At 43.9% G+C, this 44,918-nt stretch carries 31 protein-coding genes and 6 pseudogenes; 17 read left to right on the forward strand and 20 right to left on the reverse strand.

The window, feature by feature from the left end; all coding sequences use genetic code 11:
- Positions 1-763 precede the first annotated feature (763 nt).
- The 3 genes from R7H07_RS21085 to R7H07_RS21095 form a co-directional block, all read right to left on the reverse strand.
- Complete coding sequence (locus R7H07_RS21085; protein WP_025998596.1) at positions 764-1,129, reverse strand: hypothetical protein; 366 nt, start codon at positions 1,127-1,129, stop codon at positions 764-766.
- A gap of 740 nt (positions 1,130-1,869) precedes the next feature.
- The gene (locus tag R7H07_RS21090; RefSeq protein ID WP_017634333.1) at positions 1,870-3,312 is read right to left on the reverse strand and encodes a tetratricopeptide repeat protein; all 1,443 of its coding nucleotides are present in this window, start codon (positions 3,310-3,312) and stop codon (positions 1,870-1,872) included.
- 37 nt (positions 3,313-3,349) lie between these two features.
- Entirely contained in the window at positions 3,350-4,036 is a 687-nt protein-coding gene (locus R7H07_RS21095; protein WP_017821434.1) for a Crp/Fnr family transcriptional regulator, read from the reverse strand.
- Positions 4,037-4,248: 212 nt separating this feature from the next.
- On the opposite strand from R7H07_RS21095, the gene R7H07_RS21100 reads away from it, so the two are divergent.
- Together R7H07_RS21100 and R7H07_RS21105 are read left to right on the forward strand one after the other, a co-directional pair.
- Positions 4,249-5,055, forward strand: coding sequence for a class I SAM-dependent methyltransferase (locus R7H07_RS21100; protein ID WP_017634331.1), 807 nt, complete (start codon positions 4,249-4,251; stop codon positions 5,053-5,055).
- 3 nt (positions 5,056-5,058) lie between these two features.
- Positions 5,059-5,382 carry a cupin domain-containing protein gene (locus R7H07_RS21105; RefSeq protein WP_017634330.1) on the forward strand — a complete coding sequence of 108 codons (324 nt, stop codon included), beginning with the start codon at positions 5,059-5,061 and terminating at the stop codon, positions 5,380-5,382.
- Positions 5,383-5,462: 80 nt separating this feature from the next.
- Here R7H07_RS21105 and R7H07_RS21110 read toward each other — a convergent pair whose 3' ends face one another.
- Together R7H07_RS21110 and R7H07_RS21115 are read right to left on the reverse strand one after the other, a co-directional pair.
- Positions 5,463-6,167, reverse strand: coding sequence for a nickel/cobalt transporter (locus tag R7H07_RS21110; RefSeq protein ID WP_017634329.1), 705 nt, complete (start codon positions 6,165-6,167; stop codon positions 5,463-5,465).
- 260 nt (positions 6,168-6,427) lie between these two features.
- A complete protein-coding gene (locus R7H07_RS21115) occupies positions 6,428-8,521 on the reverse strand; it encodes a TonB-dependent receptor (RefSeq protein WP_017634328.1) in 2,094 nt (697 codons plus the stop codon).
- Between the two features lie 186 nt (positions 8,522-8,707).
- On the opposite strand from R7H07_RS21115, the gene fes reads away from it, so the two are divergent.
- Genes fes through R7H07_RS21130 form a run of 3 tightly spaced genes read left to right on the forward strand, consistent with a single transcriptional unit; the run spans position 8,708 to position 18,761 of the window.
- Positions 8,708-10,027, forward strand: coding sequence for an enterochelin esterase (gene fes, locus R7H07_RS21120; protein ID WP_017634327.1), 1,320 nt, complete (start codon positions 8,708-8,710; stop codon positions 10,025-10,027).
- Between the two features lie 23 nt (positions 10,028-10,050).
- The gene (locus R7H07_RS21125; protein ID WP_017634326.1) at positions 10,051-10,245 is read left to right on the forward strand and encodes an MbtH family protein; all 195 of its coding nucleotides are present in this window, start codon (positions 10,051-10,053) and stop codon (positions 10,243-10,245) included.
- A gap of 53 nt (positions 10,246-10,298) precedes the next feature.
- The gene (locus R7H07_RS21130) at positions 10,299-18,761 is read left to right on the forward strand and encodes an amino acid adenylation domain-containing protein (RefSeq protein WP_017634325.1); all 8,463 of its coding nucleotides are present in this window, start codon (positions 10,299-10,301) and stop codon (positions 18,759-18,761) included.
- 79 nt (positions 18,762-18,840) lie between these two features.
- Here the strand turns inward: R7H07_RS21130 and R7H07_RS21135 are convergent, their stop codons facing one another.
- Genes R7H07_RS21135 through R7H07_RS21145 form a run of 3 tightly spaced genes read right to left on the reverse strand, consistent with a single transcriptional unit; the run spans position 18,841 to position 21,783 of the window.
- Positions 18,841-19,638: an ABC transporter ATP-binding protein gene (locus R7H07_RS21135; protein ID WP_025998594.1), complete on the reverse strand. Its 798-nt coding sequence runs from the start codon at positions 19,636-19,638 to the stop codon at positions 18,841-18,843.
- A 25-nt stretch (positions 19,639-19,663) separates the two neighbouring features.
- Complete coding sequence (fepG, locus tag R7H07_RS21140) at positions 19,664-20,704, reverse strand: iron-enterobactin ABC transporter permease (RefSeq protein WP_054579173.1); 1,041 nt, start codon at positions 20,702-20,704, stop codon at positions 19,664-19,666.
- Positions 20,704-21,783, reverse strand: a complete 1,080-nt coding sequence (locus tag R7H07_RS21145; protein ID WP_017634322.1) for an iron chelate uptake ABC transporter family permease subunit — start codon at positions 21,781-21,783, stop codon at positions 20,704-20,706. Before R7H07_RS21145 ends, fepG begins: the two co-directional genes overlap by 1 nt.
- Before the next feature lie 128 nt (positions 21,784-21,911).
- On the opposite strand from R7H07_RS21145, the gene entS reads away from it, so the two are divergent.
- Complete coding sequence (gene entS / locus R7H07_RS21150) at positions 21,912-23,195, forward strand: enterobactin transporter EntS (protein WP_017634321.1); 1,284 nt, start codon at positions 21,912-21,914, stop codon at positions 23,193-23,195.
- 31 nt (positions 23,196-23,226) lie between these two features.
- On the opposite strand, the gene fepB is transcribed toward entS, so the two are convergent.
- The gene (gene fepB, locus R7H07_RS21155; RefSeq protein ID WP_242539628.1) at positions 23,227-24,228 is read right to left on the reverse strand and encodes a Fe2+-enterobactin ABC transporter substrate-binding protein; all 1,002 of its coding nucleotides are present in this window, start codon (positions 24,226-24,228) and stop codon (positions 23,227-23,229) included.
- A gap of 216 nt (positions 24,229-24,444) precedes the next feature.
- Between fepB and R7H07_RS21160 the strand changes: the two genes are divergently transcribed.
- Positions 24,445-25,326 carry an isochorismatase family protein gene (locus R7H07_RS21160; protein WP_176311020.1) on the forward strand — a complete coding sequence of 294 codons (882 nt, stop codon included), beginning with the start codon at positions 24,445-24,447 and terminating at the stop codon, positions 25,324-25,326.
- A 42-nt stretch (positions 25,327-25,368) separates the two neighbouring features.
- Here R7H07_RS21160 and R7H07_RS21165 read toward each other — a convergent pair whose 3' ends face one another.
- The gene (locus tag R7H07_RS21165) at positions 25,369-26,988 is read right to left on the reverse strand and encodes a (2,3-dihydroxybenzoyl)adenylate synthase (protein WP_017634317.1); all 1,620 of its coding nucleotides are present in this window, start codon (positions 26,986-26,988) and stop codon (positions 25,369-25,371) included.
- Positions 26,989-26,993: 5 nt separating this feature from the next.
- On the reverse strand, positions 26,994-28,175 hold the full coding sequence (locus R7H07_RS21170; protein ID WP_017634316.1) for an isochorismate synthase: 1,182 nt from the start codon (positions 28,173-28,175) through the stop codon (positions 26,994-26,996).
- Between the two features lie 177 nt (positions 28,176-28,352).
- Here R7H07_RS21170 and R7H07_RS21175 point away from each other — a divergent pair, with 177 nt between their 5' ends.
- The gene (locus tag R7H07_RS21175; RefSeq protein ID WP_017634315.1) at positions 28,353-29,132 is read left to right on the forward strand and encodes a 2,3-dihydro-2,3-dihydroxybenzoate dehydrogenase; all 780 of its coding nucleotides are present in this window, start codon (positions 28,353-28,355) and stop codon (positions 29,130-29,132) included.
- 30 nt (positions 29,133-29,162) lie between these two features.
- On the opposite strand, the gene R7H07_RS21180 is transcribed toward R7H07_RS21175, so the two are convergent.
- A complete protein-coding gene (locus tag R7H07_RS21180; protein WP_017634314.1) occupies positions 29,163-30,239 on the reverse strand; it encodes a 3-deoxy-7-phosphoheptulonate synthase in 1,077 nt (358 codons plus the stop codon).
- Positions 30,240-30,535: 296 nt separating this feature from the next.
- On the opposite strand from R7H07_RS21180, the pseudogene R7H07_RS21185 reads away from it, so the two are divergent.
- The 4 genes and pseudogenes from R7H07_RS21185 to tnpA all read left to right on the forward strand — a co-directional run.
- A pseudogene (locus R7H07_RS21185) lies at positions 30,536-30,773 on the forward strand (transposase); the annotation flags it as partial.
- A gap of 3 nt (positions 30,774-30,776) precedes the next feature.
- A complete protein-coding gene (locus R7H07_RS21190; protein ID WP_017634313.1) occupies positions 30,777-30,926 on the forward strand; it encodes a hypothetical protein in 150 nt (49 codons plus the stop codon).
- Between the two features lie 214 nt (positions 30,927-31,140).
- Entirely contained in the window at positions 31,141-31,836 is a 696-nt protein-coding gene (locus tag R7H07_RS21195; RefSeq protein ID WP_017821449.1) for a 4'-phosphopantetheinyl transferase family protein, read from the forward strand.
- Positions 31,837-31,945: 109 nt separating this feature from the next.
- Positions 31,946-32,161: pseudogene (gene tnpA / locus R7H07_RS21200) on the forward strand (IS200/IS605 family transposase); the annotation flags it as partial.
- Between the two features lie 7 nt (positions 32,162-32,168).
- Here the strand turns inward: tnpA and R7H07_RS21205 are convergent.
- Positions 32,169-32,672, reverse strand: a pseudogene (locus R7H07_RS21205) (MFS transporter); the annotation flags it as partial.
- A gap of 738 nt (positions 32,673-33,410) precedes the next feature.
- Between R7H07_RS21205 and R7H07_RS21210 the strand changes: the two are divergent.
- Positions 33,411-33,572, forward strand: a pseudogene (locus R7H07_RS21210) (group II intron reverse transcriptase/maturase); the annotation flags it as partial.
- Here the strand turns inward: R7H07_RS21210 and R7H07_RS21215 are convergent.
- The 3 genes and pseudogenes from R7H07_RS21215 to R7H07_RS21225 all read right to left on the reverse strand — a co-directional run.
- A pseudogene (locus tag R7H07_RS21215) lies at positions 33,572-33,803 on the reverse strand (DDE-type integrase/transposase/recombinase); the annotation flags it as partial. The pseudogenes R7H07_RS21210 and R7H07_RS21215 overlap by 1 nt on opposite strands.
- 44 nt (positions 33,804-33,847) lie before the next feature.
- Entirely contained in the window at positions 33,848-35,188 is a 1,341-nt protein-coding gene (locus R7H07_RS21220) for a relaxase/mobilization nuclease domain-containing protein (RefSeq protein ID WP_191116302.1), read from the reverse strand.
- The gene (locus tag R7H07_RS21225) at positions 35,178-35,927 is read right to left on the reverse strand and encodes a chromosome segregation ATPase (protein WP_182016525.1); all 750 of its coding nucleotides are present in this window, start codon (positions 35,925-35,927) and stop codon (positions 35,178-35,180) included. Before R7H07_RS21225 ends, R7H07_RS21220 begins: the two co-directional genes overlap by 11 nt.
- A gap of 739 nt (positions 35,928-36,666) precedes the next feature.
- Between R7H07_RS21225 and R7H07_RS21230 the strand changes: the two genes are divergently transcribed.
- The 3 genes from R7H07_RS21230 to R7H07_RS21240 all read left to right on the forward strand — a co-directional run bounded on the left by R7H07_RS21230 (position 36,667) and on the right by R7H07_RS21240 (position 38,226).
- Entirely contained in the window at positions 36,667-36,957 is a 291-nt protein-coding gene (locus R7H07_RS21230) for a helix-turn-helix transcriptional regulator (protein WP_045545244.1), read from the forward strand.
- 154 nt (positions 36,958-37,111) lie between these two features.
- A complete protein-coding gene (locus R7H07_RS21235) occupies positions 37,112-37,699 on the forward strand; it encodes a hypothetical protein (RefSeq protein WP_120458844.1) in 588 nt (195 codons plus the stop codon).
- Between the two features lie 272 nt (positions 37,700-37,971).
- Positions 37,972-38,226: a helix-turn-helix domain-containing protein gene (locus tag R7H07_RS21240; protein WP_054730458.1), complete on the forward strand. Its 255-nt coding sequence runs from the start codon at positions 37,972-37,974 to the stop codon at positions 38,224-38,226.
- A 293-nt stretch (positions 38,227-38,519) separates the two neighbouring features.
- On the opposite strand, the gene R7H07_RS21245 is transcribed toward R7H07_RS21240, so the two are convergent.
- Positions 38,520-39,404 carry a class I SAM-dependent methyltransferase gene (locus R7H07_RS21245; protein ID WP_149192533.1) on the reverse strand — a complete coding sequence of 295 codons (885 nt, stop codon included), beginning with the start codon at positions 39,402-39,404 and terminating at the stop codon, positions 38,520-38,522.
- A 213-nt stretch (positions 39,405-39,617) separates the two neighbouring features.
- On the opposite strand from R7H07_RS21245, the pseudogene R7H07_RS21250 reads away from it, so the two are divergent.
- Positions 39,618-40,633: pseudogene (locus R7H07_RS21250) on the forward strand (IS110 family transposase).
- Positions 40,634-40,962: 329 nt separating this feature from the next.
- On the opposite strand, the gene R7H07_RS21255 reads toward R7H07_RS21250, so the two are convergent.
- From R7H07_RS21255 to R7H07_RS21265, 3 genes are all read right to left on the reverse strand, one after another.
- Positions 40,963-41,736, reverse strand: coding sequence for a hypothetical protein (locus R7H07_RS21255; RefSeq protein ID WP_182016519.1), 774 nt, complete (start codon positions 41,734-41,736; stop codon positions 40,963-40,965).
- Positions 41,737-41,746: 10 nt separating this feature from the next.
- Complete coding sequence (locus R7H07_RS21260; RefSeq protein ID WP_206960092.1) at positions 41,747-42,592, reverse strand: hypothetical protein; 846 nt, start codon at positions 42,590-42,592, stop codon at positions 41,747-41,749.
- A gap of 140 nt (positions 42,593-42,732) precedes the next feature.
- On the reverse strand, positions 42,733-44,079 hold the full coding sequence (locus R7H07_RS21265) for a tyrosine-type recombinase/integrase (protein WP_206960094.1): 1,347 nt from the start codon (positions 44,077-44,079) through the stop codon (positions 42,733-42,735).
- Positions 44,080-44,918 lie beyond the last annotated feature (839 nt).

Raw genomic sequence — 44,918 nt, forward strand, 5'->3', positions numbered from 1 at the left:
GTTAGCACTAGGCTTTGAGATGGGCAACTAACAAACAATTTAAGAGTGATTCGGCACGCGTGGCATTTTTACTATGCATTGGTTTTAGTGATTAAGGTGGTATGCGGGAGCATCGTATTGTGTGCCTCACACCTTAATTGGGCGTTAGTACGGGTTTGACGTCAAAGGTCATAAGTTTTGGTGTTTATCTGTTTTCGCGCTCGTCTTTACACCTTTCAGTTTTTACCTGTCACGTTCTTTCCGGTGGCACTATATGCGGAGTGTTTGCTTTGATTTCACCGTTTACGGTCTCTAACTCTTAGCCTATTTCTTTGGCGCTTCTTCGTTTTCGTTGTACTTCCTGAGTTAATCTTGTCGTTCGTTGGGTGTTGCCATCAAAGTGCGAGGATCGAATCCTTTTCTAATTTGAAGCAAGTGGAAGTAGAGCAGTTCAGTGCGTTTTTCTTCTAGCCAACTTTCGTCTTTCAATTGGAATTAAGTTTTGTAGCTGCCCGTCTCACTTCAGTGTTCAAAACCTTTCATATCATGCTAGTTTTCAATATCTTGGAGCGCATAAATAGAAGTAGCGCATGTACTAACAAATTGCTTAAGAGGGATTCTGGTTTTTTGTTCAAGTTTTTGTTTTATATGAATAAAATAAATTTTGCCCTAGGTTGGGGTGACATTTGGGGTTACACCGGAAAATAACTTTTAAATGTGATTTGTATCACGTTATTTTTGTAGGTGATTCTTGTGGAATGGTCTTGTTCCATGCTCAGCCACTTTAGGTGGGCAGTGGTATTTTGCTGACCGAAACTTGCTTCATCTGGGAACCTACATTTACCACTTCAAGTTCCATGTGTTCTGGGATCTTGATGACTTCAATTTCGATTTTTTTTAAAGTCGTCTTGGGGGCTCTGGGATTGATTGGGATGTTTGTTTGGGGCGTGAAGTTATCTAGGAAAAACCATGTGATTGAGCAATTAGTAGATTGGATCCGGATAATAGTGCTTACCAAACCTTCCTTAACAATATAAGCATGAATATCGCGATCAGTTAATCGCCCACCGGATGAATCCATCGCTCGGGTCATAATATACGGGCGTAACTGCTTACGCTCCCCCTGCGCTAAGAGAAGCTGGTTGATCATTCATGTAATCCTTCAGCCTCCTCAGCTAGGAGTATTTGTACCTATTTGTTCAATCTGCTTCAGCTGATTTCGAGGAGCCTAGTGATTTGGATTCGAGACTGCGCGTCTTTGAAATGTGCTAATGCGAGCAAGCGCATAAACCTGCAAATCACCCGCAGCCCCACAATACATAATCTGCTGAGTTCCTAGTGATGCAATTCTTAGACAACCAAATCCTGTTTGAACTCTACCACAGCAAGTTAGAGCAGGAGAAAGAAGAGTAATGATATTTGAAGAACTAAGGTATAAAAGCGATAAACAAACCGAGCAAGACGCAGTTCAATCAGTACGCAATGGGAACTGAACTGGTGGTTAGTGTTGTTTAAGATCCACAAAACCTAGGCTAACACTTGAGAAAAGTGATCAAAATACAGCTGATTCGTCGAACGCATTTTCGACCGCGTCTATGGTTGGAGTAAAGGAGCCGGATGAAGTCACTAAAGACTGGTTTGTTTCCCCCCGACTTCATGACCTTACACCATAGTAGCGAATTGGGAATTTTGACAAATGACAAACCAAGATAGAATTGAGTAGTTTTCCACTATTTGCAGTATTTTTTTTCTAGAGAGCAGGCTGTTTCACGATCCTTATAAGCCTGCTCCGACTTCCCTAGATGGTCAGCTGCGATAGCACGAACATCAAAGTATACGGCTTTAGTCGGATCGAGTGCAATCGCCTTATTCAAATCAGCAAGAGAGGCATTATAGCGTTCTATAAGCCCTAAACCATATCCACGGGAAGCAAATAAGTTTGCCATTGTGATCTTGTCCTCGCTTCCGTCTTCTTTGATTGCTCCCAGATCGATCAGGTATCCACAAGCGCTGATTGATCTGATACCCGAGTGTATCCCAATAGGAAGGAGCGGACTCTGGGTTAGCTCTCTGAACCCGTTTGATGAGATCGGAAAGTAGTGCTTTAACTTGCCTGCAATTCGCTTGCCCCTTACAGAACAGTCCTGGTGGAATAAGTCCTCGTCGCGTTTCCTCTCCTGAAGCCTGATAGCTAAAAATGCCATCGTCAATACAATCGCGCCATCCTATTTTCTCTTTATCCTTAGTGTAGCCAAACTGAAGAATGGCTCCTTCACCTACAGAAATTGTTGAAGTCGGTTCAATAATATCAAGTGAGAATGGGTCTGCTTTTAAAAGATCGACCATTAGGTTTGAAACATTCCATTGTCGCAGGTCTTTCGGACATCCTTTAATAAGGCGCTCTCCTTTCGTAACAGGATGGAGGTCACTTTGAGGGCCATCGCTGACGCAAGTCACGTTAACGATCTGAAGATGACCTGATAGGGCGGGACGCAATGTCGCAGGGCTGGCTTTATATTCTATACGGTTCTTACCATACATGATCCACTTGCCACCACGTACAAGTTCTTTGATTTGGTGCAACAATGCTCGCTCTCCTTTTGCCTCCAGACGCGGTTTGAGGCGGTTGGAGGCAGAGATTCCCGATTGGTCGGCTAACGTAGGAATTCTGACCAGTTTTGACCTGAATTGTTTGAAGTCCTCTGGAGATTTTTCTTTAAATTCGATGAGACTGATATTTGCCTCATCCAGTTTTCCAGAATCTGCAAGCACGAGAATGAGAGCCTTGCGTGCTTCAACATTACTTGGTGCTATCGCAATCAATCTCCGGTAGTCCGTGATCGCTTCAGGAAATTGTCCAGCTTTTGTCAGAACTTGTGCACGATAAAGGAGATGACGATTATAGCTGTCACTTCCGGTATCTGACATTGAAAGAGCAGTTGTGTAGTCGGTTATTGATGAAGTTAAATTGCCTATACTGGCGTAACTGCTGGCGCGGTTGGCATAAAGCGCAGCCGATGGGATGACTCGGATAGCTTGGGTGTAATCTGAAATAGCGTCGTCATGTTTCCCTGCAAATGTGAATGCCATGCCTCGGTCAAAATGGGCACTAGCGCGTTCGTAATCGTTACGAGCGAGTATTAGGAATTTGCTTCGAACTTTTGCTGATTCATCGAACTTACTATTTGCGGAATAAGCTTGGGCGATGGTATCGAGTAAAACAACATTATTGGGCTGTTGGATTAGATCATAATTCGCGGCTTTGATGATGAGATCAGGGCAGTAAAACATCGCACCGGGATTTTCGGTGAGCTTATTGAGTTGTGGCAGCAATCTGAAGCCTCCTCTCACTGATTCAGTTTTGTTGACATCAGCGCTTCGAGCGTCGGAATATTTCTGGTGTCAGTTCAACGGCTTCGCACATGGCGGGAATGTCTAGCAGCGTGATATGACTTTCGCACTCAGTAATAAAACCATCGTTTTTCAGTTTTTTGAACGTTCTAGAAAGCGTCTCTGGCGTCATACCTAGCTGTGTTGCAAGCAGCTTTTTCGTCACGGGTAACGTAATTTTCCCTTCGCTTCTCGATTGAGCGCGATAGAAGTCAGCCAGCTTCATCACCAGTCTTTGATTCGCGTTTACTTGCGTCAAAATGTTCACGGTATCCATCAGCTGGTGGATGCGATTTGTCATGTAGTTCATTACTTTTAATGAAGTTTGTGGAGATTGAGTAAACACCGCTAACACATCTTGGTAGTGGAAAACAGACAGCTCGGTGTCCTGAACGACGCGGGCACTCATCGGATAGGTCCTTGGGGACATAAACATCGCCATTTCCGCAATCATTTCTCCCGCCATGAATACTCGAAACAGCTTTTCGTCGCCGTTTGGCATCAAACGAAACAATGAAACTTTTCCTCTCTCTACCAAATACATTTTTTCCGCAGGTTCGCCACGTTCAAACAGTTGATGCCCTGCATCGCAATGCAAAGGCGAGCGTTTTGAGAAGAGTTGTGTTTTTTCTTCTTCGTTAAGGAGCGAAACAATAGAGCCGGGCACGCTGTTTTCCTTAGCTTGATAATTATCAAGCAGCAAATTCGGACTTGGAGGATAAGATACAAATAATAATCATTATTGATTAATGTGCCAACTTATCCAACCTGAGAAAGGAGAACAGTTATGGACGGTATTAGCCACGTATTTCGATGGGTTGCCTTGTGCGGTCTGGTCGTTCTTTTTGTTCCCGTCGCCATCTTTGCTTAGGAGTCATTATGTCTAAACGATTAGCCATGCCTAATGAAGGGCGAGAAGTGACAAAAACACCGGGACACTGGGTACTCGCTCAACTGGGTAAGAAAGTGCTGCGTCCTGGTGGCAAAGAGCTGACACAAAAAATGTTGCAAGGGTTGGCAATTACCCGTGATGACCGCGTTGTCGAATTCGCGCCCGGTATGGGTTACACCGCACGTTTGTGCTTGGAAAAATCCCCAGCAAGCTACACCGCTATCGAACAAAATCAGCAGGCAGCCGAGATTGTTCGCTCTTACTTACAGGGTTCAAACCAACGTTGTCATGTCAGGAATGCACAAGAGACAGGGTTAGAGCCGGAATGCGCTTCTGTGGTTTACGGCGAAGCCATGCTGACGATGCAATCTGATGCGCGTAAAAACGAAATTATTGCCGAGGCTGCTCGAATCCTCGCGACTCATGGGCGTTACGGTATCCATGAGTTGTGCATTACGCCAGATACAATCGATGAAGATAAAAAGCGCGCGATTCAAAGAGAAGTTTCCGAGACCATTCAACACCCCGCCAAACCCATCACACCCGCTGAGTGGAAAGCTCTGATGGAAGAGAATGGCTTGGTCGTTGAATTTGAAGCCGTTGCTCCAATGCATTTACTCGAACCAAAACGTGTTATCGCCGATGAAGGCTTGAGTGGGTTCTTAAAAATCGTGAAAAACGTACTGACTAAACCGCAAGCGAGAAAGCGTGTGTTAGGCATGCGTAAGATTTTCCGCAAACACGAAAAGAACCTATCTGCGATAACGCTTGTCGCAAGAAAGAAGGAAAACTAAATCATGTTTGAATACACCTTGTATGAAGATCTCGCCAGCGAAGTGGATATCCCCAAAGCGGGCATTACGAGTTGTCCTATGTACAAAAGTGAGCGTTTGCGAGGCGTTATCTTCGGTTTCGCCGAAGGTGAAGAAATGAGCGAACATACTGCAGCAGTGTCAGCGATTGCACAAATACTCGAAGGAGAATGTACGTTCACGTTAGAAGAAGAGGCGAAGGAACTAAAAGCTGGCGCTTGGTTGTTGATGGACGCGCATTTGCCTCACAGCATTATCGCGAAAACGCCATTGAAGCTGATGCTGTACCTGTTGCGCGAGCCTAAGTAACACGTAGTATTGAAATACAAATCAATGTAAATTCAGCCCCAACCAAGTGTTGGGGCTTTTGCGTTTATTGCTGGCGGTACTTATCTGACGAAGTTCTGCAATCCTGCCACGCTGGCAAAGTTATAGAGAATAAAACCCGATGCCACCATGGTGACTGCTAACACGAGGTTAAGCGTATTGCTCAAGTTGGCATTGGGTTTGGCGCTGTGATTTTTCATTTGGCGTTGAATCGTTAAAGCGTTGAACACCAATATCGAGTTGGTCATTGCCGTTCCTAAAGCCATCACGAATGTCGCGACCATGCCCCACATTAAGCTGCCTAGCATGTTAGAGAGAAACAGAACCAACACCGCACCAGTACAAGGGCGGAAGCCGATGAGTAGCAGTGCTTTCCATGAAATATTGTCATTAGAACCTGCGGAATCATCATCTTCTTGAGATCGTGTTTGCTTGATGCGGCGCTTGACCACCGACGCAAACTCTTTCAGCGCCAATAAAACAATAAACACCGCACAACCTTGCGTCAGCAGACGAACATTATCGGAAAGGCTGAAAGCAAACTGCTCTGCAATCTTGGCAGTAATCACGAAAAGAATGCACGCGCTCGCGGCTTGTAGGGCGGCAATAATCGCCATTAACACAAGTGCTTGTCGGCGACGGTAGCCATGAATCAAGCTCATTGACGTCACTGCCGTTTTACCGTGTCCAGGGGCAACCGAATGCAGTAAACCATACAGAAAGCTGAAGCCCAACAAGTACAACAGTTGCCCTTGGCTGATGAGCATCAGGTATTCACTGATATACCGTAGTTAATCATTTTAGCTTTGTGAAGAAAAAAATGGATTCCTTTGGAATCCATTGAGTTGACTAATTGCGATTCTTTATTTTGTCTTTGGTAGGGAGTAATACTATTCTCTATACATGCCGTACACACAAGTCACGATATACTTAATAAACGTTACGAAAAAAGGCAGATTTATCTGCCTTAATAGACAATACATCCTTAAGTTACTATATAACAATAACATCGGAGCACTTTGTGTTGTTAGAATTGGTAATCAGCCACAAGACCGAATGTACGAGGTCCGCCCATTTCGATAAGATCATTCTTATGGCGAAGAACGTAATCTTCATCTGTTGCATTCTTAATGTAGGCCCGAATGGTGAGATCATTCATGGCATAACCTGCATTGAGATTCAATATGGTGTAGTCGCCTGCTGACGTACTTCGGGTGTTGGCGAGATCTGTAAAGTAATCCGTTACGTGATTAACACGAGCACCAAAGAAAATGCCCGAATCTAGCTGTTGGGTGAAGCCAAGACCAGCCGACACTTCAGGTGCATAGCTGAACTCATTCCCATTTAAGTTTTCAACAGTACCGCTTGGTCCTTCGGTGATTTCTGTTTTTAACAAGCCTACAAATGCGAATACGTCCAGACCTGAGTCAAACCAGTAATTGGTTTCAACTTCAGTACCGTATGTTTTTCCTTTAGGGATGTTTGCTATGTAATTGTCGAAACGATTTCCACTGTCACCATACACGACCGTTTGATAGTTTTCATAGTCGTTGTAGAAGACATTTGCAGTCAAACCAAGTCTATTTTCAAGGAAAGTTGAACGGGAACTTAGCTCATAAGTCCAGACTTCTTCCTGCTCAAACACAAAGACCTGTTGTTGGTACTCGTTGTATCCAAGTCCGCCAGCGTTGTATCCTTTACGAGCAGTAAGTCCAAGCATTGAATTGTCTGATACATTTAAAGTTACACCGACTTTTGGTAGCAAAATACCGTTACTTTCATCAGCATTGAAATCGAGTGGGAACCTTGCGTGGTCAAAATCACGCTTCAGCTCATCTTTTTCGTAACGAGCGCCAAGTAGCAAGCCCCAACGGTTATTGAGCTGGACTTTTGAATCGAAGTAAATTGAGTTGGTCAGAACTTTATCTTTACGCTTCATCGAGTCTGTTTGCGTATCCTGATCTTTGTAAAAACTGCTTACCCCGACAATGGCATTGTATTTGTCATCTAACGAGTTATAAGATAGCTTCGCTTCTGCGGTGTAGTTTTTTTCATCAACATCACCCCACCAGTCCGTACGAGGATAAGCTTTGAATTTCGTATTATAGTCTCGGCGCGCAAGCAATACATCAAGGGTTAATTCATCATTGATTAAGTAATTTATGTCAAAATTTGCATTCCAGCTTTCGGTTGTTTGACGTCGAGTACCGTTTTCATCAATGTATTCAAACTTACCTTTTTCAGAAACCAGATTTGTATATTGACCTTCTTCATTACGGCTAGCCAATGTTAGTTTTAGCGTAAGCTTATCGTTAGACATCGGTTTGAATAACAGCTTACCTCTCACATTATAGGATTCAACTTCAGAAGGGTCCCATGGATATTGGTCATTATCGGGCAGCGAGTAATCAATTGGTGTATTACCCTTTGTGCCCTCGGCGGCTAATCGAAATGCGAGCTTTTCAGACACGATTGGGGCAGAAACAACACCAGCTAAGTGATATTTGTCATCTTCGTTTTCGTAGCCACCACGAACTTTACTTTCAAAGTGGAACGTTGGATCTTTGGTTTTGATGACCACCGCGCCGCCAATACTATTTCGGCCTTGGTTGGTTGATTGAGGGCCTTTATAAATCTCTACTTGTTCTGTATCCCACAATCCGGCTTTACCAAAGGCTTCACCAGTCCATGACTCTGACACGCCATCAACGGTTGTATTCACCCTTGGTGTCGCTCCTGTCATGAAGGAAAGGAAGCCTTCACCAGGCCCACGACCATCGACACCTCGAATATGTGGAATACCAGAAGGGGCATTCAGTACATTCGGGACGCGATCGAGTAGATCGTAGTATGTTTGATCTTCGCCATTGTCTGCTTCATCAGTAAAAACGGTGACTGAGCTTGTGTTCTCAGCAAGTGTACCACCGAGTTTTTCACCAAGTACCACAATGGTTTCTAGGGTTGTTAGGGTTTCTTGGCCTTTCTTAGTATTGCTGTTGTCCACTTGCTCTGCTGAAAGAGTGGTGCTGGCTCCAAGGCAAATTACACCAATGAGCATGGCAAGTTTAGTCTTGCCAGTATTAGTGATGGTGATGCCACTGTTTAAATCCATGGGCTTCATGACCTGAGTATTCCTTAATAAAAAAAGAAGAAAACATTTGATGTTGTAACAACATTTATGTAAAAAAGTGTTGCGGCAATAATACTAATGATAATTATTATTATTTACAACAATGATGATATAAGTTTGTGCTATCTCATTACTAGAAGATATGCATGAAGTATCGACGTACAAGTTGGATTTGTGATGGATATAAAGGCTTTTCGAATAATAGAAAATAAGAATATCAATAGTGTTTTAAGTGGTTTGCTTGAAGATAATGAAGAAGTAGGAGCCCCATGTTGGTGGAACGAGGTGCAGACAAAAGGAACACCTTTTATCCTTTCCCAAGATAATACAAGCGTTGAGCTGCTATTTCTTTGGCGAAACACGGATGACAGTGTTAAGGAAATATACATTGATATCAATGGTATTACTGATCATCACAGCTTTGATATGGCAAGGCTTACTCATGTCAAAGGAACGGATGTTTGGTTTTATAAGGCAAGGGTAAACAGTACGTGGCGTGGGAGCTACACGTTTATTCCAGTGACACATGAACGCGTCCAACCAGCGTACCACGGAACATACCAAGAGAAACGCACCAAGCATCGGGAGTGGTTGAGAACCATTTTTCCTCTTAGTGTTCGCGATGATTTAAGTAAAAACAATTTGTCAGCCTGCGAATGGGGACGTTCGAAAACGCCGCTATCTATGCCAAAGGCAGTATCGCAAAGTGCTTGGTCAAGGTTCGATACAAAAAATGGCAATGTTCAGGCAGGAGCGGGCATGCAGCTGGCTTGGACTAGCCAGTGTTTAGGTAATGAGCGCTATGTTTGGTTGTATTCGACAGCCAGCGCTGACCAAATGGCTGAACTGCCATTGGTTTTAGTCTTAGATGGTCAATTTTGGTCTCAATCCATGCCTCTGTTCAGTGCGCTGACCGATGCGACGAGCAGCGGTCAGCTTCCACCTGCCTTGTATGTCTTCATTGATGAAGTCAATGGAGCGCTGCGTAGTGAAGAATTCAGTTGCAACCCTTTGTTTTGGCAGGCTATCACTCAAGAACTGCTGCCGTTGGTTGGTCATTATTTCCCAATTACTAATGAGGCTAATCGTACGGCTGTTGTTGGGCAAAGCCTTGGTGGTTTGAGTGCGATGTATGCCGGATTGAACCATCCGGACCGTTTTGGTGCGGTTGTTTGTCAGTCGGGTTCATTCTGGTGGCCTGATTTTTCGTTAGTGAAGCCACCTAGTGAATATTCTCCTCTTCAAACAAGCGAACCTTTAACTCAAATGAGTCAATTGGTTCATTCTGGCCTTGGTTCTAACGTAAAGCTAAGTGTTTTTATGGAAGTTGGGTTAGGGGAAGACATCATGGTGGACTTGAGCCAAGACCTATACCAGCAACTTAAGCAACAAAACCATCGGTTATCGTTTCGCACCTTTGATGGTGGACATGAACGCCTGTGTTGGCGCGGAGGCATCATTGATGGGTTGTCATATGTTTTTAATTTTGAATCCTGATTTTTCTATGATTGGAGTTAACTATGTCTGAGAAATACATTAATCCTTTTGACGAACCTGAAAACCAGTTCTTTGTGCTGATTAATCACAACAATCAATATAGTTTATGGCCTGAGTTCAAAGGGATCCCTCCTGGCTGGAAAAGCACATTTGGTCCGTCACTAAAGCAAGACTGCATTGATTATATCGAAGCGAATTGGCACGACATTCGTGTGTAAAAAACAAACAAATAGCCACGACGATAATAATTAAATTTCTAAGGAATAAACCAATGCGCACTCAACAAGTGCAAGATAATTTATGGCCTCTATTGGGCACACAACAAGGAATTTGGTTCGCTCAGCAAGTGATGCCAAACCCTGAAGAATTCAACGTCGCACATTATGTAGAAATTGAAGGTCAAGTTGATACGTCGGTTTTTAGGCAGGCAGTGGCCAAAGGGCTTAACACTGCAGATTCATTACATTGTCGTTATGTAGAAGTCGAAGGCGTAATCAAACAGCAATTGCTAGCCGGAACGGCTTTAGAAGATGTTCTGGAGGTTTTCGATTTTTCCCATTTAGAGCAGCCAAAAAATGCTGCATTGGAATGGATGGAAAAAGATCTGCAAACAGCCATTGATATTCAAGGCAATGTAAGACGCTACCGTCACTGTCTAATTCAAATTGGCTCCAAGCAAGCACCAAAGTGGCTTTGGTACCAGCGTTATCACCATATTGATGTTGATGGATTCAGTTTTAACGCAATTAGCCAAAATATCACCCGTCACTACAATCACATGACACTCGGAACGTCCGAGCCTGAAGGTTTTACACCAATGGCCAAGGTAGTCGCGGAACATGGTCAATTTATCGAATCAGAGCAATACGACAAAGCACGATATTTTTGGAAGGAGGCCGGAAGGTCGTTGCCCGCTCCGCCTTCTTTAACCACAGGTGGAACCGATAAGGCACGTTTTGGTGTTGTTAAGCAGCACATTAGTCTTCGTGGTGGCGATTGGCTACATGCGCAAGGCAATAATGTACTGCCTTCAGAGCTCGCAATGGCTCTTGTGTTTGCGTATTTACATTTACACAGTGGCAATGACGACGTCTGTGTCGGCTTCCCGTTTATGCGCCGAATGGGCAGTTCGGCAATGAGTGCCTCTGGTGCGGTTGTGAATGTACTACCTTTGGCATTTTCTGTTGATAAAACTATGAGTATTACTGATGTCGCTCGGGTGATGAATAAAGCCATCAGACAAGCTCGTCGTTACCAAATGTATGATGCAGAGCAAATCTCGCGTGATTTAGGCAAAGTAGGGCAATCCTTGTACGGCCCAATGCTCAACTTCAAGCCATTTGAAGATGAACTGCATGTTGGTAGCAATAAATCGAAAACGCATATCTTATCTGCAGGGCCGATCGATGATATTGAGTTTTCTCCTGCACTAAGTAACAGCAAGCTCGAAATTGAGCTCACTGCCAATGCGCAAAAGTACAATACGCAATCATTAGCGATTCATGCTGATCGATTTGCCAACATGGTGGAGCAAATCGCGCAAAACCCATCCATTACACTTGCTGAGATTGCACTTATTCCTCAAAGTGAGCAGCAAAATATCGCTGATTGGTCTGTTGGCAATCGCTGGCGAGATCCGCATCAAGATAAATCTGTTCTTGATGTTTTTGAACGCAATGCTGCACAACAACCAGATGAAACTGCGCTCGTTTATAAGCAACAAAAATGGAGTTTTCAGTCACTGCGTGAAGCCATTGAGCAGCGCGCTGCTCAGTTGCATACTTTGGGTATAAAGCCAAAGCATGTCGTAGGCGTGGCATTGCCTCGAAGTCCTGAAACCGTGGTTACTATGCTGGCTATCATGCGCTGCGGTGGGGCTTACTTGCCAATAGATCTTGATTATCCCCAAGAGCGTATAGAGACGATCCTTGAACAGGCTCAACCTCAAACAGTTATTGTTGAAGATAAAGAAAACCTGTCATGGGGGAGATTAGCAAACTGCACAACACTTGCTGAACTAACCACTCAACAGATTTCAACCCCGGAACAGATTGATATTTCCAAGCATGATGTCGCCTATATCGTATTTACCTCAGGCTCAACAGGTAAGCCGAAAGGGGTTATGAACACGCATGGTGCGTTACTTAATTTACTTCATTCTCATCAAAACTCTATCTTTGCGAAAGCGATATCAAGCCTAGCGACAAATCGTTCGACTGAGCCGGAAAAGATTACGGTCAGGGCCTCACATACGACTTCATTCTCGTTTGATGCTTCTTGGGAACAAGTTATTTGGATGTTATGCGGTCACACGCTTTATCTTTATGATGATGAACAGCGCAAAGATGCCTATGAATTAGTTGAATGTGTAGCAAACGACCACATCGATGCAATGGATTTACCCCCATCACTGTTTAATCAGATGCTTGATAGCGGGCTTATGGAGCAGGTTTATACGCCGACTCTGGTTCTTATCGGTAGTGAAGCGGTACCAGAAAAACTGTGGGAGCGTGTGGGGAATTACCCTCAGCTGTTGGTAGAAAACTTCTATGGCCCAACAGAGTTTACCGTAGATGCCGTGAGTGCTCCTCTAAATGCCGATATCACTCCTGTAATTGGCCGTCCGATACTCAACGCTAAAGCCTATGTTTTGAACAATGCATTGCAAGAAGTGCCTGTCGGCGTGGCCGGTGAGTTATACCTTGCAGGTGCAGGGCTGGCGAAAGGCTATTTGAATCAACCGGGAATGACAGCAGATCGATTTGTTGCCAATCCATTTGAGCACGGTCAGATCATGTACCGTACGGGTGACTTAGTAAAATGGCGCGAGAATGGGCAGTTAGACTTTATTGGTCGAACGGATGATCAGGTCAAAATTCGTGGTTTCCGTATCGAACTTGGTGACGTAGAAAGCGCAATCAACAATATCTCAGATGTGGATTCATCAGTGGTGATTGCAGAACGTTTTGGAGATTCACACCGTTTAATTGCGTATTGCACGTTAGTCAGTCATGCGAAGGGGCATACCTCTGAGCAGCAGTTACTCGATGAAATGAGTCAGGCATTACCAGAATATATGGTTCCGGCAGGTTTGATGATCCTTGACGCGTTCACGCTAAACGTCAACGGGAAAATCGACAGAAAGTCATTACCAAACATTGATCTTACCAATCGCGAAGAAGTGATCGCTCCGGTTACAGCAGAAGAAGTTGCTCTATGTAGTGCCATTGCAGAATTGCTTGGTGTTGCTGATGTTGGTATTTCAGATGATTTCTTTAACCTCGGTGGGGATAGTATCTCCGCAATGGGGCTTGGCACCATTTTGCGTAAAGTTGGTTTCGAACTCCGCCCTAAAGAAATCTTTGCCGCCCGTAGAGTCGGTGATATGGCGAAAGTGATGAAGCCACTTAACCAGCAAGAGCATGTGGCGCAAGAAGGGCAAATAAAGCCGTTGCCAATGTGGCAATGGTTTGAAGATACCTTCTCGGAGGACACCAGCTATGTTCAGAGCGTCTTTGTCGAAATCGAAGTTGATGTCACGTTGAGTGCGCTACAACGAGCGCTGGCGAAACTGGTATCGATGAATTCGGTGTGTCGCTTGATAAAGAAAGAATCGCAATATTATATCGAATCGATAGATCAACTTGATGTCGCATCGTGGGTGGAACATCTAACAGTCGACGAGCTACAACATACCGATATTGATGCCATATTTGATCAGTATGGTAAGACAATGAGCTTGGCTAATGGTCAGCTACTACGGTTAGTGATGCTAAGTGATAGTAAAGGACAATGTGGTCTGATGATCTTAGCCCATCACCTGTTGATTGATGGTGTCTCTTGGCGTGTGTTGTTGCCTCAGCTTAAATCACTAACTCGCGCGGAAGTTTCCGGTCATGACATCGTTATTCCAAATGAAGTCACGGGTATTAATACCTGGTCTCATGCGCTGCACAATTATTTGGATGTTGCTGCTCAGCAAATGGCGGATTGGCGAGTACGAGAAAGTCGTCCTGTCATACCGTTCAAACCTGCGCAAGAGGATTGCCGAGTTAAGCATTGCCGAAATAAACTGGCAGCCGCTACCACAGAGCGTGTGCTTGAGTTCGGTCAACTGTCAGAGTCGATTGATATTGAAGAAATCTTACTTTCATCCGTAAGTGCAGCCATTGCTAATGTGTTTGGCAACGAGGCGATTAAATTCAATCTTGAATCTCATGGGCGGGAAGAGTTTGACTCGTCCATCAACCTAAGCCAAACCATGGGTTGGTTTACCACAGAGTATCCTTTGGTTGTGGCGTTGCCGGAATCAGGGACAACGGTTGACTTGCTGCGTGAGGTAAAACAAGCCAAACGGAGTATCAAGGATAAAGGGTTGGGGTATATGGCCTTGCTCCATCTTGATAATCCGCATCGTAACGAGTTAAAAGGATTAGCAAGTCGTTATAAGTCGTCGGTACTCTTTAACTATTTGGGCCGATTTGAGCAATCGTCAGAGAAATGGTCGCCGCAAAGTCGAGCTGGAAAATTTGCTGATACCTTTGCTGTTCTGTTAGACAGTGAACAAGCACTACAGCACGATCTCGAACTGAATATCTTTGTCGATGAAAATGCAGCGGCGCCCGCATTTGCATTGAACTGGTCATGGAACGAATTCCAGTTTAGCCAAAATGAAATCGATGTTATTAGTGACAAAATTGAAGAGAATCTGAATTCTATTGCTGATTGGCTTTCTTCGAGAACAAGGTTGGCTGAAGAGCTAAAAGTGCCAGCAGAATTGACGGTTGCCGGTATTTCCTTGCCACAAGCTTCAAGTCTTGAAAAGCGATATGGGGAGCTTTCAGATGTGCTTCCTGCCTTGCCTTTACAAGAAGGGTTGTTATTCCAGTCGCAACTGGGTGATGAGAACAGCAATTACAATTCAACAACGCGCTTAACCTTTAATGGTGAGATCAATATTGAACATGTTAAGCGTGCTCTTAATGTGGTGATAAGCCGTCATCCTCAATTAAAAGCTAAGTTTGATAGCGATATGTTGGGTAAAGCCGTTCAGCTTATTCCCAAGGTGCTCGGTGAGTGGCCAATCGAAAGTCATAGCATTACTTCGATGGAAGAAAGCGAGCAGCAAGCGTATCTGACTCGTTTTGAGAAAAGTGAACTGACGCGCCAGTTTGATCTCAGCAACCCTGAACAATCACTATTAAATGCGAGTGTGATTTATCATGGTGATAACCAAAGTACTTTGTACATCTCAGCTCATCACTTGGTGGTTGATGGTTGGTCGACGCCGATCTTGTTGAGAGATTTCCTAGCGGCATATGCATGTGGTGCTGATGTCTTAACGCCGATTAGTGCAAGTTATGCCAGTGTTGTTGAGCAGCTTACGGGAAGAGATAAAAAAGCCGCTCAGCAACGATGGGTGGATGTGTTACAGGGCGTGAACCCAGCCATTGCATTTGAAGATATCCCCGTCACAGATAAGCTCAACGAGCTCGAACTGTTTATCCCAGAAGACAAGACTCGAGCGATCAATCAGCTACTTCGCCACTATGGCCTTACCATGAACTCATTAATGCAAGGTGTTTGGTCGAGCATTCTTGGCAGCATGATGGGCAGAGAAGATGTGGTTTTTGGTACGCCGATATCTGGTCGCTTTGGTCATGTGGAAGGGATTGATGAACATATTGGTTTGTTCAGCAATACCATTCCGGTAAGGATGAAACTCAAACCAGAGCTAAGTTTGCTTGAGCAGCTAAAAGCGCATCAAGAAATTCAGATTCAACTACTAGAGCATGATGAGCTTGGTTTGGGGGAAATTCAGCAATTGGCTGGCGGCGAAACGCTATTTGATACGCTGCTGGTGGTTGAAAATTATCCAGATCATTCAGATTGGTTTAACAAAGACTATGCTGGAGCGCAGCTGTGCGATATTCATAACCGTGGCTACACTCATTACCCATTAACGATCTTAGTGTTACCCGGTGAGCAGATCCATATTCTGTTTGAATACCGCGATACAGCGGGTGTCGCTGAGCAAATAATGCAGCGCCTTGAACAAGTGTTAGATGCGATTATCGCGTCACCAGAGGCAAGCTTGACCCAGTTAGATTTACGTCTTGCTGATGAAGTTGAGTTACAGCTGCGTGTCAACCAGACCAAAGTTGCGTTACCAGAGCAAACCTTGCGTTCGTTGATGGTGCAACAAGCTGAGAAAACGCCCGAAAAATTTGCTTTGATTGATGAAGAACGAAGTTTCACTTATCGCGAAATGAGAGGGCAGGTAAAAGCGATAGCGGAGTTACTTTGGCAGCATAATGTGAGTGTTGGCGATATTGTTGCCGTTGCTTTGCCAAGAAGTACGAAGTTAAGTCTTGCGTTCAATAGTATTATTGAATGTGGGGCCGCTTACTTACCGCTTGATGTGGGTTATCCAGACGAAAGGTTGGCGTACATGGTCAATGATGCGAAACCTAAGCTGATCATCACGACATCTGAGCACCAAGCGCGCTTTTCTGCATTCGGAGAGTTGTTGATTTTGGATGACCTTCCTGAGCCAGTGGCTTCCACGCTGACTGAAGAGAAGGATGGACTTGCGCCTTATCATGGGGCCTACATCATCTATACCTCTGGCTCGACAGGGAATCCGAAAGGCGTGTTAGTTTCGCATCAGGCTATCGTAAACCGCCTGAAATGGATGCAGCATGAATACACACTCAATGCGCAAGATGTGGTCTTGCAAAAAACGCCATGCAGTTTTGATGTTTCCGTCTGGGAGTTCTTCTGGCCGCTGATTGAAGGTGCGAGCTTGGTCATGGCACCACCGGAATCGCATAAAGATCCGGAGTGGTTAATGCAGATCATCAATGACTACAAAGTGACAACCATGCACTTTGTACCGTCTATGCTTGCTGCGTTTATGGCATCGATAGAAAACAGTCATGAACAAGGTGAGCGTGTCGCTCGAAGTTTGCAGCGTGTTTTCTGTTCTGGTGAGGCATTATCGAAAGAACTGTCTAATCAATATGCACGCTGGATAGAGGCGCCATTACACAACTTATATGGTCCAACTGAGGCGGCGGTTGATGTGACGTATTGTCCGGCTTTTGGTTCTGCTTTAGCTGAAAGCTTAGGGACGAGTGTGCCGATCGGTCTACCCGTGTGGAATACGCAGGTGTATGTGCTAGATAGCTTCCTGAGAGAAACGCCAGTGGGTGTTCCCGGTGAGTTGTATTTAGCTGGTGATCAATTGGCTATCGGTTACTTGAACCGCAGTGGACTAACGGCAGACAGGTTTATTGCGAATCCGTTCTCGAGTGGAGATCGTATGTACCGTACTGGGGATGTTGTTCGTTGGCTGCCCTCTGGAAAAATCGAATACCTTGGTCGAAGTGATGATCAATTAAAAATTCGTGGTCAACGGATTGAACTGGGAGAAATCGAAACTGCGCTTCAATCGCTTGCAGGTGTTAAGCAGGCCCTTGTCTGTGCAAAATCCTTGAGTAATGAAAAGGCTATGGCGGGTGCGGATGATCGCCAGCTTGTGGGTTATGTGATCCTCAATGATGGTGTCGAAACGGAGAGCGAAACTCTGCGCAACAAACTGGCAGAGCATTTGCCAGCGCACATGGTTCCTGTTGCCATTATCCTGATGGAAGAATACCCGTTAAGTGCCAACGGCAAACTTGATCGCAAAGCATTGCCTCTCCCGAGTGACGTTGTCACTGGGTCTGGGCGAACAGCACGACCAGGGATGGAAACGCAACTTGTGAGCATATTTGCTGATGTGTTAGGGCTGGATACTCTGTCTGCAGAAGATGATTTCTTTGCCTTAGGTGGTCACTCATTAATGGCAATGAAGCTGGCAGCAGATATTCGCCGAATTCTTAATGTTCCTATGACCATTGGTCAAATTATGGTGAATCCAACACCAGAGAAACTGACGGCATTATTGTTAGATGATGAAGCGCTAAACGATCCAACTCTTGCTGGCTTTGGTGAAGTTCTGCCAATAAGAGCGGGATCTGGTCCTGCGCTCTTCTGCATCAATTCCGCCTCTGGTTTCGCGTGGCAATATACAGGTTTACCTAAATATCTGGATGGTCATTATCCAGTGTTTGGCCTGCAATCACCACGTCCAAATGGTGCCATCTCTGCGGGGCGAGATATGGAAGATGCTTGTGATATTCATATGAAAGCATTGAAGCAATTACAGCCTGAAGGACCATACCATTTACTAGGCTATTCCTTTGGTGGAACAGTAGCTCAAGCATTGGCATCTAAACTGCAACGTCAAGGTGAAGAAGTTGCATTCCTAGGCTTGCTAGATACTTATCCACCTGAAGGTCAAGATTGGGAAGGGCCAATGAATGAAGAGGCGCAAGACGAGATCGAAAGAGAAAAGGATTTGTTCTTAGCAGCAAATGACATCACAGATGATGAGTTGGACAAGCAACGTATGGCGATGTTTAAAGATATTACCTCGAACTATGAAGATGCTGTCCGGCTATTATCTAGTGCAAAATCATCACTTTATGATGGTGAAGTGAACTTATTTGTGGCTCAACGTACCTTACCGGAGGGGTATGACATTGATGCGCATTGGAAGCCATTTATCACCAGCTTGCACAAGCATTATTTTGAGTGTTCACACGAAGATATTATCGCGCCTGAAAACGTTGGTGATGTTGGGGAGCAGCTAAATATGTTGCTTAGTGGGCTCCCAAGCTTGAAATAACAAAAATAAAACCGGCGAAATCGCCGGTTTTTTATTGGTGTTAATTCTTTATGTGAAACGCATGATATCGTCAGAAACGCTAATCGACTCTAGAATCTCGAGGAATGATCATTGGCGTCTTGGTGAGAGGGTCGGGCATTACTAAACAACGTAACCCATATACGTGTTGGATCAGTGTTTCTGTGATCACCGTATTGGGTGTCCCTTCTGCAATGACTTGTCCTGAATTCATCACGATTATGTGATCAGCATAACGACATGCATGATTGAGATCGTGCAGCACCGCAACGATGGTTGAACTGTTTTGCCGATTCAGTTTCCTGAATAGATCCAATAATTCGATTTGATGTGCAATGTCTAAATAAGTTGTCGGTTCATCTAACAACAAATAAGGTGTTTTTTGCGCCAGAACCATAGCAACCCAAACACGTTGTCGCTGTCCTCCGGATAATGCTTCAACGTTTTGGCCTAGTAATGGCTCAACCTGAGTTGCCTCTATTGCCTGTTGTACGGCCTGTTCGTCAGCTTGTGTCCAGCGTTTCAAAAATGATTGATGAGGGAAGCGCCCTCGACATATGAGATCGTGAACAGTTAAGCCAGATGGCGCAATTGCAGATTGGGGCAGTAGTCCCAGCTGCTTTGCCAGTTCTTGACGAGGAAAGTGGCAGAGATTTTTGCCGTCTAACAAAACAGATCCAGATTTGGGCATGAGCAGATTGCTTAATCCGCGTAGTAATGTTGATTTACCGCAGCCGTTTGGTCCTAAGATGACAGTGAATTTATTGTCTGGGATGCCAACTGACAAAGATTGAGATATGACGTTATCTTGGTAGGCGAGTGTGACTTGTTCCGCCTGCAATCGATAGCGCGAGTTTATTTTATGTTGTGTTGCGTTAGTCAAATTATGATCTCTCTGATTGGCGAATAAGTAAATACAGCAAGTAGATACCTCCAATACTTATGGTTATTACGCCGACGGGTAATTGGTTTGGTGCAAATAAATTAACGGCAGTGAAATCGGACAGAGTGAGTAACATCGCTCCCATCAATGCAGAGGCCATCAGTCCCACCGAGCCATCTTTGGTTAGCTTTCTAGCAAGTTGTGGGGCGACTAAAGCGATGAATGAAATCGGGCCCGTAGCGGCAGTGACTGCTGCTGTCAAAATGACGCCAGATAGCATCGCTAACCGCCGAGTGCGTTCACCACTTACGCCAAGCATTGCGGCATTGTCATCACCCATTTCTAAAATGTTCAACTTTCTGACAAGTGTTGCAGATATGACAAAAGCGACAGCAATAAAAACAAACGATGGCAAAATTTTACTCCATCCCAGTCCATTCAATGTTCCAGCACCCCATATGGCGGCTGTCATTGCTGTCTCCAACTTGCTTGTGAGCATCAGCCAGCTATTAAAAGCGCTTAACATGGCGCTGATGCCAATACCAATGATGATTAATCTAAATCCTTGGATTCCTTGTTTGTATGCCAGCAGGTATACAGCCGTTGCGGCAATTAAGCCGCCTGCGATTGCACCAAATGCAACCTCAAAATAGCTTCCCCCAAATACAATGATGACGACTAGTGCACCTGTGTATGCACCAGTGTTAAAGCCAATAATGTCAGGGCTTCCTAATGGATTACGGATGAGTGATTGAAAAAGTGCACCACTGACTCCGAGCGCTGCGCCAAAAACAAGCGATGCAAATAACCTCGGTAGTCGCCATTCAAGAATCACAATTGAAGTGAATTGTTCAGCGGTGCCGAATGCGACCTCAACAAGATCGGTCAGGCTTGTTCTTAGCTCTCCTTGAGACAAAGCGAAGGTGGCAATGATTGTTGTGGCTATCGTAAGCAAGATGCACCAAGCGACAGTTCGTTTGGATAATAGAAAATTGAAACGACCACTTTTGCGGCCAAGTAGGTAAGTACCTGATGGTTGCATTAGAGTTTACCAAAGGAGTTCAGTTTACGAGCGAGGTAGATTAGGACTGGAGCCCCGACAAATGCTGTCACAATAGAGACTCGGACTTCATTGACAGCAATAACACGGCCAATGATATCGGCGCTAATCAAAAGGAGAGGACCAAGAACCATTGCATAAAGCGTCAACCAGCGTTGGCTTGAAGAAGCCAGCTTTCGAGCTACGTGTGGGATCATCAAGCCAACAAAGCCAATTGGACCAGCAAGCGCTGTGGCACTGCCACATAAAATAGCGATCACTAGCAGGGCTAAAGCTTGCGTCTGTTTGACATTCGTCCCCAGTCCTTGCGCAACATCTTCACCAAGGGCTAAGTTATCCAACCCTGGTGCAATCAATAACGCGACGATCAATGCAAATGTAATGGGAGCGATGGCCGCAAAAGTCAAAGAGAGGTTTCTGATATCTAATGAGCCAGCGTCCCAGAAACGCATTTCGTCAAAGGCTTGTGGGTTTAAAAGCGTCACTGATGACGACACCCCCGCAAGAAGTGCACCTAGAGCCACACCGGCAAGCGTAATTTTTAATGGATTCACTCGGGCTTCTTTATATGTTCCTATGAAATAGACAAACAAACTCGTAGTGAGAGCACCGAGAAAAGCGAACCACAGGTGTTCACTCATCAAATGGTTACCGAAAATTGCGACACCAATAAGCACGAAAAAGCTGCTACCAGCATTCACACCGAGGATGCCGGGATCTGCAAGGGGATTTCGTGTCAAAGATTGTATTAAGGCTCCTGCCACAGCTAACGCCGCTCCGACCAGCAACCCAACGAGGGTTCGTGGGACTCTTGCTTCGAGGATTATTTGGCTTGCTGTTGATGTTACTGTGCCTCGCAAGCTCTCAAACACAATGCTTGGCGATATACTTTTGGCACCGATCACCAAACTTAAGATGCATGTGAACAGCAGTAGAACACATAAAGAAAATAACGTTAAAGAGTGGCGATAAGTACGTTTTTTACGGGAGTCTGGCGTTTGGGGGAGTGCCGTTTTACTTGGTAAGAGAGAAGAGATTGAAGGCAACTTATGAACACTCATAAATACAATTGTAAATAATTATCATTGCCATTATTGTAACTTGATGCGTAGAATGTTCAAGCAATAAGCATCCTCTTTCAACGTGTTGATTTCACGACTCACAATATTTGACGTAAGAAATAATGAAAATGCCCAAAATTATGCTGGATTTCAGCTTACTTAAAGAAAACCCGAATTTTAGAATGGTATTTATTGCAAGGATGATGTCGATTCTTGCTCTTGGCATGATGACCGTCGCTGTACCAATGCAGATACATCAAATGACTGGCTCGACCCTTCAAGTCGGAATGATCATGGCATTAGATGGCATCGGCATGTTTGTCGGGTTGCTCATCGGGGGCGTTTTGGCAGATAAATACGACCGACGCAAACTGATTCTATTCGCCAGAACAACGTGTGGCATAGGATTTGGGGCGTTAGCCTTAAACAGCCTATTGGCGGAATCTTCCTTGGTTGCACTTTATGTACTTTCTGTGTGGGATGGTTTTTTTGGCGCGATGGGAATGACGGCCTTGATGGCTTCGTTGCCCGTTATTGTTGGGCGAGAGAATTTGCCCTCAGCGGCGGCACTGAGCATGCTTACCGTTCGCATGGGAATGGTTTTGTCACCAGCGATTGGTGGGTTGCTCATCTCGTTTGGTGATGTCAGTTGGAACTACCTTGCTGCTTCAATTGGTACCTTGTGCACCTTATTCCCGTTGTTCAGACTTCCTTCCATGAAACCGAGTCATGACGCACCAGAAAATCCGTTGTTGTCATTGTATGAAGGCGTAAAGTTTCTCTTTTCGAACAAGGTTGTGGGGTGTGTGGTTGTTTTTGGTACCTTAGAAACACTCGCAACAGCGGTTAGAGTTATGTTTCCTGCGTTGGCTCTTGAAACATTTACCGGGAATGCCGCGAATGCTGGTTTGATGTACTCAGCGATCCCATTAGGTGCAATGGTCGGTGCATTAACATCAGGCTGGGTAAAGCAATCTCAACGGCCGGGAATGGTTATGATCTACGCAACCATGGGAACATTTTTAGCCATTGTGGCCATGGGATTGGCAGGAAACTACTGGTTATTCCTTGGTATATTGGTGATATACGGATACTTAGGTTCTGTGGCTTCGCTTATTCAATATTCTATTGTCCAAGGACATACACCGGATCATTTATTAGGCCGTGTAAGCAGTTTATGGACAGCGCAAGACGTAACTGGAGACTCAATGGGTGCTATTGGATTAGGTGCTTTAGGTAAGGTTATGGCGCCAGCAATGTCGATATTTTCATTTGGATTGGGGGCGACAGGGGTAGGGATGTTAATGGTTATTCTGTTCCGACCGCTGCGCCGAGCAAAGCTATTTGATCCTGCTTTGGCTCCGCCACCAGAGCCAACCGGTTCAGCAAAAGAAGCCACAGCGACAAGTTAGAATAAACCGCCCTATATGGGCGGTTTGTTTTCTATTGAGCACTGAAAAGTGTTTCAATGTTCTCAAGTAAATTCATGGAGCTGTAATAATCAAGTCTAAATGAATCATTACCCATTGCGTAAACATGGTGATCTCGAACCGCTTTCAAATGGGCGATGAACTTATTTTCTCGTAATTGCTGAATCACAGGTGCTTCTGCGGCGAACAAAAGTATGGATTGACCTGTTATCGCATCGGCAAAGTTCTCACCATTGACTGGAACAATATCTTTTCGTCGTCCCATTTGATGATTGTCTGTGAGTGGTTCTGGGATTTCACTTAACTCAAACCCTAAAGCTTGCAAAACTCTTCCTTGGGCGGAGTTTACTGTCCAAAAATTAGCGCCACGACCATCGCCATAATACACCATAGCAGTCGTTGGTTGAGGTGGCAGTTTAATGCGTTCTTTGATTTCTGCGACCCTATGATTGAAGCGTTGAATTGCGTTTTCCGCTTGCGTTTCCCGATCAGTAAAGGATGCCAATAGTCGGGCAAGCTCTTGCCAGCTCTTATCGTCATAATTAATAACCAGCGTCGGAGCGATAGCTGAGAACTGGTCATACATTTTTATTGCTGAGTCACCACCCGTTGCGGACACAATAATCAAATCTGGTCGTTCTTTGGCGACGGCTTCTGCATTAGCTAGGCCTTGATACAGTGGTTTAACGTTTCTTTCATTGGCAACGGAGCGCCATTGATAAAAATACCCGTCTTTATCTGCGACAGGACTGTTGGCAAGCGTCCCACCCGAAGCAATTACTGGAGCATCAATAGCCAAAAGTGTTCCTGTGATGGAAACACTGGTGGAAACGATTCGCTTGGGTGGCGATGTCAGTGTGATGTCACCATAGCTTGACGTTATTTTCTTCGGCCAACCGTCCGAAACAGTTAATGGCTTAGACTGCTGGTCTGAAATTGTAGCGTCATTGCATGCCGACAATAAGGTCAGAAAAAGCAGCCCTATAAAAACTCTCGCATAGTGGTGTCTCATCATCAGTTCCCGTGGTTAATCGCTCTATAACGAACGCGTATGACTTCATTATTGGTAGAAGGTAGCTACTTTATTGCGAATTACTATCATTATCAATTGATTTTGTCTTTGTTGCTGCTTACCATTGGTTAAATGATAATTGTTACCATTTATTTCTTTGTTCATAAACAACGTCAACCAATTCCTATATAGGAAATAACTTACTAAGGATTATAAAAAATGGCGATTCCCAAGATTGCTGGCTACGAAATACCAGAAGTTGATACTTTCCCTGATAACAAAGTCAACTGGAGTATTGAGCCAGACAAAGCGGTGTTATTGGTTCACGACATGCAGGAATACTTTATTAACTTCTTTGATAAAGCCAAGCAACCTATCCCACATTTACTTCGCAATGTACAAAATATCGCACAGACAGCTCGTCATGCGAATATCCCCGTGGTTTATACGGCGCAACCTGCGAATCAAGATCCTAAGGAACGTGCTTTACTAACGGATTTCTGGGGAACTGGGCTCACGCAAGAAACAGAAATCATTGCAGAAGTTGCCCCCGAACAAGGTGATATTCAGTATAAAAAATGGCGCTATAGCGCGTTTAAGAAGACGCCTCTATTAGATTGGATGAGAGAAACGGGGCGTGACCAACTGATTATTGTCGGGGTTTACGGTCATATCGGTATTTTGTCCACTGCGCTAGATGCATTTATGCTAGACATTAAGCCCTTCATTGTCGGGGATGCGATTGCAGACTTTTCTTTGGAAGATCACCAGTACGCGTTGAAATACGTTGCAGGCAGAGCGGGTTGCATTAAATCAATGTCGCAGGTTATCAATGAAATAGCACAGGGTGGGCAACTGAAGTCAGAGCTGAGCCTAGCTTCCATGCGCGTTGATGTCGCAGAGATTCTAGATATGGATCTTGAAGACGTTGATGTTGATGAGAACCTAATGTTTTTAGGCCTAGACTCCATAAGAGCAATGACGTTATTTGAAGCTTGGAGAAAGCAGGGCATTGATATTGCCTTTTCGGACATCATGCAAAAAACCACCTTAAGAGAATGGTGGCAAATGATTGAATCGAATTTGGAAGTTGCCGCTTAGAGCTAAAGTAAAAACCGATTTCTAATGAAATCGGTTTTTTTATTATGAAGAGAATTGTTCTCTTAACACTTTCTTGTTTATTTTGCCCACCGGAGTTTTCGGTAAGGCTTCAGCAAAATGGATTTGGTCAGGAATCTTGAATTGAGCAAGTCCTTGACTGTGCAAGAAGCGTTTTAGTTCAACAGGCTTTGGTTTCTGGTTGTTTTCAGGAACAATAATCGCACAGCTTCTCTCGCCCAGAAACTCATCAGGTATGGCGACTAAAGCGACATCATGTACGCTGTCATGTTGAAGTATTAGGTTTTCTACTTCTTCTGCGGCGATTTTTTCTCCTCCTCGGTTGATTTGGTCTTTATCACGTCCAGTAACAATGATGTTGCCGTCAGAGGTTAGTCGAACGAGATCTCCCGTGGCGTAAAATCGTTCTGTGTTAAATGAACGTTGATTGTGTTCTTTGGCGCGGAAATAACCTTGGATCGTATATGGGCCTCGGGTTAATAGTGCACCTTCTTCACCAACAGGGACGGGTTTGCCTTCGTCATCAACCACGAGCACTTCATCGTCTGGCGACATTGGCCGCCCTTGTGTTTTTACGATGACATCAATCGGGTCATCTAAACGTGTATAGTTGACCAAACCTTCCGCCATTCCAAAGACTTGTTGTAATTGGCAGTTTAGCTTATTAGGTAGCTCTCTGGCTGCGGTTTCACTGAACTTGGCGCCGCCAACTTGCACAAATTTAAGACTAGAAATATCGTCACCGGCAGTCTCTGCATGTTTCATCCAAAGTAACGCGAGTGGTGGTACAAGAGCGGAGACAGTGATCCTATGTTGTTCAATCAGCTTGAACGCATTTTGTGGTGAGCTATCTTGTGCCAGTACCACACAGCCTCCAGCAAAGAAAACGCCTAGCGCACCCGGGGAACTTAATGGGAAGTTATGTGCTGCTGGTAATACGCACAGATAGCGTGTTTGTTCACTGAAGTCACAGATTGCATTACTTGCGATAACGCTATATGCATAGTCATTGTGTGTTCTTGGGATCAGCTTTGGAGTGCCTGTAGTGCCACCAGACAGCTGGAAGAAAGCGACATGGTCAGCATTGCTGTTTTGAGCAATACCTTGTGCTTTATAAAGCGTACTTAATTCGGTAATTTGAGAATCTACCGATTGGTCTGTGTGAATGAGGTATGACAATGATGCACATTCATCCTGCAAAATTAAGGCCGTCTTTTGGGCATCAAAACCCGGCGTGTCATCAGAGAAAATATACGCTTTTGCTTGTGCGTGACGACAGAAATAGCCGAGCTCAAGAGTTCGGTGGGCCGGCAGTGCAACAACTGGCTTTATCCCTTGTATGGTCAGAGCAAAGAAGCAGATATAAAACTCCGCTCGATTACTGATTTGCATGACAACATTGTCACCCGATTTCAGGCCTAATGTAATGAATCCTGCAGCGAGCTGGGTGATTTTGTCATGCAACTGTTGATAGGTGTATGAGCATTCACCACTGATGATGGCTAAAGCATCTGGATGAGTCTTAACCGAGTCCAGAAAATGGTCGAATAATGTTTTATCTTGCCAATATCCCTTTGCTCGATAGTACTGAGCGGACTCTTTTGGCCATGGTGTAAAATCTAGCGTGTGCTGTGTGTTCGTCATGCGTTCTATACCGTAAGTAATTCGTCAATTTGAATGCCAGCAGCACGTAAAATTGTTCCCATCTTTGCTCCTGTTTCATCTAGCTCACTCTGAGGTGAAGAGTCCGTGACGATACCTGCACCCGCAAACACGCACATTTCGTGCTGGCTTACTTCTGCGCAGCGAATGGTTACCACCCACTCACCATTACCCCTTGCATCACACCAACCAACCATGCCGGTAAAGTAGCCACGGTCGAAGTTCTCTATCTGCTTAATGGCTTGATAAGCCGAATGTCTCGGGAACCCACAAACCGCTGGAGTAGGGTGGAGCTCAGCCGCGATTTGCAGTGCATTTGTTGTTGGATCGTCTGCCTGACCTTCCAATACGGTCGACAAGTGCAGCATTGTTTCCGTTTCAATCACTGAAGGCACCATTGGAGTAAACAGGTTGTGGCAATAACGACTCAAGACTTTTTCGACTTCCTCGACTACAAAACTATGTTCATTCAGATCCTTTTGGGTATCTAACAAAGAAGCACGTAAATGAAGGTTTTCTTGAGTGTTTTGAGACTTGGGACGAGAGCCGGCTAACGGGTTAGAAATTACATGGCCACCTTTTTTGGCCAGTAGTAGTTCCGGACTGGCTCCCATCAACTTAACCCCACTTCCAATGTCTGAAGCAAAGGTGTAACCATTGGCATTGATGGACAATAAGTTACGCAGTAGCACTGTTTGGTCGATTGTGTGATCTGTTGCCAGCCTGAGTGAGCGTGAAAGTACGACCTTTGATAGCTCTGTGGTATCAAACAAATTCAAGAGAGTAGATACCCCTTGTTTATAATCGTTTCCGGTTGGAGCAGACACTATGGTCGCTTTATTTGAACTTTGTTTATCTTGTCCTCTTGCTCTGTGGCTACTGGAAACATAAAGCTTCTCTGGGATAACAAATCTTGTTGGCGTATTTTCATTAAAAGGAACGGTGGCAAACAAGACAGGGTTGTCGTTGTATTCAGACTTTGCTTTTTCCAACATTTCATTGGCTTGAACTGCCAGTTGTGAAAATGGAATGGCTTGCTCAAGTTGTTGTTCAATACCGACGCCTAGCATCGAACTATGGGGGGAAGCAAAGAAGAAAGGGGACTCATCTAATCGCGCATCCAAAATCTCATCAGTCATTTTGGAGAATCCAACAACTTCACGTTTCATAAACCTAACCTCTAAATATTACGTTACTCATATTTACAAATTGTTTCACATGCAAATGTAGTGCTAGAGTATAGGTGAGAATGATTATCAACATCAAACGATAATTAATTGCATTTTAATAAGGAGCGATAAATGACGTCAGATTTCTGCTACCACTTGAATGTTGGGGTAAGGTAAATGAATAGTACTTTTGAAACGGTACTCCTCACTGGATCAGGTAAAGGTATTGGTTATGCTGTGTTGGAACATCTGTTAGAAAATGGCTATCGAGTGGTAGCGACAGATAAGGATATTTCGTTGTTGAATCAAAGTATTGAAGCTCTTCGAGCTCGCTTTGATGAATCTAGGTTATGTTGTTTCGAATTGGATTTATTAAAACACGATGAGGTGAATGACAAAGTTTGCCAACTCGATCGTGAGTTTCAGTTTGACCATTTAGTGAGTTGTGCTGGAATATTGCATCTGGGTGCCGTGAACGATATGTCTTTGGATGAGATCAAACAAATGTTTGATGTAAATACCTTTGGTGCTTTGGCGTTAATCCAAGCGATTTCAAACAGCATGAAAGATAGACAGCAGGGAAACATTGTCGTAATTGGCTCAAATTCGGCAAATACACCTAGGTTGAATATAGGGGCATATGCAGCAACAAAATCAGCCTTACATATGCTAGTGAAGTGCGTTGGTTTGGAACTTGCTGAAAAGGGCATTCGCTGCAATCTTGTTAGCCCTGGTTCAACGAGAACAGACATGCAGACCCAGCTATGGAACGTCAACTACGGCGAGAATGAAGTCATAAAAGGCAACTTAGAGCAATATCGGCTGGGGATTCCATTGGGGCAAATGGCAGAACCAGAAGACATAGCTAAAGCAGTTCTCTTTCTGATGTCTGATGGTGCTAAACAGATCACAATGCATGATCTTCGTGTGGACGGAGGGGCTACGTTAGACAACTAATGAAGCCGGGCGTTATGCCCGGCTAAATAGTTAAGCGATCTCAGAATGAAGGTATTCGTTTTGGTAAGCAATCTTAACAGCTTCATCGAGTTTAGATAAGAAGCTTACGGAATCATCCCAGTTCAAACACTCGTCGGTAATCGACTTGCCGTAACACAACTCTTCTGAATTCAATGCTTGGTTACCACCTTGCAAAAAGCTTTCACACATCACACCTGAAATGCTCGTTTCACCTGCGGTCAATTGATCGCAAATGTTATTGATAACATTGAGTTGGTTTTTTGCAATCTTACCACTGTTGCCATGACTGCAGTCGATAATGAGGCTAGGTGCTAACTTGTTGTACTCAAGGTCATAAGCAGTACTACGAACATTTGGACTAAAATAGTTTGGAGCCAATCCTCCACGAAGAATGACATGACAATGGGGGTTGCCTGGTGTCTGGAGTACGATTGGATGCCCATTGGAACCGAAAGTCACCAGTAAGTGAGAGTCTCCTGCCGCATGTATTGCGTCAATGGATATGGAGGTGTTTCCGTCTGTTCCATTTTTAAAGCCAATAGCACAATGAAGTGCTGATGCAAGTTGTCGATGAGGTTGTGACTCTGTTGTACGTGCTCCAATCGCCCCCCAGCAAACAAGGTCAGCAATATATGGAGCAATGTTTGTATCGAGAAATTCTGTTGCAGTAGGGACGCCTAGCTCTAGTATCGATTTCAATAATGAGCGGCTTTGATAGATACCTTGCTCTAAATTGAAATCGCCTGTTAACTCTGGGTCGACGATAAAACCTTTCCAACCTTTTCGTGTTCTCGGCTTTTCGAAATACGTTCGCATGACAATTTTTAACGTTTGACTAAATTGTTTTTGAACTTTGGCTAATCTATTCGCGTATTCCAAAGCTGCATTAGGGTCATGGATTGAACACGGGCCAATGATCACAAGCATACGCTGATCTTTTCCCGATAGAATATCTTTGATCTCGTCACGTTGAGTCTCTATAAAACGCTCTAAGCGCTCATCTACTCCAGATTTAGATAACACAGTGTGTAGTGTAGGGAGTTGTATGGCTGACGCTGCGTTGATGGTGTTGTGTAAAGGTTGCATGACTAATATCCAAATAAACCAAAAGACGGAAAATGTAATGATGTTTTATTAGAATTGATAATGGTTCTCATTTCGATTCCAGGGTAGATAGTGTGAAACATTTTGTAACTTGTCAATACTGGTGGTAGTAAATAAGAGCGAAATTGTATATTTAAATTATGCACTGGCTTTGTTGCGGAAATCGAATGGACTAAACCAAAATCTTACGATCAGATCAGGGAGATTCATTCACAGACTTTGATTTCATGCCTAAGCCTCGCTACAAAACTATTAACTAGAGCAAGTACAATAACTCCTTGGCTAACTGAGGTTCACTCACGTTTTGGATTGACGAAGAGGCGATAGCTGAGTGGAAGCAACCCAGACAGAATAGACGTGGTCGCCCCGGATTGTTTAGTGACCTTGCTATCACGACCGCTCTCATTGTAAAGCGCGTCTTTTCCTTACCTTTAGCCTACAAGGCTTCATCGATTCTGTTTTTAGATTGGCAGAGTTCCCATTGGTTTGTCCCAATATTCTTGTATCAGTCGCCGAACTATGTATGATTTTGATGTTCATGCGTACAAATGGATCAACCTACGGGGCGTACATAGTGGTCAATCTAAAGCGGTGGCGTTATTGATTCAAAATGGTGCTGATGCATGTGCTCGTGACGAACGTGGTAACACCGAATCGATGGGGCATTAATTAAAGGTGAGCTATCAATCGCTAAACCCCTTTTTCAACAGACCTATTCTGACCGTCCCAATAAAGATCGGTAACATTATCTGAGTTTGCCAAGATGTCTGGGCAGGCTGATACGCTGAAAGAGTTTGTGAACAAAGATAAGTGACAACAGCTTTCAAAACGCTCATCGATATAAGATAATAATTCTCATTATAAAATAATTTTTGTAAGTTTTATGAAGCTTTTTCCGTGGTCTGATAACTTGGTTTCCCTCTACCTAAGCGTGGATTACAGCCCTGATTTTATATCGAATATAGAGTTGCAAGGTATCCATTTACCAAGTAATTTTTGTAAAGCGGCACTTAAGCGCCGTTGTGAATTCTTGGCAGGACGAGCGTGTGCGCACCAAGCGTTAACCTATTTAGGTCATGAAACTGCCGGCAGTATTGGTATTGGTCGTGGGAATGAACCTGTTTGGCCTGAAAATATTGTTGGGTCTATTTCCCATTGTGTGGGACATGCTGTCGCATCTGTTGCTCACTGTAGTGAAGATGTCGTTGGGGTAGGGGTAGACATTGAGAAAGTGATGTCTCGTCAGTGGGCGAATCAACTATCATCACAAATTGTCTCGCTTAATGAACGGCATCACGCTGCTCACTTTGATGATATTTGTCAGTTTCTAACGCTAATATTTTCCGCAAAAGAGGCTATCTATAAAGCGATTTTCCCTACCGTTCAACAGATTTTAGATTTTGATTCAGTCGTTCTTGAGCAGATTGATTGCGATAGACAAGAACTGACTTTTGCGACAAGCCTTATTCTCGATGAATATTTGAACAGTGAGGTGAATATTAAAGTCCGCTATTCAATGATGGATGATACACATTACATTACATGGTGTGTGATTGGTGAACATCACCTGAAACACTAACTAATTAAATACTGGTAAATCCCCAGCTAAGCTGGGGTGACTCGCATAGGTTTGACCATGACAACGGTGTAACTTCTTTTCTCGACCAAAAGTAAAGAGGAAACAACCTATGCGAGGCTATAAGAGTCTGTCTCATACCCGTTGGGATTGTAAATACCATGTGGTTTTTATACCGAAAAAGAGACAAAGATTGATATATGGTGCACTGCGAAAACATCTAGGTTCAACGTTTCATGAGTTAGCGAAACGGAAAGGCGTGACTATTGAGGAAGGGCACTTGATGAAAGATCATGTTCACATGTGTATCAGCGTCCCCCCCCCCCACACACACAGACATAGAAGAGCTTTTGTGGGTGCGCCAGCGCTAGAGTGATGCCCACCAAGGGCTCGATAGATCCACCGAGATTGATCAGAAAATAGCGCATATTCAGCGCCAGTTCGCGGTCTTTTTTGTCGGGCAGAGAGTCGCTAATCACTGCCTTGGAGGGTGCCTCAATGGTCGGACGCATCAAGCCAGTGATCAGCAGCAAGGCAAAGAAGTGCCAGATTTGATCAGCCAGCCCAATGCCAGTATACGCCAGCGCAGCGATCACATTACCGCCGAGCATCATCACTTTGCGGCCAAATTTATTTGATAGGTAGCCGACATAGATCCCAGAGGTGCTGCCTACCAGCGCCGAAAGCGCCAACATGGTGCCGATGGCGATCTCGCTGGCAGCGTAATCTTGATAGAGGAAGACAATCAGAAACGGCCAGGCCAGAAACAAGCTAATGCGTGAGAATAGGGTACCAAACAATACGATCCAAACCGGACGAGAAAGCGCTGGTACGTAAATAGGCTCTGATGTTCCATATAAACCTTCTTATTGCACAGAATCTATTCAGTATATCTACTCTTAATTTCAGTGCTATAGGTCAGATTTAGAGCAGTGCAATTAGTTGAATTAGTTAATTTGGTAACATTTTTATTTGGATTTTTTCTAACGGAGAGGCTGGAGATTGGTGAATTGCTCTGTGCATCAAAATCACTGATAAAAAATCATATTAGCAGGATTAAATAAATTAACCCATTCGTTGCAACACTAGCTAGTGTTGACCTGAGGGGGCTAAGAAACTTTGGGGCGTGCGACGTGAGGTCGTATGAAGCGCTGTTCACCGCTCAACGAGTAAACCTTCTGTATCACCAGATGAACCTAGGACTCTGAATAAAGTAGCGAGTCTGACAATGTAACGAAGGTTGGTATTTACCAATCGGGATTGAAATCGCGAGAGGACGATCCTCCTGATAACCACATGAATCGGGCGAGTGCTAGGTAGTCAGCATGATGAACATACGTGAATCCGTCTAAGGTGCGTTATGCTATGAAACAGCGGAAGTGGTTAATACGCTGTGGCCAAAAGGCATGAGAGTCGGAAAGAGATTGCCCCATGCTCTTTCGTGATCGTTGAACTCTCCGCACTATAGCGGGCATCTACACTGACATACGGAACACGGGAAGCCTGTATTGTAACGATGCAGATACAGATACTTATCTGGCACGAAAGTGAGCTGACTTCCGACTGGCCTTCCGTTGCAAGAGAATTTGAAGAACGATATCAAACCGTTGATTGCTGATTTCTTAGCAGAAAGAGGCTTAAGACTCTCCGAAGAGAAAACGCACATTACCCATGTCAGCAGAGGTTTTGATTTCCTAGGTTTTAATCATAGGAAGTTCAAAGGGAAACTGCTCATTAAATTACCTCGACGGGTCATACTGGCTTCCAGTCCATGTTGCTTTAAGAACTTATTCCAGTCGTGACTCGTATAGACTGCCTTGCTCTGAATGCGCGAGTACCTTTTGGATTGGAGAACGTCACCATATAGCCATTAAAAGCGCATCCCAAACCAACTTTTTAGTTATTCGACTTTTCATCGACCAGCTAATCACTCTTCTTTAGAAAAGATCGACAACAACGGCAAGATACAACTAGCTTAGGTTGCATAATGACCAATCCAGCTACCAGTTTTCAATTATGGATTCCTGAAGTGATTTACAGGCTCTAGCAAGTCAGTTTGTCGTTTATCTAGCTGTATTTTCTCAGCTTGTATTTCCTGTAGCGGAGAAATAGTTACTAAGTCTTTTGCAATTTGTGAGTACTCAAACATGATGAGTAAGATGTGATAAAACCATTTGCTCATCGTATTTGAGGCTTGATAAATCCCGCGCTCACATTCATAAATAGCCCGTACGACCGCTTTATCCCGAACCGCGTGTATTTTTTTAGCGTAGTCACACCAAAGCTCAAACTGCTCCTGTGCTTCCGTGTGCTTCTTGGCTATCAATAGCAGGTGTCGGTAACGCTGGTGGTTGTATTCTTCTATTTGTTTTTTTACCTCATCAGCATGAGCGATCGCCAGTTTTCGTGTTGCATTGAAGTGCGCTTGTGCCTGCTGTCTCTCGACATGATGTTTATCGTAGTCTGAGATGGTCAGTGCTGTTGGCGCGAGGACACTATTTTTGATTAGCTTTCCTAGTGTGTACTTGTTACCACTTCGCAAGGATGAGCCAGCAAAACGATACTGATGAAATCGGTAGGCGATACCTTTAAATCGAGTGTTTGTCCTGTCTGGTATCAGTTCGATTTCAATACCTTGTTTGAGCAGCGCCGTTTCAAGTTGAGTCAGTGAAGATGAGGGGGGCAGAGTACGAATCGCCGAATCCACTTTTCTTCTCATCACGCGAATAACCGTTTTCTCTTTTTCGCCTAGTATATCAGTGTCATAACTTGAGTGGTGTACCCCTGAGCTTTGTACTGTTTGTAACCCTAGCGCCACTTCTTGCTCCCTCATAATTTCTTGGGCTTTGAGGTGCGATTGCCAGTTAGAAATGATTTTGCCTGTGAGTAAATCGGTGGTCGAAGCGACAATATGGACATGTTCATTATCAGTATCGGAGTGTTTAAACGCGATATAACGAGCGTTTTCATAGCCAAGATGGGGCATGAGCTGTTTAATGGTGTTTCGCCACTGGTTCAGGGATAACTGTTCCCCCTCCGCTAGGGAGACTACAAAATGGCGAAAGGGTTGTTTCGTATTAGTATTGGCAAGATAAGCGCTTTGCAGTTCAGCAATGGCGCGACTCCAGTCAACTTCTCTAGCATCTTGGCGCTCTGCGCCAAGGGGAACAGAAGCGATTTCGTTCGCACAGATGAATTGCGATGTTCCCCTGTGAAAAACATCTTTCGACTGGCTGGATGAGTACTCAATCAGTTGAGTAATGTCGTCCGTCTGTTTTGCCCCATAGCGGACGAGTTGAGCCGCATCGTGGGTGGTTTGTTTATCGTTTTTGCATTTTAGCTCTTCAAATATCATCTCTTCTATCCTCCTGCTCCAACTTGTTGCGGTAGAGTGCTCTCAACGCGTTGCTGTCTAAGTAATGCATGGCCAACAGCTCGGCGGTTTGAGAATTATGAGCGTCGATAGCGAGATTTCGGGTGAGTTGTAAATTCTGTTTTAGTTCATACAGAGCATCACCCAGTTGATGGGCAATTTCATGGTCGTACAGGGGATTATCTTGCTCAATGAGTGATTCCATTACATTAGCGATACGTTTAGTTTGCTGAAAATATTCTGAAATCGCATCGTTTTGTTGTGGCTTAACCGTCAGTTTATGTGTGATGACATCACGAAGAAATCGGCTTGCTGATTTGTAATGGTAGCTTTCCATGGTTTGCAGTAACTGTTGGTATTCGCTTCCAGTGAGATTGGTTTTCACTGCTTTGCAATACAGCTCTTCGTCACTTTTTCGTTGTTTTTTAAAATTCGCCTGAACGATACGAATTAACTTGCGAGCATCTATCAGTTGATTTTTATCGGCGTCATTGGGATGCTGGTGGAGATATAAAGCGTGAGAAAGCTCTGAAATAAAGGTTTGTTGTGAAGCGATGGTTACCCCAGACTCAATCGGCGAGGGTAACAGTCCTGCGAGTAGTGTAGTCAACTCCTCTGCTGAATAGCTGTGACTTTCAATGAATGCCGATAGTATTTGTTTATGTTTTCTAGATGTGCAGCGAATGACAGTCGCTGCGACTGTGTTGATATTAATATCCATTTTTAAATTTCTCTATTTATTATTTTAATTATTTAGAGTGTTTTGTGTTTTCAAGCGATAACGCCGAAGGCTGTTAGCGCAACCTCGCGCAGTGAGGCATGGCTTTCGTGTGTTTTATTTGGAACAAATAATAACGCGCGATACCAGCTTGTTACTATTTTTGTTCTGAGTATTTTTATTATAACGATATAATTGACGAGATTGAAAGTGTTTATTTTAATTAAGTTAATTGGATATCATATGGCGGTTTGAATAATCCTGTATTTACTGCGTAATATGACACGGAATTTGTCGAGTGCGACAGGGAAAGTGCGCGTTACGACATCGAAAATGCCGTTTGCAACAAAGCATTTGCGCCGCACTATCATTGTGTCCCTGGTGCATTCAGTCGCTTTCAGGCCGTCTCATTGGAACTGAGTAAGTCGTTGTCGGGGCGGATATTACATAGATTAAGCTGAGTTTAATGGGCGTAAAAATAAACGAGAGGTGTGATTGTTGAGTGAAATTAATAGAGAGATTGCATTAATGATTATCTATTTTTAATTGCTATGATAGGCCATGTTGACATGGTGTTTAATATATGGGTTTTATATATTTTGTTTTTCGTGAAATATATAAGGTGGGTATATTTACTTTTGGTTAAATAAATGCGAAAAAGTGATTTCTTTTCACTTTAAAATGCGAATATTATATTTTTAACGGCTCCTTGAGTCATAATAAAAATAAACGGAGGCGTCTCATGGCGCTTATACACCCAATTAATCAACTGAAAATAGAAAAGAAAGCTGACGTATTAAAACGCGTTGGTTTATCTCAAGCTACCTTACATCGCCGAATTAATGATGGCACATTTCCGCCCGCTGTACAACTGGGTCCAAAGGCCGTGGGCTTCATGTCGCATGAAGTCGATGCGTTTCTTATTGCCTGTGCAATAGGAGAAGATAAAAAACGGGTGGTCGCTGAGCTGCTTGCTCAGCGTCAGACGCTCAAACAAGCGAATCCGCTCCTGCAATATATGAACTTTCAGTAACAGGCCATCGAGTTCTGCGCTAAAGCGCAGAGCTTAATTCAGTCAATTGTACGTCTATTCATGTCAAGAGAGTGCATGCGTTTCTCCGCCTCTCTAATGATAGGCGTCTTATCTATACCTGATTAAAAATAATAATAAAAATAGGAATTAATATATGACTTATCGAATTACCAGCGAATTGACCATAAGTGGCGATTCAGAGAAGTGCAAAGCACTGTACCTTAATATTGTTGACCACTTTGGTCAAATTGACTTCAACAACATTGTCCCGATGCCAGCGGCGATACGAAACGCCACGGATTACTTTATAAAAGAGCCGTGGATGATGCGCCATTGGGGGGCCTGCGATGTATTTGAATGCGGTGTGCCTTATCGATGCTTTAATCCATGGAAAGATGACTTTCCTGCAGATATGGGGGACTACATTAATTTGCTTCGGTTTCAAGAAGCATGCGAAGAAGGAACCCCGCATTTAGAGCCAATCATATTCACCACGCTAAATACGTATCCTAAGGAGATAGTTTTCGCTTTGTCAGACCAAAACCCAGGGTTAACGTTTGACGTTCGTTTTTATGACGAGCATTTCAGTTGTGCCTGTGGTCGGATGCGAATTTGTGATGGGAGAGTTATTCAGTCTAAGGTCGCGCCACACCATGAATTTATGACGAGAGAGCAGTGTCAGTTTTGGGAAAACTATGCGCATCAGTTAGCGGGATTATTGCCGTTTGAAGCGACGTTTTAAACCATCGGTACACTATGTGATGTGGTTTGGCAAAGGTTTGAGAGCAACAAGTGTATCGTAGAGCGGTTTTTGGCAGCGCTGTCCACGCATCGACGAGAGAGTTTAAAGCTCAAATTGACAGCAAATCGAATGACACTTTGGACCTAGGACTATTTGACGCCTTTCAATTAATCTCTCCATCAAAACAAACACTACTACTATTACCTCTAACCCCTAAAGGGGATAAAGTGCTAATATCCCCTATAGAGGATAATTTTACATTGGAGGCAGATATGCTCATAACAAGCCCTATGCAACTAGGGGTGTACTTGCGTGATGTACGCAGAACTCAAGGACGAAACCAGACTAAAGTCGGGGACATGGTTGGGTTAAAACAGACAACAGTATCGAAACTTGAACGTGATCCTGCCTCATCCAGTATCGAAAGTCTGATGCGTCTTCTGTCATCTCTCGACCTAGAGCTACATATTCAAGATAAAGCTGTAAGCCGACAACAAGCAAAGCTTCGTGAGCCAGATGATTGGTAAAACGCTGTAAAACAAAGCCAACTTTATAATTAAGTTGTTCTCTCACAATCATCATCGAGTTAGCAAATCGATGAATGTGCGACCAGCTTATTTTTTCCCCATTCCGTACTGGCAACTAGGAAGAAATCCTTCTCAGTTGCTTTTCAACTCATAATTTCCCTCAATAGTTGCTTCCCCCAGTCACCGCGACAAACTTCTGCCCCTTTCTGTGTCAGTAGAAATGAAGCCCCATTGTGTACCGACTCCAATTTGAATTAGTTTTTCTAATTGCTTGCAACTACTTAAAACCAGAGCTACGCATTTTTTGACGCAATAATAAGCGCATGGTGACTTTTTAACCTAACTTTGCTTACCTCTGTGTTCCAAGCATCAGTTACGTACTCTATAAAATCAGCATAACGATCTTTGGGTATATAGTCATAGATAGGCTGACTATCGAGTATAAAATCTAAATCCCTGTCCGAATTATTGAATGGGTAGTAAGACTCTTCTTTTGAATAGAGGACTGTAAAACCGATTAGTTCAAGCTGAGTCAAGAACCTTGTTAGAGTTAGTTGTGAATAGAAAAAGTCGTCAACGTGTGCTCCGTTAAATTCAACGATTTTGTTGTGGAGATATCTTTTTATATTTAGAGCGTTATCACTTAATGAAAATCTTAAGGCGATCATGCCATTATGTTTCAATACTCGGTAGCAATTCAATAGAACAGGGGTGAGTTGCTCATGCGTACCCAACCAATGAAATACAGCGTTAGAAAAAATTACATCAGATGAAGACTCTCTTTGTTTATCTAGCCACAATGCGATGTCTGCATGTTCGATTTCTGTAAAATCAGAAGAGTGCTTGCGAGTAAAAACATCGATCATTGAAGCGTCAGCATCAACACATTTCACTGTCATATTGGTATGCTGAGAAATTAACGATGAAAGCTCACCATTTCCACACCCCAAGTCAATTACCGACTTACCATTCAGATGATTTAATTCTGTAAGTTTTTCGAGTAAGGTTAGGCCTGAATGGTACTGGTACTCCTTTTGGAAACAGTCATATTTATTACCATTCCATCCCATAGCTAACTCCAAATTGTTGAGCATCTCGTGCATGGATACTTGCTGATTATTGCTTTGTCCGACATTAGATTGCAAACGCTTATCGGTACAGTGAGATCTTGCTAACACGAATAGTGATACGTGTGAAGTTGAGCAAATCAAGCGTAAGGAGTGGTTTGCTTGTTGGAAGATATGAGTAGTGTTTTTCGATACCAAAATTATCCATACAAATCTAAATTAGTAAAAGCCCTAAAATGGAATTGATGTGATGGACGCCCCCATTAACGGCTTCGATGAGCCAGAATTAAGGTGTTAGCACTTAATTACGAAGGAGCATCCATCATGAACATTAAAGTTGTTGGTATCGATATTGCCAAATCCGTCTTTCAGGTTTGTGTTCTACTTCATGATAACAAGGTGGCAATCATCAGAAGTGATTTGATGAAGAAACTGAGTCAGCTTCCTGAGAGCACTCTCATTGCTATGGAAGCTTGTGCATCATCCCACCATTGGGCCCGACAAATGAAACAGCACGGGTTTGAAGTCATGCTGATCTCAGCTCAATTCGTTAAACCATTTGTTGGGCATCAGAAGAACGATGCCAATGATGCCAGAGCAATATACGAAGCTTCCCAACGGCCAGATGTCCACTCCGTTCAAGTAAAAACTATTGAGCAGCAAGATATCAAGGCATTGCGAAATGTTCGTCAGCGCCTCGTCGATAATCGCATTGCTTTAGTAAATCAATCTCGTGCCATGGCCGCTGAATACGGTGTGATATTCCCTAAGCATGTAACTAAGTTTCAAGAACTTCTACCATTAGCCATTGAAGATGCGAGTAATCAGCTATCACACGTTATGAGGCGTCTATTGCTTGAAAACTACGATGAGCTTAAACAGTTAAATAGGGATATTCAGCAAGTGGAACATGACTTACTGGAGCTGTGCAAAACCAACCACCGTTTTAAAACGTTACAAGAAGTTCCTGGATTTGGCCCCATTATCAGCTCTGCGTTAATCAGTGAACTCGGTACTGGAAAGCAATTCTCTAATGTCCGTCAGTTTTCGCTTGGTGTGGTTTAGTTCCGAAGCAGCATAGCTCAGGAGGTAAGTCCTGCCTGAAAGGTATTACCAAAAACGGTAATAAATAGTTACGAACGCTTATTTTGCATGGTGCTCGAGCGATCGTTCGGTATGCAGATAAACGTCAGGATAGGATGGGGACTTGGCTACGGGAGTTAATTGCCAGACGAGGTAAAGTTAAAGCAGTTGTGGCCTTGGCAAACAATCTATGTCGAATTGGGTGGCGCCTTTTAAGTTCAGGCGAACAATTTGATGTGAATAAAGCCTTTGCGTAACAGTTAATTTATAGAATTATTTACAGATAAATAGCAGTACCCGAGTTTGCAAGTATTGATGAACAAACGGTCAACGTCTCTGCTAAAACTTGATTCTGGACAAGGCATTATTTATGCCGCGGAAATGTAAAGGAAGCTGAGAGCAGATTACATCATGGCGCGAGCAGTAAAAGCTCATAGAGACGTCGGATATATGTCAGCGAACCGAACCTAATCAGTTCTTGCAATCACAGGGGCGTCCATATATGTCCAAAAAAGAGTTTAAACAGCTTTCTTAAAAGAAAGCTGTATCTCTAGTTCTAATGCCATGTTTGAGATGTTCAAGGTGCCTAAGTTGGTATTGTGGTGTTACGTGTGTTTCTCTCAATCAGGGTTTTAAAATCCAGAATTTTTCTCTGATTTCTGAGCTTAGTCATGGCTTGAGCGTCATCCACGACACATATCCCAGCGGCGGTGTTTTGACAAAATTGCGAAGCCAGGCAACGCACTTCAATGACTGCGGCTTTATCGCGGCGATGCGCTTGTAAGGTCAGGAGCGATTTCGATTCGTCATACTCAATGAATTCGTAGTCTCGGAACAGCAAAGCAAAACTCACCGCCGCTGCTTCGGCGTCCGTAGCAGGAACGGTGGCGTAATGGCTTCGGGTGATAGGAATAGAGTGAATAGGGTAATCATCATTGAGTAATACTGATAGGTTGGGATGCATGTCAGCAATATGGCCATGGATGTAGTCTCTGCGTATATCTTGATAAAATTTCTGGTATTGGAAGTACGAGAGTGTGATGCCGTGGTTGATATCCCAGTGATTGTCTCGTAGTAAATCGCTAAAACAATAATCATCAATCTTCAACAGTTGCTTGAAGTTGTCAAAACCACCCAACGTCCGCTGGATTTGTTTTTGGCTCACCCCACGCTCGAGCAGGTCGGCTTCATTGAGATACGGTTCACTGCGCAGAATCGTGGTGACCAGTTCAATGAGACCGATGTCCACGGCACTGATACCTTGCATCAGAAGCGGGGCGAAGTAATCGGAACTGGAGTAAGCCAAGCCTTCATCGAGTGCAGAAATGACGCTGAGGCGTATAGGGTTAGTTATCATCATGGTTAAACTCCTAATTAAGAGAAAAGGGGCGTGTCAGTCTTGGGGCAGTGCAATAGCCTCGATAGCTCAACCAGCGAAAGTAAAAGTGTACGGCATCAATACGCTGTTTTTGCTCTTTGTGGCATAGGTTCGATTGGCCGAGTTCCTTATGATATTGACGAATGTCTCGCGTCTGTATGTATAACCTTTCATTGCTGCTGGAGTGGTTGTCGTCAACGAAGCGTAAAAACTGATGAAGGTAATCTGCAATCTGATTGAGTCTGAATCGAGGCATTCCTGAATGCTCGCGCTCTTCCATCAATTCACTTAACCAGTTGAGGTATGGAAAACGAATGTCCTCTTCTGCGTTGCACAAATCTAAAGAGGGCAAGGTTGGGAAATCGTCTTTTGTCGGTTTGTGTTTGTAAGCACGAACCACAGGAAAATGTTTAGCCACTAAGTGGATTTGCACTAATAATTGCTGACTCAATGACAGAGAGTTGGGAAGGGCATGGGGGTTGTTTTGGAAAAAGCACTTAGCTTGTAAGCGCACTGCTTTCGCTCTGCTTATTGCATGTTGCGGTTCATCTGTTTTCAGTGCCACAAAATAATGAGACTTAGTGCAGCCTGAGATTCTTAAGGATAATGGTGGTGTGATTTTGACTTGATAAATGCCATGCTGATTGGTGGAGATATGATGGGCGCTAAGCTGACGGTGTTGTTTTATTCCGATGTTTTCATTTTGATGGGGGAGGGCTAGGCGTCCTTTTCGGCGTAAACGGCGCAGCGCTTGCATTTCACTAAAGCGAGGATGTTCGCTGATGGGTTTTACCTCAAATTGGCTTAAGTGAGCTTGGTGTAAGTTCAAATTTGGCATAGGCGTGATTCCTTCTTGGCTGAATTTAGGGTGCAGAAGTCTGCCCCCTAAACTGGTTAAGGGTGTCATAAGTGACGGTGAGTTAAGTTAAGTGGTGTTAAGCCATTCAGGCTCAGTGGTAATGCATACTGAAGCGCTGGTTATGCGCTCTGTTTATTCTCCGCTCGATATTGTCCTGCAATCGAATAGTAGTTGCCTGTCGATTCCACAATATAATCGCTCCAGAATTGAAGAATTTCGTATCGTTCATCGAGATACAACGCACTGTTGTATGAAGCTCGAGTGGTGTTCTTATCTAAGTGGGCAAGACACATTTCGATGGCATCTTCACGGAACTGTTTGTGTTCATTGAGATACGTGCTGGCAATGCCCCTAAACCCATGACTGACGAGCCTGCCTTTCAAACTAGTGAGGTTGAGTGACGAATTCACGGCGTAAGGACTTATGTGTGGGAATTTAGTATTCGGCTTGTCAGATGGAAATACGTGGACGTGCTCTCCTGATATTGGTCGAATGAACTCTAATATCCCTAACGTGTAGTCATTCAGAGGCACCAAATGTTCACGTTTGCCTTTAGTGTAGAAAGCTGGGATTGTCCAAAGTTTATTCTTAATGTTGATATCACACCAGCGCATGGCAGCGAGTTCATCTGCGCGAGTCATCGTGTGCATTTGCATTTCGAACGCGCAACGGGTGACGGGTTTCATTTGGTTGTTTGACATGATAGCCATCACTTCACCAAGTTCGTTTGGCGGTACTTTGAGCATGTGAGTGACTTTTGATTTGGCAAAGTTGTCTTTAATGTCGGCTAAGCAATTAGATTTAATGATGTTTGAGTTTACCGCGAATTTCATCACTTGATTGGCAATACAGCATGCACGTTTTACATTTTCTAATTGTCCTTTAGTCTGCATGGGTTCGATGACCGAAATGACTCCAGCGGCAGTGATATAGGTTAGGGGGAGGTTGCCTAGTTTAGGGTATAGGTTACGTTTTAAGAAAAGACGCTTGCGATGTGACGAGCGTACTTTGTTGGTGATGCGGTCGATTTCATCTTGCCCGAATACCGTGCCATAAATTCTAGCTCTCTCACGTTCTTCGACAATCAGCTTTTCTCGGTTAGTGGTCTCTTGAATTTCTTCTTTCAGAAGCATCTTTTCTGCGACCGCTTTAAAGGTCAGTTGGCTTTCAACCAAACGGTCTAACTTCTGCTTTTCACGAAACAGTTTTGGGTCAATGCCTTTCGTCATTTGCTCACGAAGCTCTTTAGCGACCTTGCGTACTTCGTCCAGCGTCATATTAGGGTATGAGCCAAGCCCCATTTTTTTACGCTTTTTAGTGCTAAAGTCTGTGTAGATAAATAACCAGTTCTTAGAGCCATTTTTACGTATTCTTAGGTAGAGATTTCCACCATCTGATAGTGAATATTCTTTGTCACTTTTCGCTGCATTCTTGATTTGTGTATTTGTTAATTTATTGATAGCCATGCTGCTATCCTCCTGTTTATTTGTTTGTTCCCCTTCAACTTATCAATCGATTTTGGGGTACGCAAGGGGGTGCTAGAGCTGTGAGATGTAGTGAGAAAAGGTGACTGTGAAAGAGTGTTATATTATTTTAAATCAAACGGTTAGGTTGCTTTTTGAGAAGTGGTGAGTCATGGTGATTAGTGTGTGGGAATTCTTAAGAGTGATTCGTAACGCGTGGCATTTTTACTTTGCGGTGGCTTATAGTGATTAAGGCGCTGTGCGGTAGCTTTTGTATTGCGTTACTCACACCTTAGCAAGGCGTTAACTGGCGCAGAAAATATGAAAGCACATTGATACCGTTACTAGGTTCAGAGGTTTAGCGTGTTTGGTCGGTTCCCTTAATTAAGCTAATGCGACTAATTCAATTTGGTACTTAAGTTTTCTCATGAGAAAGGCGGCACAAAGCCTTCTAATAATATAAGGCATTCGCGATTAGTTCGGCGCACTTACATCGCCGAAGTATGGTGTTGTGAGACGCATTTCAAACTAAAGGTAAACGGTAATCTTTTAGTTAAATACATATTTGAGTTAGCTTTACTAATCATTAATTAGGAAAACCAGCTTTGGCTAAAGTGGCTGTAAGATCGGCGAAAACTGAAAGGCGCTCAGTTAACAAACTGTTTAAGAGGGATTCGCAACGCGTGGCATTTTCACTATGCGTTGGTTTAAGTGATTAAGGTGGTATGCGGCGGCTTCGGTATTGCGTTGCTCACCCCTTAACAGGGCGTTATGTAACATGGAGGCTCGATGAAAATCGGAGTCATATTAGGTACTTCAAAATCTGATGGTAATACGCGAAA

This window comes from Vibrio sp. Vb1127 (genome assembly GCF_033338735.1).
In the GTDB taxonomy this organism is placed as follows: Bacteria; Pseudomonadota; Gammaproteobacteria; order Enterobacterales; family Vibrionaceae; genus Vibrio; species Vibrio alginolyticus.

Excerpts from the sequence above, each read along its gene's own strand:
- R7H07_RS21085 (WP_025998596.1), bottom strand. The coding sequence starts at position 1,129 with ATGATCAACCAGCTTCTCTTAGCGCAGGGGGAGCGTAAGCAGTTACGC.
- R7H07_RS21100 (WP_017634331.1), top strand. The coding sequence starts at position 4,249 with ATGTCTAAACGATTAGCCATGCCTAATGAAGGGCGAGAAGTGACAAAA.
- R7H07_RS21105 (WP_017634330.1), top strand. The coding sequence starts at position 5,059 with ATGTTTGAATACACCTTGTATGAAGATCTCGCCAGCGAAGTGGATATC.
- R7H07_RS21110 (WP_017634329.1), bottom strand. The coding sequence starts at position 6,167 with ATGCTCATCAGCCAAGGGCAACTGTTGTACTTGTTGGGCTTCAGCTTT.
- R7H07_RS21115 (WP_017634328.1), bottom strand. The coding sequence starts at position 8,521 with ATGAAGCCCATGGATTTAAACAGTGGCATCACCATCACTAATACTGGC.
- fes (WP_017634327.1), top strand. The coding sequence starts at position 8,708 with ATGGATATAAAGGCTTTTCGAATAATAGAAAATAAGAATATCAATAGT.
- R7H07_RS21125 (WP_017634326.1), top strand. The coding sequence starts at position 10,051 with ATGTCTGAGAAATACATTAATCCTTTTGACGAACCTGAAAACCAGTTC.
- R7H07_RS21130 (WP_017634325.1), top strand. The coding sequence starts at position 10,299 with ATGCGCACTCAACAAGTGCAAGATAATTTATGGCCTCTATTGGGCACA.
- fepG (WP_054579173.1), bottom strand. The coding sequence starts at position 20,704 with ATGCAACCATCAGGTACTTACCTACTTGGCCGCAAAAGTGGTCGTTTC.
- R7H07_RS21145 (WP_017634322.1), bottom strand. The coding sequence starts at position 21,783 with ATGAGTGTTCATAAGTTGCCTTCAATCTCTTCTCTCTTACCAAGTAAA.
- entS (WP_017634321.1), top strand. The coding sequence starts at position 21,912 with ATGCCCAAAATTATGCTGGATTTCAGCTTACTTAAAGAAAACCCGAAT.
- fepB (WP_242539628.1), bottom strand. The coding sequence starts at position 24,228 with ATGATGAGACACCACTATGCGAGAGTTTTTATAGGGCTGCTTTTTCTG.
- R7H07_RS21160 (WP_176311020.1), top strand. The coding sequence starts at position 24,445 with ATGGCGATTCCCAAGATTGCTGGCTACGAAATACCAGAAGTTGATACT.
- R7H07_RS21165 (WP_017634317.1), bottom strand. The coding sequence starts at position 26,988 with ATGACGAACACACAGCACACGCTAGATTTTACACCATGGCCAAAAGAG.
- R7H07_RS21170 (WP_017634316.1), bottom strand. The coding sequence starts at position 28,175 with ATGAAACGTGAAGTTGTTGGATTCTCCAAAATGACTGATGAGATTTTG.
- R7H07_RS21175 (WP_017634315.1), top strand. The coding sequence starts at position 28,353 with ATGAATAGTACTTTTGAAACGGTACTCCTCACTGGATCAGGTAAAGGT.
- R7H07_RS21180 (WP_017634314.1), bottom strand. The coding sequence starts at position 30,239 with ATGCAACCTTTACACAACACCATCAACGCAGCGTCAGCCATACAACTC.
- R7H07_RS21190 (WP_017634313.1), top strand. The coding sequence starts at position 30,777 with ATGTATGATTTTGATGTTCATGCGTACAAATGGATCAACCTACGGGGC.
- R7H07_RS21195 (WP_017821449.1), top strand. The coding sequence starts at position 31,141 with ATGAAGCTTTTTCCGTGGTCTGATAACTTGGTTTCCCTCTACCTAAGC.
- R7H07_RS21220 (WP_191116302.1), bottom strand. The coding sequence starts at position 35,188 with ATGATATTTGAAGAGCTAAAATGCAAAAACGATAAACAAACCACCCAC.
- R7H07_RS21225 (WP_182016525.1), bottom strand. The coding sequence starts at position 35,927 with ATGGATATTAATATCAACACAGTCGCAGCGACTGTCATTCGCTGCACA.
- R7H07_RS21230 (WP_045545244.1), top strand. The coding sequence starts at position 36,667 with ATGGCGCTTATACACCCAATTAATCAACTGAAAATAGAAAAGAAAGCT.
- R7H07_RS21235 (WP_120458844.1), top strand. The coding sequence starts at position 37,112 with ATGACTTATCGAATTACCAGCGAATTGACCATAAGTGGCGATTCAGAG.
- R7H07_RS21240 (WP_054730458.1), top strand. The coding sequence starts at position 37,972 with ATGCTCATAACAAGCCCTATGCAACTAGGGGTGTACTTGCGTGATGTA.
- R7H07_RS21255 (WP_182016519.1), bottom strand. The coding sequence starts at position 41,736 with ATGATGATAACTAACCCTATACGCCTCAGCGTCATTTCTGCACTCGAT.
- R7H07_RS21260 (WP_206960092.1), bottom strand. The coding sequence starts at position 42,592 with ATGCCAAATTTGAACTTACACCAAGCTCACTTAAGCCAATTTGAGGTA.
- R7H07_RS21265 (WP_206960094.1), bottom strand. The coding sequence starts at position 44,079 with ATGGCTATCAATAAATTAACAAATACACAAATCAAGAATGCAGCGAAA.